Below are 49,041 nucleotides of genomic sequence, written 5' to 3'. Positions count from 1 at the left end.
GATCCAGTGCAAGGTACATTTGCATCAGGCACTACAACTAACGATACAACACCAAGTGTTATCGTAGGTACATTACCAGTTGATGAAAAACCAACACTTTATGTAGATGGTGATAAAGTAGACTCTATCTATGATCCAGTTGCAGGCACATTGACGCCAGTGACGCCACTTGCTGAAGGTGATCATGATCTTAGCTATACATTGACTGATATTGCTGGCAATGAAAGTTTGCCAAGTGATCCAATCCAAGTGCTTGTAGATACGAAAGCCCCAACTCAACCAACAGCACCAACTGAGTTTGTTGATAATGTTGGTTCAAAACAAGGTGACTTTACTACAGGTACAACAACCGATGATACGACACCAAGTGTTATTGTGGGTGCATTACCAGCAGATGAAAAACCAACACTTTATGTGGATGGCAAGCCAGTAGACTCTGTCTACGATCCAGTTGCTGGAACATTAACCCCAGTTAATCCGATGAGTGAAGGTGATCATGCGATCAGCTATACATTGACAGATATTGCAGGTAATGAAAGTGCGGCAAGTGATCCTATTTTAGTAAAAGTAGATACGACAGCACCAACGGCACTTATAAATATCAAAACTTATACTGATGATGTCGGTTCGATTACTGGTGACTTTAATAAAAACACCAAAACAGATGACACTGCGCCTGTGTTGAATATCAAAGTAAATGGTACGATCAATGCTGACGAAGTCGTACAAATTTATCGTGATGGAAAATACATCGGTGATGCGACTTTAGTTAAAGGTAATAATTACCAATTTGCAGATTCTGGTTTAGTTGATGGTAAAACTTATAACTATACTGCCCGTGTTGTTGATGCAGCGGGTAACTATGGTGAATTCAACGGTAATTTCAAAATTACAATTGATACCACAGCTCCAAATCAACCAAATGCGCCAACAGTCTATATTGATAATGTTGACCCAATACAAGGTACATTTGCATCAGGTGATATAACTAACGATACAACACCGAGTATTATCATTGGTGCGCTAAATGCAGATGAAATTCCGAATCTGTATGTAGACGGTCAAAAAGTTGATTCAATTTATGATGCAACGACCAATACCTTAACACCTGTAAATCCGCTTGATGAAGGTACTCATCATATGAGTTATTCATTATCAGATGAGACTGGTAATGAAAGTGCTCCAAGTGATCCTATTGTGATCATTGTAGATATTACGCCTCCAGATCAACCTGCAACACCAACTGAATATATTGATGATGTGGGAATGTTCCAAGGTCATTTGGGTACAGGTACGTCGACTGATGATACGACACCAAGTGTGATCGTGGGCATATTACCAGCTGATGAAAAACCAACGCTATATGTAGATGGCAAAGCAGTAGATGCAATCTATGATCCAGTTGCTGGTACATTGACACCAGTGTTACCACTCGTTGAAGGCGATCACGCTCTCAGCTATACACTGACTGATATTGCTGGTAATGAAAGTTTGCCAAGTGGTGCGATCAATATTCAAATTGATACGACTAAGCCAATTATTGATGATTTATCAACGAGCTTTAAATTGTCTGTGGATACTGCTGATGGCGTGGCTGTGGGTTATACATCAACGATTACAGCGACCAATAATGACTTGATTACACGTGATAATACGCTTGGACAAATTTCAGGTGTTTTAAATCGTAGTCTTGTTCAAGGTGAAATGTTGCAGATTTCCAAAGATGGCGGTTTAACTTGGGAAGATGTTAGTAGCATTCAAGGAGCAAATTGGACTTATCAAGATAATGATGTACATGCTGTAGATGCAACGGTTGAATTCTCATTCCGTGTACGTGATGACGTGGGCAACTACACTTATCTTGCAGGTCAAGAAAAATCGGTTCAGATTGATCTTACAGGTCCTAATGGCATTTCATTGAAACCGAATGTAGCAAGTCAGATTGTGAGTGGCGTTAAATACACATTTACAAGTGCCGAATATGGTCTAGCTGAGCCAGGTACAAAAATTGCGCTTGTTAATGATGTTAATAATAATGGCATGTGGCAAGAAGGTATCGATACTGTCGTGTCTTATGCAACAGTTGATGCGAATGGTCAGTGGTCTATTACTACTAATATTCCAAAAGGCGATCAAAACTTAGCATTCTTGGTTTGGGATAAAGCCGGAAACGTATCTACACTTAGCCCAATCACACACGTGACCAGTGATGACAAGGTTACACCACCAACGACAGGCGGTCCTGGTGCTGAGGTTATTGTGACCAAGTGGGGCGGTACGACTGATGGTGATGGTGATGGTTATGGCGTTAACTGCGCTGCAGTAACAGTCAATGCTGATGGTACATATTCATTCTGGCAAAGTGTAAGAGGCACAACGAATTCAACATGTACTACAACTGCAAATGCTGGTCGAGTATATTCTGGCGTAGACTTAGAAAACTACTCAGCTGCATATTTGGCTCAAGCAAGTAAAGCGAATGGTGCAGGCTATAATTTAGATAACTGTTGCTATGGTCAATTTGTAAGTTCAGCAGTGTTTGCTGACATTAACCGTGACGGTAATGCAGATGTCATGTCACAATTAAGTAGTTACGGAAACTGTGGTTACACAGCTTACTGGATGAACAATGGTGATGGCACTTATTCATCTAAGGCATTGAATCAAGGTGTATTAAATCATTTAGGTGGGGTCATTGCTTATGATCGTACTGGTGATGGTTATCTTGATTTTGTGATCGCTGATTCTTGTTCAGACTCAATTACGTTCATTAAAAATAATGCAGGTAATTTGACTTATGAAACTAGTACAGTGACTTGTAGTGGTAATGGTATGCCACAGTCTGCTGCAATGACAATCTATAACGGATTGAAAACAGGTAGCATTACTGGCACAGCAATGCCTAAAGATCTATCTATCTTGCACGATGTTGCGGGCGTAGATTTGGATAATAATGGTACGATTGATATCGTTGCACATGTCGATTACAACGGTAAAGTTTTATACGGCGATTGCTCACGCGGTATGGGTATTATGTACAATTCAGGCACTTCAGCTGGATTTACTTATGTCAATCAAGCCAATGTATTTACATCTGATGGCGGCACCGACTATGGCAATTTACAACAATCAATCGTCTTTGCCGATTACAATGGAGATGGATGGTTAGATATGTTTATCAGCCGTGGTACGAAGGCTGGTGTAGATTCTAACGAAAGCCGTATCTATCTAAATGATGGTAAAGGTCAGTTGAATGCGACAGATTCACAAGCATTGTGGTTTGGTGACAAGCTTTCTGGTGGATCAGCATTTGCAATTGACTGGAACTTAGATGGTAAACAAGATCTGATTGAAGTACCTGCTCAAGTGACAGGATGCTATATCAAGACTGGATTTGCACCGACTTTATATCTCAACTACGGCAATAACGTATGGGGCAAAGATGCGTATGCATTAACACCTTCGACTTATACCGATATTACTGGTGCAACAGCAGTTGACTATAACTGGGATGGATCGGTTGACTTATTATTGTATCGTGCTGGAAGTGATGCAGGTGTTGTATCTTCAACAAATAGCGCTCCAACGATTCTAATTAAGAACACCAATGTTGCTGCAGACGGAACAAGCTTGCATGTCAAGATTTTAGATGGTCAAGGCATCAACTGTTATTATGGTAATACAGTTAAACTTTATGACTCAAAAGGTAATTTAGTATCAACTCAGGTACTTAATCCACAGTCATCAGGTTCAACAGATAGTACGGGTATCGTGAATTTCTATGGACTTGATCCAAATGAAACTTATTCGATCCAGTTATTACGTATTAGCAATGGCGTTGCAGATAACGTAGGTGGTATCGACAATCTTGGTGGTTATGCGAACAAAACCATCAATAGCTCGTGGACTGGACTGGTTGCTGGCAAAGCAAACGAGGCATATGTATTACTTGCTGAGTCTGATACTGCGACAAATAATAGCGGTTCAAATGCATCAGGTGTAGTTGGAACAGGTTATAACGACCATTTCTACGGTAGCTTAGGCAATGATCACTACAATGGTGGTGGTGGATGGGAAACTGGTGCGAATGGCAAACAAGTTTGGGTTGCAAATGGTGGTGAAGACATTCTTGACTACAGCAACTTACAAGGTCAGATCAGCATTAATGTCGCAACTGGTACAGTAACCAAAGTTATCAATGGTATTACAACAATCGATACTTTTGAAAATATCGAGCAGTTCGTGGGTGCCAAAGGCGATACAGTCTTTACAGGTAATGACACTAACCATGTCTTTGTCGGTGGAGCAGGTAACGACACCTTCAATCTGGGCTCAACTGCTTTAGATACCATCTACTTCAATCTATTGAATCCTAAAGATCCAACGGGCGGGAATGGTACTGATACAGTAAATGGGTTCCATGTAGGTAAAGTTGGTACAGATCAAAATGCTGATATTATTGATATCCATGAATTGTTGGATAATTATAAAGGTACGGCTGGTTTGTATACAGATGTTGATAGTGTGAAACTTGATATTGCATCATCAGGTTTGAAAAACTATTTACAAATTACTGACGATGGTACAAATACATACATTTCAGTTGATTTGAATGGTACAGGTCATAACTATGCAACTGTTCTTACATTGCATGATGTGAAGACAGATTTAGAAACATTATTGTTGAATAATCAAATTGTTATCTAATCAAAAAATATAATTTAGCTTAAAATAAACCCCATCTTGATGATGGGGTTTATTTTTATTTAGAGAATAAAGGAAATAAAAAAGCCAGATTAAACTGGCAAATTTAAGAGAGGGTAGTGCTTATTGCAACATGGCTTGATTTCGCCATTCAAGCGGTGTTAAACCAGTCCAAAGTTTAAATGAGCGATTAAAAGAAGGTTGTTCTTTATAAGCGAGTAAATTGGTAATTTGGCTAATACTCAAATCAGAGTTTTTTAAATATCGCAGATTCAAATCCCAAGTGCAACACACTTGTAGTTAGTTGAAAAAGTTAGGTGTATTCATAGAATCATTAGACTTTTTCAACTCGCAATTGGAAAGCACACAATGAAGAAATACACCCAACTTTCTCAAGATGAAAGATACGAAATTTATGCTACTTTGAAAAGTAAAAGTTCAATCGCTAGCCTTGCTCGGGAGTTAGGGCGTTCACGATCAACCATCTACCGTGAGTTAAAAAGAAATACTGGGCAACGTGGATATAGAGCTCAACAGGCAGCGAAATTTGCAAGTCAAAGACGGTACCATCCTTCATCATCCATGACAGCATTTGCCTTCGCTTATATTGATTACTTAATTGGCTTAGACTGGTCACCAGAACAAATTTCAGGTGCTTTAACACAACGCGGTTGGCTGGATGTACCTTCACATGAGTGGATTTACCAGCACATTTATCAAGATAAATCACAAGGAGGTAACCTCCATCTACACTTAAGGCATCAGAAGAAATATCGAAAACGAGGTTACAAAAACACGGATCGTAGAGGGCAAATCATTGATAAAACAAGTATTCATTGCCGAGACCAGGTCATTGATCAGCGACAACGTTTAGGAGATTTCGAAGGTGATACGGTGATTGGTAAACATCATAAAGGAGCTTTATTAACCCTCGTTGATCGAAAGAGCCTGTACGTACATATTGTTCATTTAGGGTCAACGAGAGCATCCTCTAAAACGATTACTTGTGCATTAGATCGTTTACGAATGAGCCATGCTTATAGTGTAACATTTGATAATGGAAAGGAATTTGCCGAACACAAAAGAATTACTGATGTCGGCATAGATACTTATTTTGCTGATCCTTACAAGTCTATTCAGCGAGCTAGAAATGAAAATACGAATGGTTTAATCCGGCAATATCTGCCAAAATCATCATCGTTTGATGACGTGTCAAACGATGAAATAGAGCAGATAGAATTTTCACTCAACCATCGTCCTAGAAAAACACTAGGCTGGTATACGCCAAGTGAAGTTATGGCTGGTTTTTATACTGTTGCACTTGCTGCTTGAATCCGCCTATTTAAAAGCTAGGTTTTTACGTATAAAACATAATTGATCAATAAAAGAAGTTTCATAATATTTTAACTTATTTTGCAAAACACGAACTGATAATCCCATTTGTGTAGCTACATATGGAACATTAGGTTTATTTGCTTTGATTGCTTTAATAATATTTTGGTTCAATTCTTCGATAAAAAAATCTTTAGCAGGTGTACTGGTATAAACAAATTCAATTTGATTTTTAAGCAACATATTTAAATATTGATCAAATGAATTTATTTTGTATTTTAAGATTTTGTTATTAAAATATATTTTGTTTCGTTCGCAATTATAATTGATATTGTATTTGAAATGAAAATCGCAGCATTTATTTTCACTAAACATAACATCTATTTTTTCGATTAGAATTTTTTCAGGATAAACCAGTTGAGAAAAATGACTAATAAAAATAAGCGTAATCAGTTCTTCTGAAATTCTTGATTCTTCAAGGAAATGTCCAGTTTTTAAATAAGATGAATTTTCCCAAGAAAGCGTCGTATATTGGTTATTAAACTCAATTTGTACAGGTGTAAAATTGAACCATAATGAAACATATTTCGAGAAGCTCTTAAAAACTTCCATTAGGTTGATACTAGATGAGTTTAAATAACCATGTATTCCAATATAAGAAGGGTGAATCAGTTTAGCTACATCCATGCAAAAACAACCTTTTGAGTATTGGTCTTGAATAAACGAAACGGCATTTAACCATTGTTCAAAACTAATACTATCTTTTTTTATGATTTCTGGATCAAAAGGAGATTTTAAATTATGGATAGAACAAAAATCATCTAACAATCTAACTAGACCGTTAGAAATTGATTTTGCTCTTAAAAAGTTTTTCATTTTAATATCCTTAAAGGATTATATATATTTACATAAGGTCTAAAAATAAAATTACAAGTGATTATTTAATCTCCATTTTGTTGGTGATATTCCCATCCAGTTTTTAAAAGCACGATTAAATGAAGCTTGTTCTTTATAAGCAAGTAATAAAGAAATGTCATAAATTGTTAATGCTGGATCTTCTAAATATTTTAAAGCAAGTTGCTTTCTCACTTGAGTAAGTTTTAATGAATAATTCATACCATTCTTTTTTAATTGATATTGCAATAAGCGAGTCGGAATACCGATTTTTTCAGCAACATATTCGATGTTGGTACGATTGTTATGGATTGCATAAATAATATTTTGCGATAAGAGATCATTGAAAGACTCGGTATCAGGTATCGTGTTTAATATTCTATTTGCTTGATTTTGTAATATATTGAGCAGAATTGGATCTTTCTTTTTTACAGAAATTTCGCATACTTCATGATTTAGATAAATACGATTTGCACTTGCGTTGAAAATCAAAGGACATCTAAAAAATTTTTCAAAAATCTCTGTGTTATGCGGTTTGCTTTGAGTAAATTCTATTTTAGAAAAAACGATATTATCAGGGTAAATTAATTGATTGATTCTTTTAAAAATTACTGTAGTGAAAAATACATTTGTAATGTCTGTTTCTGGATTGAATAGTCCTTTTTTGTAATATTCAGGATTGTCCCAATGAATAATTTTTTGAGTATCTGTGCTTAAAACATCAAGAGGGATATAATTAAACCAAATTTTTACATAATGAGGTGCATGATCTAAAAAATCACCTAAATTATTACATGAATTAGCCATATAGGCTGCTATGCCTATCTGTTGTTCAGTTATCATATTTCCTAAGTAAATACCAAATTCCTCACGGTTAAACTGTTCATTAATGTTTCTAATATTTTTTAACCAGAGTTTTAAAGACATTCTCTCATCGATCATATATTTGTGATGAATAGGTGAATCTAAATTGTAGCGGACACAAAAGGACTCTAAAAGCTCGACCATTCCACTATTTACACTTTTAATGTTTAAAAAGTTTTTCATATTAATTCTCCCCCAAATATATTATCTAGTTTAATTAAAATATTTTATAAAATATATTGTGGATACAAAAAGGTTCCAAATAAGATGGTATTTTACATTATATTCTCATTTAAAAAAATATTTTGTCTTAAGTGTTATATGATTATTCGTCAATAAACAACATGTTAATGGTGAATTTGCTTTATATTTAAATGTCTTTCTAGCTTTGTAGAAAATAATTTAATTTTTTATAAGTGTGAATATTATAGTATTTAGGTGTAAAAGTTGATTAATAAACATTTGAAAGAGAACCAAATTCAACAACGAAAATTGATCAAAGGTTTAATTATTCGTTATGGGGAAATCCCTTTTGTTTTAAAGGCTGTTTTTATATGTGGAGCAGTAGAGCAAAAGTGGACTAAAGAAGAAATAGATCAAGTTTTAAATGAAGCTTGTGGTGATGGTTATAAGCATTTTATTGGCGTATTAAGAAGTTATAGTGATAAACATCACAAAAATAAATGAAATTTATATTTATTTTGGAAAAATTTAATATGTCGAATTTTTGTTTTTATATGATTTTAAATTAAATTTACTTGATAATTTTGTTTAAGATTAAATCTAAATATAGTTAATAAATGAATTTTTATAAATTTTTTATTTTATTGAATTGGTATTTTTAAATAATAGTTAATAGTTTTTTATTTTAAATATATGAGATAGTGTAAAAGTGCAGTAATTTACAAGCTTAAATATTTACTAACTGAGACAACAAGACTATTATGTAATTGGAATTAGAGATAACTATTGTTTTAATCATGAGTGTAGAGTGGGATATACGTGTTTGAATTGGACTGTAAGCTTTTAAGTATTTTTTATTATATTTACAAATTTAAAAGTGTATCGATGGCTGCGGACCGCCTCAATATCAGCCAGCCTACCGTCAGCAATATCCTCAATAAAATACGTGAACATTACAATGATCCGTTATTTTTACGTATCGGTAATGAGATGATTCCTACAGAATTGTCAAAGCAACTGTTTCCATTGGTCAGTGAAGCTTTGAGTAAAGTAGAACATATCAATAACTTTACTATTGATTTTGATCAAAAAAACTCTCATCACAAGTTTACCATAGCGATGACTGATGTATCGCATTTGGTGCTTTTGCCTAAACTCTCACAATATTTGAAACAAAATGCGCCGCATGTACATATCAATGTTCGCGCAATTACCTCTGAAACGAGTTATCAGATGGCAAATGGTGAAATTGATTTGGCTATTGGTTTTTTACCGCATCTTGAAAATGGTTTTTATCAGCAAAAATTATTTGAGCAGTTCTATGTGGTTTTGGCTTCGAAAACACATCCTCGCCTGACTGAAGATAAGCTTTCTTTAGATGAATATTTAAATGAATCGCATATCGATATTGATGCTGGCATGGGGCATTATCATATTGCCAATGAGCTTTTAAAACTTGATTTGAAACGTAATATTTTAATGCGTATTCCAAGTTATTTAGGTGTGGGATTGGTGGTGCAGGAGACTGATGCAATCGCAACAGTGCCTTATTATCTGAGTGAAGTCTTATTGTCACGCGGTAATTTAAAAATGCTGGAAGCTCCGATTGCATTTCCAAGTTATTCAATTAAGCAATATTGGCATATGTCTTGTCATCACAAAACCAGCAATCAGTGGCTAAGACATGCGATCTATGATTTGTTTAGCCAGATGAGCTAAGTTTCTACATTAAAAAACCAGTGCTTTATTGCACTGGTTTTTGTTTATGCGAAGGCAGATTCTTTCTGATGGAATCGGTATTTTGCACCACGATGTTCTTCAGGTAAATGAGCATCTCGTTCAAATAATTTTTCACGTAATGTTCCTTTGCGATATTCTTTTTGATATACCCCACGACGCTGCAATTCGGGAACAACATAGTTCACGACATCTTCGACACTCTGATGGGCGAGGATATAAGCAAGATTGAATCCATCTATGCCAGTATCCTCAACCCATTCTTGTAAATGGTCCGCCACGGTTGTTGCTGAGCCAACGATCACAGGACCATTGCCTCCAACGCTCGTCCATTTTGCGATTTCTTCTATCGTCCAAATTTTATTTGGATCAGCTTTGACATAAGAATCAAGCAAGGATTGGATGGCATTGGTTTCGATATATTCAACTTGGTCTGTAGATTTGAATTGAGAAAAATCTACACCAGACCAACCTGAAACAAGTGTTAATCCACCATCATAACTACCATAACTTTGATATTCTTTAAATTTTTGTTGAGCTTTTTCATCAGTGTCATCGACTACAATAGCAAGCATGGTATAAATTAAAACTGAATCTGGGTCACGACCTTCTATAATTAATTGATTGCGTATGCCTTGAACTAGTTGCTTAACCGCAATTTTAGTGGGGGCAGAGATAAAGACACATTCAGCATTTTGACTGGCAAATTGTTGTCCACGTTTTGATGCGCCAGCTTGATAGAGTACTGGTGTGCGTTGTGGTGATGGTTCGCAGATATGGATACCGGGCACATTAAAGTATTCACCTTGGTGTTCAATTGGATGAACTTTATTGTAATCTGCAAATATGCCTCTTTCTTTATCTCGAATCACGGCATCATTTTGCCAAGAGCCTTCCCAAAGTTTGTATAAAACTTCTAGATATTCATCTGCAATATCATAGCGATTGTCATGGCTCACTTGTTTGCTTAAGCCTAAGTTTTTTGAGCCACTTTCGAGGTAGGAGGTTACAATATTCCAGCCTGCACGACCTTTAGTGAGGTGATCAAGCGTACTCATCCTTCGGGCAAATGGGTAGGGATGTTCAAATGAAATTGATGTCGTAACGCCAAAACCTAAATGCTCAGTTACAGCTGCCATTGCAGGAACAACTTGTAGAGGATCATTTACAGGGACTTGTACTGCACCTGAAAGTGCATGTTTATTATTTCCATAATATACGTCATAAATTCCTAAAACATCGGCTAAAAATACGCCATCAAATTTACCTTTTTCAAGTATTTTGGCAAGGTCAGTCCAGTATTCGAGATCTTTATATTCTGTAGAGCGGTCGAGAGGGTGTCGCCATAATCCCGGAGATTGGTGCGCTATACAGTTCATTTCAAAGGCATTAAATCTTATTTGTTTGCTCATGATATAGGATATATTTGAATAGATTTTTTTATAGTAGCGTGTATTTATAGATTCATTGATCTGAATATTTGCTGTACTTATCTGATATTTTTTTTAGAAAAATTGTAGATTTATTCAGTCTTTTTTCGGAAATGGCGAAATAGAATATCGTTATTTTTTATTGAATAAAAAAAGCCCCAATCTTTCGATCAGGGCTTTTTTTGAATCTGGAGCGGGAAAGGAGACTCGAACTCCCGACCCCAACCTTGGCAAGGTTATGCTCTACCAACTGAGCTATTCCCGCAATAGAAACGCATTATAGAGAGTTTCATCAAACTGTCAACTCTCTATGCTTTTAACTGATCAATTAATCAGCACGACGCCAAACTGTGCCTTGACGCGTATCTTCTAAAACCACACCTTGATCAAGTAAAGATTGGCGGATTTCATCAGCTTTAGCAAAATCTTTCGCTTTTTTGGCATCTTTACGCTGGATGATCAAGTCTTCAATTTCAGCTTCAGACAAAGATAAAGCATCTTGACCAATATCTGATTTTAAAAACTCTTCGACATCATGCTGAACTAGACCAAGAATATTGGTCAAATGACGTAAAGTTGCAAAATAAATCGCAGCTTGTTCAGCATTTTCTTCTTTTACAGCACGATTCAATTCTTTATTGACTTCAAATAATACCGCGATTGCTTCCGCAGTATTGAAATCGTCACGCATCGCAGCATTGAAACGTTCAACTAGATTTTCATCTAAAGTATCAACCAATTGATCTGCATAGACTTGTTGATAAGCTTTAAATGAATGATAAAAACGAGAAAGAGCTGTTTTCGCTTCTTTTAATGCAGTGTCTGAAAAGTTGACAGGGCTACGATAATGCGAAGATACAATAAAAAAGCGAATCACTTCAGGATGGAATTTGTCCATGACATCACGAATAGTAAAAAAGTTGCCTAATGATTTAGACATTTTTTCACCATCGACATTGATGAAGCCTACATGCATCCAATAATTTACATATTGTTCACCTGTTGCTGCTTCACTTTGTGCAATTTCATTTTCATGGTGTGGAAATAATAAATCTGAACCACCGCCATGAATATCAAAATGATTGCCTAAGCAGCAAGTTGACATTGCAGAACATTCAATATGCCAACCGGGACGACCATTACCCCAAGGTGAAGCCCAAGATGGCTCATTTTCTTTGGCATGTTTCCAAAGTACAAAGTCAAACGGATGTTTTTTCTCAACTTCTACATCAACACGATCGGATGCGCCCGCTTGCATATCGTCAAGTTTACGACCAGACAAACGACCATATTTGGCAAATTTTTCAACTTCGAAATATACGTCGCCATTGTTCGAAGGGTAGGCAGTACCATTGTCGACCAATTCGCCAATCATATTTTGCATTTGGTCAATATATTCTGTAGCACGAGGTGCTTCATCAGGCGCTAAACAGCCAAGATTTGCAGCATCTTCATTCATTGCAGCAATAAAGCGATCAGTCAAAGCTGTGATCGTTTCACCATTTTCATTGGCGCGCTTGATAATTTTGTCATCAATATCCGTAATATTTCGAATATATTTTACGTTCCAACCTTGGCTGCGTAAAAAGCGAATAATGTAGTCAAATGCAACCATGACTCGTGCATGACCAATATGACAATAATCATAAACAGTCATACCGCAAACATACATGTCGATATGCCCTTGCTTGCGAGGTACAAATTCAACTTTTTTACGTTGCTCTGAGTTATATAGAACAAAAGGTTGCATAGTGATTCATAAAAGCTTTAATAAGTGGTGTTACATCATAACTTAAGCATTTTATTTCACAAAGACTTAAACAGGGATTTTTTACTTTGATGTTTTAAAGCGGTTTTTACTTTGAAAATGATCTGGTTATTATGATGTGATTTATTGAGATCACACAGTTAAAATTCTGTTCAAAATTTCAATTTTAAAACTCAAAGAAATTTAGCGTCTGTCGAAATCTAAACTCGAAACAACAAGACACCGCTTTGTTAGGTTATAAATTTTGTTAAGCAATATTCTCTAGTAATTTATTTTCAATCATATCAATCTGAAAGCTCAAATCTTTTATCTACGACATAACACCAGTATTTTTATTTTCAGTGAATCACTTCAAAAGCCTAATCCATACATAAAAATCAAAAAACTCATGTGAAAAGTTATACATTTAAAAATGTGCGCATTGCATTGCTATGCTAAAATAGCGAAAATAATTCCCTTGATCTTAATCTACTCATTTTAGAGTGAAGGTAAGCCATTTTGAATCCTGCAAATATGCCTAATCAAATTGATTTTCAAAAAGTTGCTTTAGATACGATTCGTATAGAAGAACATGCATTACAAGTATTAGCTGCAGAAATAGACGACCGCTTTAGTCAAGCCTGTGAAATTATTTTGCAGTGTAAAGGTCGTTTAGTGGTCACTGGTATGGGTAAATCAGGACACATTGGCCGTAAAATGGCTGCAACTTTTGCCTCTACAGGGACGCCGTCGTTCTTTATGCATCCAGGTGAAGCTGGACATGGGGACTTGGGAATGTTGGTGCGCGGCGATGTTTTGATCGCAATTTCCTACTCGGGTAAAAGCGATGAAATCATGATGTTGATGCCATTGATTAAGCATGTGGGCGTACCTTTGATCACGATTAGTGGTACTGATAAAGGTCCTATGCCTCAAAATGCAGATGTCGCGTTGACTTTAGGTAATATTCAAGAAGCTTGCCCATTGGGTCTTGCTCCGACATCAAGTACCACTGCGACTTTGGCATTGGGTGATGCTTTGGCCGTGGCTTTGCTTGAAGCACGTGGTTTTACATCGGATGATTTTGCTCGTTCGCATCCTGCAGGTGCACTCGGTAAACGTTTACTTTTACATGTAAAACATTTGATGCATACAGGTGATGACTTACCAAAAGTTTCACCAGATACACCAATGAACAAAGTACTCTACGAAATCTCAAATAAACGTCTAGGTATGACCACAATTGTTGATGATAATAATCAATTGCTTGGTATCTTTACTGATGGCGATTTACGTCGTCTGATTGATAAACAACAGGGTTTTGATGTCAATCTTGTGGTTTCAGAAGTAATGACAAAAAATCCATCAACGATTTCAGCTGAAGCTCGTGCTGTAGAAGCTTTGGAAAAAATGAACGAAAAGAAAATCAGTCAATTTGTCGTGGTTGATGATCAAAATAAATTGATTGGTGTAATTAGTATGCATGATCTCATTCAAGCTGGGGTAAATTAATCCATGGCATCATATGTTTTATTGGAACAAGCACGTCATATTGAAGCTTTGGTTTTAGATGTTGATGGAATTTTAAGTGATGGTTTTGTAACATTAACCAATACAGGTGATGAGATAAAATCATTTGATATTCGTGATGGTTTAGGCATGAAACTTGTGCAAAAAGCAGGTTTAAAAGTCATTATCATCACGGGTCGAAAAAGTAATATCGTTGAAAAACGTATGTCGGATTTGGGTGTGGACTTGGTTTATCAAGGCCGTGAAGACAAAGGTGTCGCACTTAAAGAGGCATGTGAAAAATTGGGTTTGGCTCCTGAAGATTGCCTATATATGGGTGATGATTGGCCTGATCTTTCAGCATTTGCTATAGCCGGGATGAAAGTCACTGTACCAAATGGTCATGTTGAAGTCCGTCGCCGTGCGGATTTGGTTACACAAGCGATGGGTGGCCGAGGTGCAGTCCGTGAAGTCTGTGATATGCTACTCATGTCAAAGGGTGTTTATCAGGATTTACTTGCGCAATTCGTGGCGGGTCAGCATAAATAGTCAGCAACCCAGATTAGATAGAGATAGCATTAGTTGATCATCATTTATGGATATTAAAAACTTATATATCACGGCTGTTGTTATTGCAGCAATTAGCGGTGGTTATTACTATTACAGTGGTAAAGGGAAAAAATTGGATGTGCAATCTGCGCAGAACATGACTTATGCTGCTGAAAATATCCATTTGACGCAAACAAATGATCAAGGGCATCTCTATATGCGTGCCGAAGTTGATCGTTTGGAACAAGATCTGAATAAAAAAACTTCAGATCTTAAAAATTTAAATGCTTCGATGTTTAAAAATGACCAGCTTGATTCGACATTTTTTGCCAAACAAGCACAAGGTTTTAATGACAATGAAAAAGTCGTTTTAAGCCAACAAGTTGAAGCGACCAAATTAGGTCAAAACGGTAAGATGATTTTTACCACAGATTTACTCACGGCTTATCCTGATGCTAAAAAGTTGGAAACAACGCATCAGGTTAATGTCAATTCACCAGATGCTGAATTTGTCAGTCAAGGTCTAAAAGCCAATTTGGATGAAGGACAGTACGAATTTTTTAATATTCGAGGAAAGTATGCACCACGTTAAAAAACCAACACAAACAAACACTTTCCTAAAGTCAGCATTATTAGCAACAGGATTGTTATGTGCGTCTGTGAGCGCTTTTGCATTGCAATCTGACCGTAACCAACCAATTTCATTGGTTGCTGACCGCGCGACCTACAATGATAAAACTGGGGTTACGACTTATTCTGGTAATGTCATTATTGAACAAGGGACGATGAAATTACAGGCAGCCAATATCGTTGCCAATCTAAACAAAAACCGTCAAATGAGTGTGGTGACTGCGACGGGCTCTCCAGCAAAATTTCAGCAGCAAGTGGACAGTGATAAAGGTGTTGCCAAAGGTGAAGCATCTAAGATTGTCTATAATGCCGAAACTGGAATTATCACTTTAATTGGTAATGCTTATCTGTATCAAAATGGTGCAAGTATCCGTAGTAGTACTTTAAAATATAGTATGAATAAAGGTGATATTGAAGCTTCTGGTTCTTCGAATAGTACAAGCGGCTCTGGTTCTAGCAGTGGTCGAGTGCAAATCATTATTCCACCTTCAAGCTCAAAATCATTCCCAGGAGCACGTGATTAATGGAACAATCTGTTCAAACACTTTGTATCAAGCATCTTGCTAAAAATTATAATAAACGCTGGGTGGTTAAAGATGTTTCATTTACCATGCAAAGCGGCCAAATTGTAGGATTATTAGGTCCAAATGGTGCGGGTAAAACCACAAGCTTCTATATGGTTGTGGGTTTGGTGCGTATGGATAAAGGTGAAATCCATCTCGATGATTTGGATATTTCTGATCTTGCTATGCATGAACGTGCGCGTAAAGGCATCGGCTATTTACCACAAGAAGCATCAATTTTTAGAAAATTGTCAATCAGTGACAATATCATGGCTATTTTAGAAACGCGTAAAGATCTCAATAAACAACAGCGTCAAGAACGTTTAAAAGAATTATTAGAAGATTTTAAAATCACGCACATTAAAGATTCATTGGGTATGAGTGTGTCGGGTGGTGAACGTCGTCGTGCTGAAATTGCTCGGGCCTTGGCAGCAGATCCAAAATTTATGTTACTTGATGAACCATTTGCAGGGGTCGATCCGATCTCAGTTGGGGATATTAAGGACATTATTCGTACATTGAAAAGTCGTGGAATCGGTGTTTTGATTACAGACCACAATGTTCGAGAAACTTTAGCAATCTGTGAACATGCATATATTGTGAGTGAGGGGGCAGTGATTGCTGAAGGAACACCTGAAGATGTCTTGGCGAATGAAATAGTTCGTGAGGTATATTTAGGTGAAGATTTCGTCGTATAATTTTAAAAGATTGAGTATTATTAAACATAATGAGTTCAAATAATCGTCTTTTTATGAAAAGACGATTATCTTTTAAGACAAATTGCAAATTATCTTTTGATTTGGAAGTTTTTTTGTCGGTATTTTAAAAAATAATATGTAGAATAATCATGTCTCAAAAGAGTCTAGAAGTTTTACAAACTATCTTACTTAGTATTTAGTATCGAGAAGTCATGTGGCTAAAAATAGAATAAATTTCAGGATAACAAGACTGCAGATGTGCATGTTATTGCTTTCTATTCCAATAACGTATGCGAATGCAGCTCATCCTCCGAAAAATTCAGTAGTCGAGTCTGGGGTTCATTATATAACTGATGATGACGACGATTCGACGGTTAATGTCAAAACGGTTAATGCTCCAAGCACCAATACTGTTCAGACTGTCCAATATGTTGATAATGGGGAGCCGATCAAAACCGTCAGTTCAGAGCAAGTCGTTAAAAAACAAAAAGACAAGCCTAGTACTTCGGACAAATCACTAAGTTTGCAATCGATTAAGAAAAATTTTCATAAATTAGTTGCGCCTGAACCAAATGATAATTATCGAAAAGTTCAGCTTAACGAATTGAGTAATTTTGAATATGGCAATACTTATGCCAAAGATTTGCCTGTTATTACTCAGCAAAATAAAACTGCTTCAAAAACGACTGCAGTCCAAGGGGGTAAGGCGACCTCTACCAATGCATTGCCAGGGGTATATCAACCCAAAACCTTAAATTTTTATGATGCTATCCAGTTAGCGGTACAGCGTCATCCTGAAATTTCTCAATCCATTGCCTCTCTAGCTTCACAAAATGCCAGTATCGATGTGGCAAAAGCTGCTTATTATCCGCAAATTTCAGGTGGGGTAAGTACTGGTGGCTTGACTCAATCAAATACCTCAACGACAGCAGGGCGTGGACAACAAATGTTCTCGATCAATGCAACCCAGATGTTATTTGATTTTGGTAAAGTAAAAAGTAGTGTCGATGTACAACAGGCAAAACTTTTGGTCGCGCAAGCTGACGTATTGGTGAGTATTGATGATATTGCTTATCAAGTGGCGGATGCTATCGTCAATATCAAACGCTATCAAGAAGTTTGCCGTATTGCGCAAGAGCAGATTAACGGTATTGGTCGAATTTCTGAAATTGCTAATTTACGTGCAAATGCAGGGATTAGTAGTCAAGCCGATCCAGTTCAAGCTCAGTCATATTTAGAAGCGGCGCGTTCAAACCTAATTGCTCAGCAAACTCAACTTCGTATTTACCAAGAACGTTTACGTACCTTGTTGGGCATAGACGTGGTGAGTATGAATTGGGATATTCCTGATTCTATCGTCAAAAGCTCTGAGGTTTATGGGGATACGGCATTTAATACGATTCCTAAAATGATGGCAGCAAAAGCTCAGGTTGATGTTGCTGCATTTCAGAAAAAGCAAGTTCAGCTGAGTCGTTACCCGACACTAAACTTGACGGGTTCCGTAAGTCAGGCTGTAAATGGTATTAACCCAAATAACAGTAAAGACGATGGTTTTTATAGTTCTGTGATGTTGCAAGCGACCAGTAATTTTTATCAGGGTGGTGCAACAGCAGCACAAACCAAAGCGGCAAGTTATGCAGAAGAAGCTGCAAAATCTCAAGTGAATAGTGTTTATTTGGACGTGCTTAACCAGATTCGAGCAACCAAAGAAAATATTGAAAATAAACAACGACAGATGCAAGTCTTAGTTGCACAACAGGCGACAACAGTTCGTACCAAAGAACTTTATCAAGAACAATATAAGTTGGGTACTCGTACAGTAGTCGATTTACTTAATGCTGAACAGTCAATCCATAGTGCGAACTCTCAAATTGAAAGGGCTTTGTTGCACAAAGATTTGAAATGCAAAGCGCCCCTAATTGAGCCAAATTTAAGGCGTAACTTGGGTAAGTGGGCGACCTAATTCCGTAAATCTGTTAAGGACTGCTACACGTGCATGGATCTCATTCACTTGGCTATCAAAACTCCTTGCACTGAGTTTATCTCCTAATAATTTGATGCAATGCATCTTAGTTTCAACCAAACTTCGCCGATGATAGCCTGACCATTTTTTCCATAGTGTCCTGCCTAAACGTTTAATTGCTCGAAGTAATTCATTTCGCTCTAGCGAGCTACTCTTTGTATCTTTCCATGGTTTCGCATTTTTTCTAGGTGGAATCACCGCATGCGCTTGCCGATCTGCAATGACCTGACGGCATTGCTTGGTGTCATAAGCTCCATCGGTATAAACAGAGTTAATCTGCTCATCTTGTGGAATCTGATTAAGTAAATCACCAAGCACCTGTGAATCACTGATATTATTGGTTGTAAGCTGAACTGCTCGTATTTGTAGGGTTTTAGCATCTATACCAATATGAAGTTTACGCCATTGGCGACGATATTCAGGTCCATGTTTCTTGCGTTTCCATTCGCCCTCACCTAGAAACTTCATGCCTGTAGAGTCCATGAGTAGATGCAGCCCATCGCTACTTTTTTGGTAGCTGATTACAATATCAATATGCTTTTGTCTTCTACAAAGCGTGGTGTAATCTGGAGCTATCCAATTTAATCCGCAAAGTTTAATCAGACTTTGCACAAAGCCAGTGACCATACGTAAAGACAGACGGAATAAGGATTTAATCATTAAGCAGCATTGGATGGCTGCGTCGGAGTAGGTTTGATTTCGCCCTTGTTTGCCTTTTGATGGAGCATACCATTGCGTAGCAGGATCAAACCAAATGGCAATATTTCCGCGACTCATGAGTGCTCGGTTATATGCGGGCCAATTGGTTGTACGGTAGATTTTGTGTGCAGGCTTCTTCATTTGAAAATTATATCGCTGAAAAACCCTTTACAGATAGGTTTGTGCAACAAAGCCAAATGCACATTTATTTTTTGGTACGATCCGCGAAAATTTAACTTTAGGTGCCCCAAATGCATCTGATGAGGAAATTATCAAAGCGCTTTCGATTACAGGTGCAATTGCATTCGTACATGAAAAGAAAGAAGGTTTGGACCATGTGATTCTTGAGGGCGGTGTAGGTTTCTCAGGTGGTCAACGTCAAGCATTCTTATTGACCCGATTGTTGCTTTGTCAGCCAAATATCTTACTTTTAGATGAGCCGACCGCTTCGATTGATGATGTTTCTGAAAAACAACTGATTGATCATTTAAAAGTTTGGCTTGCGAATAGAACTTTGGTTGTTGCTACTCACCGTAGAGCAGTTCTTGAATTAGTTGACCGAATTATTGTGGTCAATGAAGGGCGAATTGTAATGGATGGACCTCGTGATCAAATCCTCAATAATTCTCAGCCTCAACAAGTGCAACAAGCACCAGGAGCAAACTCATGAGTGATACCAAGAAACAAGGTCGCCCATTGAATGTTACTCACCAAGAGCCACCATTACCAAGAGCGAGTCTGATGGTTTGGATTATTGGCTTAGGTTTGATTATTTTAATTATCTGGGCTTATGTATTTAAACTTGAGGAAGTATCTACGGGTACGGGTAAGGTTGTACCTTCATCGAAAGATCAGGTGATTCAATCTCTTGAGGGTGGGATTTTGACCAAGCTCAATGTCAAAGAAGGTGACATTGTACAAAAAGGTCAGATCCTTGCCCAGCTCGATCCAACTCGTTTCGCTTCAAATGTCGGAGAGTCAGAGTCATTATTGGTTTCTGCTCAAGCGACTGCGGCACGTTTACGTGCTGAGGTAAATGGAACAGCACTGGCATTTCCTGATTCTGTAAAAGCTGATCCAAAATTAGTTCAAGAACAAACTCAGTTATACAATACTCGTCGTTCAAATCTGCAAGAAACCGTTACAGGTTTACAGGCTGCTTTGGGCTTGGTTGAGCAAGAGCTGCGAATGACTGAGCCATTGGTTGCAAAAGGTGCAGCGAGTGAGGTTGAAGTACTACGTTTGAAACGTCAGGCCAATGATCTGCGTAACCAAATTAATGATGCGCGTAGTAAATATTACGTGCAAGCTCGTGAAGAACTAGCTAAAGCAAGTACTGATATCGATCAACAGCAACAAGTGGTTAAAGGTCGTTCTGACTCTTTAAACCGTGCAGTATTTAGAGCACCAGTTCGTGGTATCGTAAAAGAAATTGATGTGATGACGATTGGCGGGGTTATTCCGCAAAATGGTAAATTGATGACGATTGTTCCATTACAGGATCAGTTGGTTATTGAAGCACGTATTTCTCCACGAGATATTGCCTTTATTCGTCCGGGTCAATCTGCACTAGTTAAGATTACTGCTTATGATTATTCGATCTATGGTGGATTAAAAGGTAAGGTGACCATCATTTCACCAGATACAATTCGTGATGAAGTGAAACAAGATCAATTTTACTACCGTGTTTATATCCGCACAGACTCTGATAAGTTATACAACAAAGCAGGTAAGTCATTTGCAATTACCCCAGGTATGGTTGCAACAGTTGATATCCAAACAGGTTCGAAAACTGTACTTGAATACTTGTTGAAACCATTCAATAAAGCCAAAGAAGCTTTACGTGAACGTTAATTTATTTTAAAAACTCTTTCAAAGACCTCCACATGGAGGTCTTTTTTTACAGATAAAATGAGGAAAATGAATAAAATAAAACAATCAAAACAAGGTATACTGATGAACTCAGTAACCAAATTTTTAAATTTTTTGATCGTAAAATATGCCGTATACCATCGCCGAAACTGTAACCTATGAAGAAGAAATCAAAAAAAGTCGATTTCAAGCCATTGCTGCAGTCGTGGATAGCGAGCAAGCCATCAAAGATTTTTTACTCCAATATAAGGACATCACGACAACTCATCAATGTTGGGCGTGGAAACTCGGTAATCAAGTTCGTTTTAATGATGATGGTGAACCTTCTGGAACTGCAGGTCGTCCGATATTAGCTACAATTGAAGGCAATGAGTTGACCAATGTGATTGTGCTGGTCAATCGCTGGTATGGCGGAATCAAATTAGGCACGGGCGGTTTGGTGCGTGCCTATGGGGGCACAGCGGGACAATGTTTATTATTAGCTGAAAAGATAGAACTGATAGAAAAGAAAGAAGTCCAATTTTCATGTCAGTTTAATGAATGGCCTATTTTCCAATATGAATTATCACAACAACAAATCGAATATACCGAAGAGTACACCGCCAATGGCGTCGATGTCGTTGCCCGACTACAAGTAAATCAAATTGAATCATTAAAAATAAAAATTCAAGATGTTACGCGCGGTAGACAGGTTTTGAACATCATAGAAGAGGCTACGGATGACTGAGAAAGATCCATTACTCAAATATCGTGAGCAACATAAACATCGCTTAAATTATATGCCTTGGCTCTACTGGTCTCTTAAACCTAAAAATAAAGTCTGGGCTGAAGCTTGGCAAAAAGAATATCAAGCTTATTTAATGCAAATTGAAACGGTTGAGATTGGTGAAAATTGTTTTATTTCACCATTAGCACACATATTTGCAGAGCCGGGCCGCAAGATCATTATCGGGGACAATTGTTTTATTGCTGCCGATTGTAGTTTGCATGGACCGATCCAAATCGGAAATGAAGTAGCGATTAATCATCATTCGATTTTAGATGGCGGTAGAGTCGGTATAAAAATACACGATCAAGTGCGAATAGCAGCATATAGTCATTTTTATGCATTTGATCATGGGATGGATTTAGAGCAGCCTATTTACCAACAAGCAGTAACTTCAAAAGGGATTGAAATAGAACAAGATGTTTGGATTGGGGCGCATGTAGGAGTCAAAGATGGGGTGAAAATTGGTAAACATGCTGTGGTTGGGATGAATAGTATGGTGACAAAAGATGTTGAAAGTTGTGCGATTGTGGCTGGAAATCCTGCTAAATTGATCAAATTCCGTGATTAAATGCCTGTTTTTTGGCTATTAAAAAGGCAAATTCGAATTTCTTTACATAAAGTTGACCACGGCATAAAAAAGATATGCTAAGTTAAAAATTAACAATAAACCCAGGCTAAGATTAGTCAAGAAGAGGTAATTATGAATCGAGTCATTGCATGTATTGATTCTTCTCCGTGTATTAATGCCTTAGCAGAAGCTGCGGCATGGATTGCACATAAAACGGGGCGAGAATTAGTTTTATTACAAGTTCTGGACTATTATCCTGCAAGCTATCATCTCGGTGAAATCAGTGGCGTAATTGGTTTTGAAAGTAATGCAATGTTACTCAAAGAACTGTCTGAACTTGAGCAAAAACAAAGTGAATTAGCCATTAGCTATAGCAACAATTTGCTTGATCATATTTCAGCAATGATCCAAGAAAAGTATCAAATTACACCAAGTATAATCCAAGAAAAAGGTGATTTCTTGGAACAAAGTTTTAATGTTTTACGTGAAAATGATTTTGTTGTTATCGGGCGATTAGGCGAACGATCAGCTGAAAAAAATAAAGCCATGGGGAGCAATGTTGAAAACTTTATCCGCGGTTCAAAATGCACAGTTTTGACTGTAGGTCCAAACTTTAAGCCACCAACACGTTTTATTTTTGCATATGAAGATTCACCTACCTGTAAAGATCTATTACAGCGGGTCGCAAAAAGTGATTTGCTAAGACAACTGCAATGTCATTTACTTTATGTGGGTGACCATCCAGAAATTTTAAATCAACCTTCAGCTTTTTTAAGAGATGCAGGGTTGGATGTCGTTGTTGAATATCGCTATGGAGATGTTGCTGAAAACATTTTGGATTATCAAAATCAACATCAGATCCAATTGATTGTACTCGGCGCATTTAGTCACAGTAAAATTCATCAATTTTTCTTGGGTAGCGTGACTACAACGATCTTTAGGAATGCAGCAGTGCCACTTCTGGTCGTAAAATAGGTTTTTAATTTCCTTTAAAAATTGTGTAAATAAGCATGTGAATCTTCATGTGCTTATTTATTAAATAAATTAATCAGAAAATAGATAATTGAATAGTCAATATATCGATGAATTTAAAAGACTATTTATTGCTCAATTGGGAAAAATTACATATTTTCAATTAATTAATGCCTTATACATAAGTTATCCACAATGATACAAACATTATCAGGGGATAACTTTCGAGATTGGGCAAAAGATGAGTTTATTTTTAATAAATAGTTTTATGCTTAGCGCTTAAGGATTGAGTAAGCTTAATTTTTATACTGATATGTACCAATAACATTACATCTAAAGGGCATGCGTGAATGAAGTAATTGTCTTGATCATTTTGCCTAAATCTTCTTATTTATAATATACAATGATTTAAAAAATAAAAAACAGTAAAATTAACAAATAGATATTCGTAACAAGACACTCTGTATTTTTCTAAGCAAGATTAAAATCAGCATATTCTTAGATTTATAATAATTGAAATAAAATGCTCAATACGATTCATCAACATCTAAATAAATGGGGACTGGCATCACGATATCGTACAGTCTGTGCACAATTTTCTAATCAAAAATTAAATGACGAAGTATTTATCCAAAGTGTTTATGGTGAGCATCATCTTAACCAAGGTTTGCGCTATGAGCTTTTATGTTTATCGACCAATGACAAAATAGCACTGAAGGCTTTTATTGGTACGCAAGTTGCCGTAGATGTCGTCACTGATCGCGGTCAACTTTCAAGGCTGACGGGTGTGGTAACAGGTGCAAGCCAAGGCTCAAGTGATGGAGCATTATGTGTTTATAAATTGATGGTTCAGGATGCTTTTGCTCTACTCAAACAAAGCCGCAATAGCTGTGTATTTTTAAATAAAACAATAATTGAAATTACCCAAAACATTTTTAAGCTTTGTGCTGAGCAGAGCCAGATTTTTGCGCATAACATTTTGTTGGATTATTCAGGAATAACCCGAAACTACGATATACGACCATTTACTATGATGTATAACGAGGATTATTACCATTTTTTAACAAGATTATGGCGGTCCGAAGGTGTCAATTGGTTGGTTGCAGAGCATGAAGCTATAGTTAAATCAAGTTCAGATGAGATGCAACCTCAAAGACTAAAATTGATTGATGATAATCATCATTTTCCAGAGCTTGCACGAGGGAAAATTCGTTTTCATAGTCGTAGTCATGCTGCTGAACAAAGTGACACCATTACTGAGTTACGCTCAGATCGTAAACTAAGCTCAACTCATATTCATATACAAAGATGGTTTCCTGAAAATTTAAAACAAGATCAAGATCAGATACTGAGCGGTCACCATAAACATAGTGAAAATTTGAGTAATGAACAACTCAATTTAGAACAAGTTTGGAATATTGCTCCTGCATGGTTAGCGGATCTTGATGGTAAAGGCGGGTCAACCAAAGCGAATTTTCAACAGCTTGATCGGCTAAATCAGCAATTACTGGATTATCAAAATTTACAAGCCAAGAGTTTTGTTGCTAAAGGAAGTGTCCGTGATGCTGATGTTGGCTCATGGTTTGAATTAAATGGGCATTCTGAACTTGATCAACATGATCTAAGTGATCGACGCTTTATTATTATGGGTAAAAAATTTTATCAGCATAACAATCTACCCAAAGATCTAAAAAATCAGATGGATCATTTGTTGGATATGAGCCAGTGGCAATATCTTAAAGCCAGTACAGATGAAATGCAGGGTACTGAACTTAATTTAGTCAGATATAGCATAAAAATCGTACCCGAATATGATCTTGAAAAGCATCGACCACATGTATATCCAATGCGAGCGACAGTTGTTGGTCCAAGTACAGAAGAAATCTATGTCGACGCATGGGGAAATGTCAAAGTTCGCTTTCCATTTACCCGAGCTAAAGACCATTGCCATAGCTCAGGGGCAGGAGCAAATGATAATGAAGGAGACTCGGCATGGCTACCTGTGATGACACCTTGGGCAGGTTCATCTGGTGAGGGCATGCGTTTTCATCCGAGGATAGGTGATGGTGTCATCATCAATTTTATGGAAGGTGATATAGATCGGCCATATGTAGAGGGACGAATTTATGAATCTCAACACATACAAACCAATTTTGATTTGAAAGGTTCATTACCTGAGACAAAAAAGCTTAGTGGTATCCGCTCTAAAGAGGTTTCAGGCTCTGGCTATAATCAATTAAGGTTCGATGATAGTACAGGACAAATCAGTGCACAGTTACAAAGTTCACATGCTGCTACACAGCTAAATCTAGGTAATCTTAGTCATCCTAAAGAATCAGAAAAAAGTAATGGGCGTGGTGAAGGCTTTGAACTTAGAACGGATGCTTATGGCGCTGTTCGTGCGGGTAAAGGGATGCTACTCACGACTTATGCTCAAGAACAAGCAATAGCAGACCATTTAGATGCAGTACAAGCACAAAAGTTACTTGATCAAGCACATAACAGTATGAATATGCTGAGTGATGTTGCTGTTAAACAGCAAACAGATGCACTCAATGTCATTAAGCGGTTACCGAAATTGATCAAGTCTCTTGAAATAAAAACAAAGAGCCAAGCCATCAATATTGGCCTGAACCTCTTTAAAGATAATTTAACTACCGATCCACTTGATGCACTAAAGGGGTGTGGGGGATTTATTGGGGAGATGAGTACTCTTGGAGCTGGCGGGGTAATTGAAGAATTCAACCAATATTTTGGTGATGTAAAAGGAGCTGTAGATAATTTAAAAGGCTTTATAGAAAATGTAGAAGACTTTGGAGTTGAAAGTGTAAAAAAACAACTTAACAATATAAAAAATGAGGCGCTGGATAATCCTTTCACTGCACTAAGTACTGTTGGAAAAGCGCTTTCCAATATTAGTTTGGATGATTTTAATTTAAGCAATATCACTGGAGCATTGACAGGTGGATCTATGGATTGACGAAGTTACTTGGTAATTTTCAAGGTTTGGTGCAAGGTTTTGGACAAGAACTACAAGAAGCCGAATCAAATTCTTCAAATGAAAGTAATGGAACACTTTTTAGACAAGCATTAATGCTATTGGCTTCACCAAATGGCATCGCAATGACAACACCAGAAGATATCCTTGCACATGCTAGTCAAGAGATAGGGTTAAGTTCTGGTGGCTCGACTAATGTCAGTTCTCAAAAAAATATCGTGATGCATGCACAAGATAAAGCCAGCTTATTTGCAGTTAATAAAGGCATCAATATCTATGCAGCCAAAGAAGATATCAAACTCCAAGCACAAGATGGGATGATCGAAGCAATAGCGAAAAAAGTTGTTGAGATTATATCAGCAGAGGACTGGATAAGAATAAAAGCTGCTAAGGGTATAGCTATAGAATCGCAAGGTAATGGAATTTATTTAGATGAAAAAGGTATTACCTTTAAATCGCATGCAGGGATTTATTATCATGCGGCGCAGCATGTATTTAAGGGGGCAATGAAGGTTAATACTAAATTGCCAGAATTACCTAAACCAGGTCCATATGCAGTTAATTTCTTGTTTTCAAGCCTTGCTGGAACAGGTATGGAAAATGCAAAAATAGAAATGTATGAACCTGATAGCAAAAAAATAATATGGAAAGGAAAAACTAACTCACAAGGTATATCTGAATTATCAATTAATGATGAATCTAAAGACTATGAAGCTCTTATTGGTTTTGATCATTGGTCAAGCATTTTTGAAGATGAAGAAAACTTTGATACGGAAGATGATGCGATAGAAATAGGTACTCATGGCGCACAAAATGAGTTAGAGAGTTCGGAAGAGTAAAAAAATGAGTAAATATTATACGGTTAAAGAGGGTGATACTCTTTGGGGAATATCTAAGAACTATCATATTAGTGTCAATGAATTAGCTAAAATTAATTCTTTGTCAGGTAAAAAAAATCACCAGTTAAAAATAGGGCAAAAAATTTATTTAGAAGGAGCTAGTGGTGAAAATGAAAAATATGAAGTGCATCTAAAGATTATCTTAATGGATTTAGCTTTTAAACCCATTAATAAAGCGGTTTTAAAATTAGAATTTGATGATAAAAAAGAAATAAAAAATGTGACAAATGGTAGTTTGGACAATATAGAGATTGAAGATCATGCAAAAGGCTTAAAGGTCTATATAAAAAATATATATGGTGAGTATGATCTGATTGCAGACCATAAATCATTACCAGTGGGCAAAAAAGTATTAAAGTTGACATCTAGAAAAGTAAAAGTTGAAGGAAAACACTACGCTAAAGATGGCATTTTGCAACAAACATTATCGGGAATTAAAAGAGATTTACAAGCAATTGGAAAACCAATACTAGATGGGATTGGAAGTGTTTTTGATAGTGGTTCAAAAAAAATAAATACAACATCAAAAAAAGATGTTCCTCAAATGCCCGATCAGAAAAATGAACAAAGAAGAACGGATGCAGGCAATAGTACGCACATTGTTGCGACACAATTTACCGAAGATAATTTTTTGCTCAATCCAGTAAACACAAAGTACAGAGCATATATCATCAGTGCTGCAAAACGCCATGGGTTTGCTCCACAAGCATTAGCTGCACTTATTAATGCCGAAGCTGCTAGGAAAAAAGGCGGCGAATGGAACGAGAAAAGTTATAATAATGGTTCTAAAGCTGGTGGTATGACACAATTTTTACCTAGCACTTGGTTAGAAATGTCGAAAAATAAAAGTTCCTTAGTTGGGCAACATGTGGCTAAAAATCCAAAATTGAAAACACAACAAATCTTGGATTTAAGATTTAATGCTGAAATGTCAATCGACGCAGCAGCTGCTTATGCTGTTTATAATTTTAAAATTTCTAAATTACCTTATCAGAATCTTACAGAACCAAGTTCAATGGCAAAGTTTGCATATTTACTTCATCACGAAGGTGCAGGGGGCGGTAGGCAATTTGTCCAAAATTCATTTAGTCAAGAAAGAGCTAAGAATTTATTATTTTCTCAGATACAAAATAATAAATCAGCTACGAATTATCTAAAGAGATTTAACAATGATGCAAAGGCTGCTTATGGGAATTGGTTAAGAAATTATATAGATACTCATATTAATGTCTATGATTATGTAGTAGACATTAAAAAGACAACAGGGAAAAGTTTGAGTTTAGATGAAACTATCAAACAATTAAAAGGAACTTCAGTTGCTGCACCACAACCGAAATCTTTGAATACGCAAACTAAAAAAACAGAAGACACTAGTCGAAGTTCTAATAATACTGTAAATAGTCAGTCTGTTGGCGGTAGTAATAAATGGCATGATCCATTAGATGTTTGTAAATTACGAACAGCAGGTTTAGCAAGTGCTAAAGCAGCTACTTTTGGGAAAGTAAGAAATGGGGGGACAAAAAATCATCAGGGTATAGATTTACAGGCTAATCCTGGAACCACCATATATGCTGTTTGTAGTGGTACTGTAAGGCTTGCTGAAAATTCCAATGGTGCATATGGTTATATTGTAGTGATTCAAGTAAAAATCGACGATTTACCAGAATCTCAAAAGCTATATGCAAAAAGTAAATTAAATACGTCAGAATTTATTTATTTCTTTTATGCACATCTTTCACAAATTGATGTCCATAAAGGTGATCCTATTGATGTTGGAGGGAAACTGGGAAAAACAGGAAGTTCTGGTAATGCAAACGGTATGACAACTATTCTAAAAGGTGCGCATCTTCATTTTGAAGCAAGGAGTGCAATAAATTTAGGTGTGGGGTTAGTTGGGCGAATTGACCCAATGCCTTTTTTATCGGTTAAATTAGTTTATTAATAAGGGGGAATTATATGAAAATATTGAGGAATTCAGCTTTGATCGTATTTGGCTTAAGCTGTATGAGTAATTGTTTTGCATTATCGGAGGATTGGAATGATATTGTACTAGATTCTATTCAAAATAAAAAACCTATAGAATATGTTGATGAATACAATAAATATATTGTTATTAATGCAAAATTGAAAATTAAATTAAAAGATTTTGGAAATGTTTCTAAAATAAGAAATGATATTAAATATGTACAAAAAAAATAGGTGTTCAAATATTAAATAATAATAAAATATATAATGTCTATAACGATATTTTGCCAGTAAATGCTGATGTGAATATGCACTTGCTTTATGATGGGAGTATAGTAACTGGTGTTAGAATAAGGAAAAATTATGAAATTAATTATGTGAAATCTCCTTATAGAGTATCTGAAGCAGACGCTGTTTTATATAGTGTTAAGGAAAATAAAGTTGCAACTATAAAGATAATAAATTCGACAGCGGATAGTGAGGGGGGAGGTTTGGATTATATAAGGGGTGATCAAATAACTTATGATAATAAAAATAAGCGTTATACTTATTATGCAGAAATTTTAAAAAGCGATCATAAAATTTCGAAATTTAAAGTTGTGTTAGATAGTAGTTTTAAGTGTGTATCTGCTACGTTGGGTTGTGAAAATGTAGGGATTAGTTATGGGGAGCTAGTTGGGGTGAATAAATAATTTTTAATTTTTATCTATTTTTATAATTGATTTAAATAATGTAATAAAGGGTTAATTGAGATGTTTGGATGAAGATCTTATATTTGATGAACTCAAATTTTAAAAAGACCAAACTAATTGGTCTTTTTAAATGATTTATTTATGATTCAGTCTTTATATAACTTTATTTTACGATCGCAATTGCAAAGCCATCATGACCTTTAGAGCCTACAGTTTGTAGAGCTGTACAAGATAGTATTTTAGGGTGATTTTGCATGGCTTGATACATTTCACGGATACCTTCGATACTTGGTTTGTGATTTTCAGGATCAAGGATGTCGCCAGCACGAATGACATTATCAAGTACAATCACAGTACCAGAATGTGAAAGATCAAGGCTCAATTCTAAATATTCAGGATAGCTTTGTTTATCAGCATCCACAAAAATAAAATCGAAAGCTTCGGTATCACTAGGCAGTGCTCGTAAAATATCAGCAGCACGGCCAACTTTTAGTTCAACTGTTTGTGGGAGTTTGGCATTGTCGATATTTTCTTGGCCTAAAGCAGCATGCGTATCACGACCCTCGATTGTCAAAATATACCCATCATCAGGCAGGGCACGAGCAAGCCACATAGTGCTATATGCTGCAAAAGTTCCCAGTTCAAGTACACGTTTACATTTGTTCATCTGGATTAACATTTGTAAAAGCATGCCTTGATTGGCTGCAACTGCTAAATGGTCAGGATATCCTTTTTCATCCGTATTCTTCAGCGTCTGCGTGAGAATAGGGTCTTCAGGAATTAAATGTGATTCGATATATGCGTCGATTTCTGACCACATTTGTTGCATAACAGTGTCACCTTAAAAATATTAACTGCATTTTAAACTTTTAAATCAAGAGTGCAATTTTAGCTGAAATTGATGCATAAAAAACAACCAGAACGGTTTCTGGTTGTCTATATTCAATTATCTTGATTTTGAATTTTAGATCTAAAAATTGCTGCACATTGAACTGTTACGGCTATGGTCAGGTCCCCAAGTTCGATAACCTTGGGTATCAATATGAATTTGTCCTGATGCGTAGAGTCCTAAGCCCATGTTGAAGCTTTGACCATGTTGCGCCCAAAATTGACATAGTTTGTATTTTGTATTTTCAATAAAACTATAATCTTGTGGCGATGGATTGGCAGGGCCAATACGAAAATCCATAGCAGAATTAAATAAATGGCGAGAAGAGCCAGCACCACCTGCACATTGATTGAGAGGTAGGTCACGGTAAACCGAAGTCACTTCAAAATCTGTTAATGTTTTTGAGGCGATTAAGTATTTGAAAACACGAAGAGTTGAAATTTGATTGCCCCAAAGTTCACGGTTTGGAACCATATATTGGCTTTTGCCACATTTTTCCCAATCACGTGCTGTACGCATCAATTCAAAACTTGGGACGACATTTCCCACACCATTTTTTTCTAAGTAACGCTCATATTCGAGAACTTGTGTACGATTATTGTTTTGTGATAACCAAGTTAAATAAGAAGCAGGGGTGATTTTTGGTGGAATTGGGCGATCAATAATCACTTGTTCTTGTGGTATAAAAATACGATGGCCGGGTGTTGTTGCTGTTGGTGTTTTTTGAGGGGATGAGGTACATCCGATCATCATAACTGGGACGATACTGACTGCGAGCAGCCCCTTCAAAATATGTTTCATTATGAGAAATATAATTTTTGCTAAATGACTGGCTATTTTAGTCTAGATTGATGGAGATAATTTGACTTTTTTGCAAGGAAATGTACTTTTAACGTATAAAAAAAGACCAGCTGAGCTGATCTTTTTTCTGCAATTATTTTTCAAGATATTGCAATTTGTCTGGTTTACCATTCCACTCTTCACGATCTTCAGGTTGATCGCCAATTTGGGTAATGTTAGGCCATTTTTGTGAAAGGTCAGCATTTAACTCGATAAAGACTTCTTGACCTTGAGGTAGTTCATCTTCTGAGAAAATCGCATTGGCTGGGCATTCTGGTTCACAAAGTGCGCAGTCGATACATTCATCTGGGTTAATCACAAGGAAGTTAGGACCTTCATAGAAACAATCTACTGGACAAACTTCAACACAGTCTTGATATTTACATTTGATGCAATTTTCAGTGACAACAAAGGTCATGGCGTCAGCTACCTAAAAATATGGTTCTAATTACTAAACGCTATTTTAGGCAAAAAAGCACTGAACTAACAATCGCTTTTATTGATATTTGTTATATGCACGACTGCTAATTTTGATAAAAACTGTATAAGTAGATCGTTTTTTTGTTCGATAATTAAAAAAAGCACTCAAATTTGAATGCTTTTCTCATATCTTAAAATGCTTATCTAAAAAAATTCATTACCTTTAATATGACTTAAATGAACATTTATTCAGCATTTAACAGATTTTTAAGTTCATACAACTTTTCTAAAGCTTCACGTGGCGAAAGATCATCGACATCCAAAAGTGTAAGTGCATCGAGTGCAGGGGATGATTTTTCCACCTCAATAACCTGCTCAATGATCTGCTCATGATCCACTTGAGCAAATAAATCATTTTGCACGCTATGATTGAGCTGTTCTTGCTGTTGCTTTTCCAATATTTTTAAGCGTTTTTGTGCATCTTTAATGACACTTGCAGGAATACCCGCAAGCTTGGCAACTTGTAAACCATGACTTTGGCTGGCAGGGCCATGCTGTACTTTATGCAATAAAATCAGATTGCCATTGAGTTCCTTGGCAGTTACATGATAGTTATCAATTGCGGTCTCGCTGGCAAGCTCAGTTAACTCAAAATAATGTGTCGCAAATAAACATAAGCATTTGATCCGTTTGGTTAAATCAAGCACACATGCCCAAGCGAGTGACAAACCATCATAGGTACTAGTACCACGACCAACTTCATCCATCAATACCAACGATTGATTAGTAGCATGATGCAAAATCTGTGAGGTTTCGGTCATTTCCACCATAAATGTTGATTTACCAGAAGATAAATCATCCGCAGAACCAATACGTGTGAAAATACGGTCAATTGGACCGAGAATTGCTGTCTTTGCTGGAACGAAACTACCACAATAGGCCAGTAAACTGATCAAAGCCGTTTGGCGCATAAAGGTCGATTTACCACCCATGTTTGGACCAGTAATAATCGCCATTCGGTGATTAAAATCAAGCAGCGTATCGTTCGGGGTATATGGTGTTTTACTAAGTGACTCAACGACTGGATGACGACCTGCAATGATTTTTACGCCAATTTCAAGGCTATATTCTGGACGAGCCCAGTTTTGCAAACGCGCTTGGTGAGCAAAGTTTGCAAGCAAATCAATCTGTGCTATTGCGGAACTCATCATTTGTAAATTGGCTATGTCTTCACGTAAATTTTCAAGCAATTGTTCAAATAATGCTTTTTCACGTGCCAGTGCTCGAGATTCACTCGAAAGAACTTTATCTTCAAATGCTTTTAGCTCTGGAGTGATATAACGTTCAGCATTTTTAAGAGTTTGACGACGAATATAATGGTCTGGTGCTTGTTCTGCTTGAGCACGGGTCAATTCTATATAATAACCACTGACACGGTTATAGCCGATTTTTAAGGTATTAATACCCGTATTTTCACGTTCTTTGACTTCAAGATCAATCAGGAACTGACCTGCATGATCACGGATTTTACGAAGTTCGTCGAGTTCCTCATCAAAACCTTCCGCAATGACATTTCCATCTCGTAAAAGAACAGGTGGATTTTCAACAATTGCGGCCATCAAATGTTGATGTAAACCATTAAAATCACCCAATTCTTCATTGAGTTGATCGATGAGTTTGACTGCTTGTTTTGAAACAACTGATTCAATGGCATCACGTAGATAAGGAATTTGGGCACAAGCTTGACGTAGTTGAACCAAATCACGAGGACGAGCACTGCCTAAAGCGACCCGACTGAGCACACGTTCAATATCACCGATTTCTTTCAGCACATCTCGAACAGGGGCTTCATGATAGCCTTTGAGCAGGGCATCAATCGCATCCAGTCGATTGTCTAAAATAACGGTATCTCTTAAAGGCTGCATCAGTGTGCGATTCAGCAAACGACTGCCCATAGCTGTTTTACAGTCATTGATCAATGAAAATAATGAAGTACCATGTTCAAATAGCGGATCAATGATTTCTAAATTGCGACGCGTAACTGGATCAAGCGCGATAAAATCGGTGCTTTGTTCAAGCTTGATCGAGCGAATGTGAGGTAAAGCTGTTTTTTGTGTTTCTTTGGCATAATGAATTAGTGATGCTGCAGCAGCTTTGGCTAGAGCGAGATGATCGATACCAAAGCCAGAAAGTGTAGAAACAGCAAATTGATCACAAAGCGTTTTTTCGGCATTGTTGAGATTGAAGTCAACATTGGGTCTTTTGGTGATTGGACATTCTATCTGCTTTTTGATTTGCTCAATGATATTTGGATCAACCAAATCTTCATCGATCAGGATTTCACTCGGCATTAAACGAGCCAATTCCAAAGGCAATAATTCAGGTTTAAAAATTTGTTGTTGAACTTTGAAAATACCCGCACTCAAGTCTAAAAGTGCGATACCAATTTCATTTTGTTTGAAACAGAGTGAAATGAGGTTGGAACTTTGGTGTGAAGTGAGGAGCGCATCATCAGTCAATGTACCTGGGGTCAGGATGCGGACCACACCTCGTTCAACAGGACCTTTTCCTGTTACTTCGCCAATTTGTTCGCAAATGACGACAGTTTCACCAGCTTTGACCAATCGTGCCAAATATCCTTCGGCAGCATGAAAGGGAACACCAGCCATAGGAATGGGTTCACCATTGGTTTTGCCACGGTGGGTCAGCGTAATACCCAGTAATTTTGCGGCTTTTTTAGCGTCATCAAAAAATAACTCGTAGAAATCACCCATTCTATAAAATAGCAAAGAGTGTGGATGCTCCATTTTTACTTTTAGAAATTGTTGCATCATTGGGGTGTGGGAGGAGATATCTGCTACGATTTTTGGATCAATCACGCTTTTTAAGTCCTTAAATTTAAGAAATAAATAAATTGATTTTGAAGGTTTGGTTATCCAACCAACTTTAACAGCTTTAATGCAAATATGACTTAGTCTATAAAAAAAGAGTAGCTTTTTTATGTGGCAATTAAGTCAAAAGTGAGTGAGAAATGAGGTGGATTTCTCAAGCTTCCATCTTAGCAAATAGAAGCCTATTCACAAAAAGGAATACTGATACGAGTGAAGAAATAAACAGCAAAAAGAAAGTTGCACTATCAGCCCGTGCTATAGATAAGATGAAAATTGGTGATGCAGATCAATGTGACATTGGTGAATATATTGGTTTAAGGGTTGTTTGTGGTAAAACAGGTCTTAAAAGCTTTGTTTATCGTTATAGAAGTCCTATAGATAATTCCTTGAAAAAAATTACATTAGGGAACTATCCCAATATGTCTTTAGCTGAAGCAGGTATAACTGAAGCTAAATGGATTCTAAAAGGTGAGGATCGCGCTAAAAACCATAATTTTCAGAAACACCAGCTTTGGCCAAAAGATATGGAGGATTGGAATCAGCATGATTTGAGAAGAACTATAAGAACAAACTTACCAAGATTTGGCTGTCCCACAGATGTTGCAGAAGCTGTACTGGGTCATTCAAAAAAAGGAATAGAAGGAACCTATAATTTGAATACTTATGAAGAAGAGTGTGCTGAATGGCTTCAAAAGTAGGCAGATCATTTGGATAGTTTAGGTCCTTGAAAAATTTATCTCAAATTTAATCTGATAGTCACCATTAAAAAATGGGTAACTGTCCGATCAGGTCTGAGCTAGTACAATTTAGACATGATATACAGAATAGAGTTAAAAAAATTTCTACTATACAAGGTTATTTATTCGTAGAATAAATGCCATCACTAAGCAAGACATATCAAAAAAAAATAAAAAAACATGCTGATTTTAAATACACAAATGTTGAAATATCAGCAAGATTTGAGTGGTAATTCCAACAGATTTAATCTGAATTAATTTGATTAATCAATATAAAACAATGGTTTAAATTTTTGGCATGCATATTGCCATATGAGTAGGGTCAAAATATGAAAAATATGGAAACCTGATGACTATTTTAAAAGACCCAATAGTAAAGAAATCAAGATCAGCCGAAGTACGTGCGCAGTTAGATTATCCTGTAATCGATACAGATATTCATACTAATGAGTTTAGTCCGCTTATCGAAGATTATATTGCGCAATACGGTGGTGCAAAAATTGTAGATTTATTTCGTGAACATTTAACTAATAATGGACTAAATGTTCTAGCAGCAGAATGGTATAAAGCGACACCACAAGAACGGTTTGATAAAAGGTTGTTTCGCCCACCATTTTGGGCATTACCTGCACAAAATAGTTATGATTTAGCGACTGTATCCTTACCAGCTCTTTTACATGAGCGTTTAGAGGAATTAGGTACGGACTTTGCCGTACTTTATCCTAATATTTCATTATTTCCGATCAACTCTTCAAATGAAGATTTACGTAGAACTTTGACCAGAGCTGTAAATCATTATCATGCGGATATTTATCGTCCCTATGCGGATCGTCTAACTCCAATTGCTGCAATTCCTTTGCATACTCCTGAGGAAGGGATTGAAGAATTAGAATATGCAGTAAATACTTTGGGTTTAAAAACTGCTTTGATCCCTGGTGCTATACGTCGTCCTGTGAAGTCCATCGCTGAAAAATATCCTGAAGATGCTGAATTGCGTCGTTATGCTTATTGGTTAGATTTTTTTGGGATTGATAGTGAGCATAACTACGATCCGTTTTGGAAAAAAAGTATTGAATTGGGGATTAATTTATCGACACATTCAGGCAGTCAAAGTTGGGTCGCACGTAATTCGCCTAGCAATTATATGTTTAATCATATCAATCATTTTGCCGACGCGTCTGAAGCTCTGGCAAAAGCATTATTTTTTGGAGGCGTAACTGAACGATTCCCTAAATTGCGTGTTGCTTTATTGGAAGCAGGTGCTGCTTGGGGTTCGAATGTGTTAACGCATTTAGTTGATCGCTTTGAAAAAAGGGGCAATGAGCATGTTCAACAATATAATCCAGCCAATATCGATCGCCAATTAATCATTGATTTGTATCATAAATATGGAGCTGAATTATTCAAGGGTCGTGAATATAGCGATGATCAAATTATTGAAAGTGTTTTTGGGGTAGCATCATCATTTCGTTATCGTGAACAAAATCCTCATGAAATCAATGATTTTGCATTGGCTAAAATCGAAAAAATTGAAGATATTTATGATCGTTGGGTGCCTAATTTTTATTTTGGAAATGAAGCTGATGATCGGACGATTGTAGGAGCACTTAATCCTAAAGCCAACCCATTTGGTAAAAAAGTGAATGCACTTTATTCCTCTGATTCAGGACATTGGGATGTGCCTGAACTGACTGAACCATTGGCAGAGTCTTACGATTTGGTTCGAGAAGGTGCAATTACCGAACAAGATTTTAAAGCACTAGTCTTTGACAATCCTTATCGCTTTTATACAGAAAATAATCCTGATTTCTTTAAAGGCACTCAAGTTGAACAAAAACTGAAAAAGAACCAAGCAGCTTAGTCTTCTATTTCCTTATAAATGAACCTCGTGCCTTTGGCATGGGGTAGGGGATGCTTTGTTTGATATTTATATACTGAAGTGAATGAGAGAATGAGAAAAACCAGTTTAAATGTTGCGATAGGGGTAATTCTAGCGACAACATCCTCACTTAGTTTTGCAGATGATACAAAACTATTGAAAGAATTAGAGGCATTGCGTCAACAACTTAATGTTTTACAGCACCGTTTGGATGCTGTTGAATCACAAAACCTAGCATTTAAAAAAGCTGAAATAAACTCGGTAAATTCAGCAAGCAATGCTCAAGATTTATCCAAAAATATAGAGTCATTCTCCGCAGATGCTTCAGAAGAGGCTAATCTTGCTAGTGCGACAAATGCAACAACAGATGATATTGATGGTTTAAAAAGTGATTTAGAAAATTATAAATATGATCAATCCCGTCAATATGAACGACAAACGGTGAAATCAACGCGAGATACAACCTTGTATGGGACCGTTCAATTACAAGGTAGAGCGTTTGATAAGACAGGTGTGATTAGCTCAACTAAATCAACTTTTGATATTGGAACAGCATTAATCGGTGTCCGTGGAAACTTATATCGTGATTATAACGAAGGTAAAAATTTAGATTACCAACTTTCCTATGGATATAACAAACGTAATGATGGAAGCAACAATAGTAATTTTAATTTATTGGATGCATTTGTTCGTTATAACGCTTTTTCAACTAACTCAGGGTTAGAAACGCCTAAGCTGAATTTTACTTTAGGACAGCAATTGTTGCCTTTTGGTTTGGATGTTCAATCTCCAGAAGATTTACGCCCAACCATTACTACCGCGGCTGCATCAACTTATTTGGGATTATTTACCCGTCAAAATGGCTTAATTGCCCGTGGCGATATCAAACCTTTTGTTGATTTTGGCTCAAATTATCGTGCGCCATTGCTTGAATATGCAATCGGTGTCACCAACGGTAATGGCAGTAATAAGACAGATGAAAATAATGGTAAAGATTATATTGGGCGTTTGGCTTTCACTTTACCAGTGGACTATGCCAGCATATTTCGTGAGTTAAAGTTTGGCGCATCTTATATCAAGGGTACCAGCAAAATCTCAGGATCAGGTTTGAGTGATAGTCATGCTAAACGTGATCGCTTGGGCTTAGATATTTACTATAACCATGCCCCATTTGGCGTTACTTACGAGTATGTTCAAGGGAAAACTGATTATATAGATACAACTTCAGCCTCAATAAAACAAGCAAAAGCTGAAGGTCATACATTTACGCTGTTCTATACATTAGGTGACCAGTTTTATAACAGCATCAAGTCTAATGCCAAATTTGATGACTTCTGGCCAAAGTCGATACAGGCCTATTACCGCTTTGATCGTTTCGATCCAAACACCAACCAAAAAGATTACCTAGATAGTACTAGTGGCCGTATTGGGCAATATGACATCCATTCTTTAGGGTTGAATTTCTTTTTTGCACAAACGACCAAGCTTCAATTGCAGCTTAATCATTATGGTTTTGACGTTGAAAATGCAACTCAAAAAGCCACCAATGAGCTACAAGCTCAAGTCCAATATACCTTTTAATCATCATTCTATGTAGAGAAATCATCCTATGCGTTTATTGTCTAAAAAAATTACTGCAACATTTTTCGCTTTATCAGCTTTGAGTTTTAGTTTCCATATCAATGCAGCTGTTCCAAAAGAAATCCGAATTTCACTTTCATCGGCAGGTGAGGGTGGTAAACCTCGTGTAGGTGGCTCATATATAGCGAGTGCTCAAGCGCGTGGTGTCTTGGAACAGGAATTTAAAAAAGATGGAATAAAAGTAACGTGGTTATTTTTTCCTGGAGCAGGACCTGCAACCAATGAAGCTTTGGCAAATGGTAAAGTTGATTTTGCGGTGCAAGGCGATTTGCCTTCTATTGTTGGTCGCTCGACAGGCTTGAAAACAAAGCTACTGTTAAGTGCAGGACGTTTTGGTCCTGTTTATGTAGTTGTTCCGTCTGATTCTAAAGCAAAGACATTGGCTGATTTGAGAGGGAAAAAGTTTTCAAACTTTAAAGGTACGAATGGGCAGATTGTTTTAGAAAGGGTTCTAGCTAAAAATGGTTTAAGTAATAAAGACTTAAGAATTATTAGTCAGGATACTTATTCAGCACGTACTGCGCTGGCTACAGGTGATATTGATGGAACAATTACTTCTCCGTGGAGTCTAGAAGCGCGGGGAGTAGCTAAACGTCTAGTCACGATTACAGATCGGACGGTATCACCTTTGTCAAGTTTTTGGGTGACGGAAAGTTTTGAAAAACAATATCCTGAAGTAGTACAGCGTGTAGTCACAACTTTAGTAAAGCAGGCGCAATGGAGTTCTGAAGAAGCCAACCGTACTGCCCAATATAAACTTTGGGCACAAAGCGGTATTCCATTTATTGACTATAAAAAAGACTTTGATGGTGAACCCTTAAAAAACCGTTTAAGTCCGTTATTGGATGAGTTTCATCGTGCTCAGATTGATGACGCTGTACGTATTGCCAAGGCAAGCCGTTTGATTCGCCGTGATGTGGAGACTAAAACTTGGTATGAACCCAAATATTTAAATAATGCTTTAAAAACACTGAATTTACAAAATTACTGGACACAATTTAATGCCAAAGGTCAAGCGAAATAAGGAGACCTTTGATGAAGCCAATTGAAAATATTCCTATCCTTGAACCATTACAGTTCAAATTCGTTAGCAGTTTTATTTTGTTGACCATTATCGCTGGTTTAGGAATGGGGGTTGCGCGTGTTTTAACTTCGTTATATGCGGTGCATATTCAAGCAACGGATGTACAACTGGGATTAATTGCAGCGGCACAAAATATTGGCTTGTTGTTTATGGCACTTCCTGTTGGAGTCCTTATTCAACGTTTTGGAACCTTGCGGATATTTTTTTTCGGAAGTGTCATTGGTTCATTTCTTTATAGTTTGCATCCGCTTCATGTAAATGCTTGGTATTTACTGCTGATGACAGCTCTAGTTAGTTTTATCGTCCCCATGCGTTTCATTTCGATTCAAACGGTCTTTTTAACCCATTTGAAACGTCTAGGACCAGCCAAAGCAGGCTGGTTTAGGGGGGCAAATCTTATGGGGTTTTTCCTGATTGCACCTATTTTTACATTATTTTTAATTGGTCAATTTGGATATAAACATGCTTATTTTGCTGTAGCAGTATTGTTTTTAATGACACTAATATTTGCATCTACTTGTTTTGTTTTACCTACTACAGTTGTAAAAACTAAAGTCAAAAAAATAAGTCTAAGCAGTATCTTAGAGCCAATAAAGCTAATCAGAATTCATCCGCATTTACGTACAGTATGTAGTCTGGAATTTATGAGCAATTTTGCAAATAACTATTTTGGCTTTTTTATCGTGGTTATAGCAATTCAAAATTTTGGCCTTCAATCATCCAACGCAGTCATGTTGTTGACAGGACAAGGAGTAATTTTTGTAGGTAGTTTACTTAGCTTGGGTGGCCTTGCTGAGATTTTGGGTTATCACAAATTTTATTTGATTGGTCTAAGTTCTGTAAGTGTAGCGTTGATTGGTTTAAGTATTGCGCAACACGTTTTTTGGCTGTGGCCATCGATTGTGTTGTTCGGTTTAGGCTTAGGCATCCTACAAATTTCAAATTTTATGTCATTTGCAAAAATTGGCGAACAAACTCAAATGATTGTTATTTCTCCATTGTTGGCCATGGTTGGGCCTGCTGGAGGAATACTTGGAGGCTTAGTTGGAGCTGTATTTGGACAGCAGTTCGGTCTGCAAAATTTATTTGCTCCAATTGGGCTGATATTTCTAATTATGACTTTCTTTCTTTTAAAAAATAATCGTTTTCAAGATTTTTTAAAAGAAAACTCATCTACTCAATTACAGAGGCAAGAACCATGAGCCTATCTCAAGTCGAGGCACAATCGGTAACTTGGCAAAGTGACCGTAATGTCTTAAAAAATCTAAAACCATTCTTAATGCATATTCTACAGTTCATTTGTGGTCTCATTTTACCATTGCTTGTCTTATGTATTTGGGAAATCGCTGCTCGCAGGCAATGGTTACCTGAGCAAATTTTACCTGCACCCCAATTGGTCTGGTCAACTTCACTTGAACTATGGCAATCCGGTGACTTACAAAGCAATTTTATCATAAGTAGCAAAAGGATCATTTATAGCGTCTTGCTAGGTTCGACCATTGGACTCACTTTAGGTATCTGGTTTGCTTTGTCCAAGTCTGCTCAGCAATATATTTTGCCAAGTATCCAATTACTTACTCGATTTCCGATCATTGGATGGATTCCATTGTTGATGATTTTTCTAGGAATTGATGAGGCTTTGAAAATCGTTGCTATTTCATTGGCGGTTATTTCACCTGTACTTATTGCAACTTTTAAGGGTATTCAACATGTTCCACAACACTTACTGGAAGTTGCTTCGGTCTATCAGTTTTCAAAATGGCAAACTTTTAACAAAGTGATACTGCCAGCAAGTCTGCCCGCCGTGATCAGTGGGTTAAGGCAAGGCATTATGCAGGCTTGGCTTGCTTTGGTCTTTGTTGAGTTACTTGCGAGTAGTGAAGGTATTGGATATTTAATGGTCTGGGGACGTCAGTTGATGCAAATGGATATTATCTATATGGGGATTATTTTGATTGGTTTAACTGGATTTTTTCTAGACAGTATTTTAGCAGCAATTGAACGTTTTACTCGCTTCTATAGTACAAGAACAAGAGGAGTGTAGTAATGACAGATTTTATTTTAGAAAAACATCGACCTACTTCTGTTTTTAAAATAAAAATAAAACGTGTGGTGCAAGCTTTAATACTGCCTTTGTTTTTTATTGTGCTTTGGAATATTGCCTCAGTACAACATTGGCTTGATCCTAAATTGATCCCTCCACCATTGACGGTTCTGATCAATGCAATACACAGTGTTTCGCAAATAAACTTTTGGCAAGGGTTTATAGCCAGCATCGCGCGCAATTTATCAGGTTATTTATTGGGTGCAAGTTTAGGCGTGATCTTTGGTGTTGTGCTTGGAACATCACGCTTAGCAAATTGGTTCTTAGCATCAAGTTTTAATATGTTAAGACAAGTTTCACTTTTTGCATGGTTGCCATTGATTTCAACATTTTTAGGCTATGACAATACCGCAAAAATCCTGTTTATTAGTTTGTCTGTATTTTATCCCGTTGCTTTACATACTTTGGAAGGGGTTAATAGCATTTCTAATAAGTATCGAGAAGTTGCTCAAGTATATAAATTTCCAAGAAGTTATACATATCGAAAATTAATTCTTCCAGCTGCGAGTCCACAAATTTTTGTCGGTTTACAAATGGGGTTGATTTTTGCTTGGTTGGCAACGATTGGTTCAGAGTTTTTACTTTCAAATTATGGCATTGGATTAGGTAATTTGGTCATCAAAGGTCGTGAACAGTTCAATGTCTCTTTGATCATTTTAGGAATGTTAAGCATTGGTATTGTAGGCGTACTGCTAAATAGTATTTTAACTCAGTTAGAGCACAAATTTTTACATTGGCATCTTATTCAATCAGGAGAAAAATAGATGAAGTTTTTTCTCCATTTCAAAACGAAAATAGCAATTGCAATATTGATTGGTATAAGTGTCATTATCGGATGCAGTACTAGACAAGCTCAAAGCACTGAAAAAGTAAAGCAACTACGTTATCAAAGCTATCCAGGATTGGTTTCTTTACCTGAGTTGGCACAAGATTTGGGCTATTTAGGTGATATCAAGTTGGATTATGTTGGAACTGTTCAAGGTGGTCCACAGGATTTGCTGACTTTGGTCGCAGGTGATGTTGATTTTGCAGGAGCATTTAATGGGGCTGTCGTAAAGGTTGTTGCAGCTGGTTTGGATGTAGTACCTATAGTTGCCTCTTATGGGAGTGATGCTGATCAAAATGTAGGATTCTATGTTTTAGAAAATAGCTCTATCCGTAGTCCCCGTGATTTCATTGGAAAAAAAATTGCTGTTAATACCTTTGGCGCTCATTATGATTTTATCGTAAAAGCGTATTTGTCACAGCATGGATTGACTGAACAAGAAATTGCTCAAGTTGAATTGATTATGTTACCTCCTGTGAGTACAGAACAGGCTTTACGAAATGGTCAAATTGATATTGCTGTATTTGCGGGGATATTGGAAAAACGTGCTTTAAAAAATGGTGGAGTGCGTAGCTTGTTTAAAGATATTGATCTTTATGGACCTTTTACTGCAGGTAGCTACTCAATGCGTCGGGATTTTATTGAAAAAAATCCTGAAATTACTCGCCAATTTGTGAGTGGTGTAGCACAAGCTCAAGAGTGGTTACACAATACCCCTAAAGCACAAATTATCGCTCGTATGGAAAGTATTATTCATAAACGCCATCGAAATGAAACGACAACATTGATTCCATATTACACAGGAACAGGTGTCCATGTTGTAGGTAGCGTACAAAGAAACCAAGACTTTCAACCATGGATTGATGCTTTACTCAAAGAGCAAAAAATAAAACCGAATCAAATTGATATTAACCAGTTATATAGCAATGCATTTAATCCCTATGCAAAAAATAATCAACAAGGAATACAACGATGAGTAGTGCATTATATCTTGATCATGTTCGAAAAGTTTTTCCAGCACAAAATCAAGCTAACAGTAAAAAATATAAACCAGAATTTATAGCCATTGAGAATGTCACATTAGATATTAAAGAAGGCGAGTTTGTATCGATTGTTGGACCGAGTGGCTGCGGAAAATCGACACTTTTGGATTTGATTGCTGGATTGACTAAGCCTTCATCTGGGCAAATATTATTGAATGGAAAACAAATCACTCAACCGGGATTAGATCGAGGCATTGTATTTCAACAATATGCTTTATATCCATGGTTAACAGCTTTAGAGAATATAGAGTTTGGACTTGAAGCTAAAGGCATAGACAAAGCAACTCGACGAGAAAAAGCCTTGTATTATTTGCAATTGGTGGGGTTGTCAGGATTTGAAAAACATTATCCCAATGAACTTTCAGGTGGAATGAAACAGCGGGTCGCCATTGCACGAAGTCTAGCTTATGAACCTGAAATATTATTAATGGATGAACCATTTGCAGCACTAGATGCTCAGACGCGTGAAACTTTGCAAGAAGAGCTGATAAAAATCTGGCAAAGCTCAAAGAAAACAATTGTTTTTATAACACATAGTATTGATGAAGCCATTTATTTAAGTCAACGGGTTGCCATTATGACTTCTAGGCCAGGGCGTATAAAACAAGTGATTGATATTCCTTTGAGTTTACAAAGTTTGGATGAGGATATTCGTTCAACACAAGAATACGGCAAGATTCGCCATCAGATTTGGTCATTGTTGAGTGAAGAAGTCATTAAAGCGCAAGCACTTGAAAAATCTAAACAGCTTGCACATAACTAAATAAATTTAAGGAATCTGATATGTCTTATACTAAACAGGCTGTAAGTTATCCAGAAACTTACCATAAACTGAAAACAAGATTGCAATTTCCAAGGTTTACAACAGTTTTTAAACGAACAATAGCTGTACTGACATTTTTTCTTTTGTGGGAAGTATTACCGAGGATTGGTATTGTGAGTCCTGCATTCTTACCGCCTTTGTCTGTGGTTTTGGATGCTGCATGGCAGCTCTATCAAAATGGACAATTGGCTATCCATTTTTTTGCAAGTTTAAAACGCTCAATCATAGGGTTCGTACTCGCTTTAATGATTGCTATACCTCTTGGTTTAGTTATTGGTTGGTATAAACTTGCAGCAGAGGTTATTAATCCATTATTGGAGTTGTTCCGTAACACTACTGCCTTAGCATTGATGCCTTTATTCATTTTATTTTTAGGCATTGGTGAAGTCTCAAAAATCAGCTTATTGGTTTACGCCTGCACTTGGCCAATTTTACTTAACACTATTACTGGTGTGCAAACTGTTGATCCTTTACTGATTAAATCGGCACGCACCATGGGGCTAAAACCTTATCAACTCTTTAAAAAAGTGATTTTGCCAGCATCAGTTCCAACAATTTTTGTAGGTATTCGTTTAGCGGGTGCAATCTCGATTTTGGCTTTAGTTGCTGTTGAAATGTTTGGCTCAAAAGCAGGCTTAGGATATTTGATTATTTATTCTCAATATAGCTTTGAAATTCCACAAATGTTTGTTGGAATATTGGTTATAACGTTGGTTGGCCTTAGCTTTAATTATATATTACTTGGTATTGAAAAATATTTTACAGCTTGGAAGAAAAGTTCAGTTGAATAAAAGTTAAAATAACCAGAATTATTTTTCTGGTTATTCTTTATTTGTTTTAAATATATTTTTTATTGATGTGTTTATTTGTTTTTAAAATAAAGCATATATTACAATAGACCATATTTAATTAGACGAGTTCGAATAACATTACGAGTCACACCAAGCAGTTTTGCAGTATTGACTTGATTGTATTCACAAAATTCATAAGCACTGCGAATAAAACTTTCTTCTATTAACTCATTGATATTTAAATCTCGTAATACTGGTGAAGATTGAAATAGATTTTGAAAAGTGGAGCTTAATAGTGATTTAGCATCTTGAATATTTTTAATTTCATTTGGTGAAACCTCTAAATCTTCATAATATTGGGATGATGTTTTTAAATACATTTTTTGTAGATTTGAAAAACTAATATCATCTGGTTCAATAATACTATGTTGGCTTACTAAAACAGCATGTTGAATTGTATTTTCGAGTTCACGAATATTGCCAGGCCAACGATGCTGTATTAATTTTTTGTGTGCCAATTGGCTAATCTTAATGGGTGTTTGATGTTGATTTGTTTGGTATTTTTCGACAAAGAACTTTGCTAAAGGCAGTATATCTCCACGTCGATCGGCTAACTTTGGTATATTTAGTAATGCGACGTATAAACGATAAAATAAATCTGCACGAAACTTCCCTTCAAGTACAGCTTGTTCCAAATTGACATTAGTCGCAGCAATGATGCGAACATTGATGGGAATAGGCTTAAGTGAACCAACGCGAATTATTTCTCTCTCTTGTAAAATTCTGAGTAATTTCACTTGCATAGGTAGAGATAAATCACCAATTTCATCTAAGAATAATGTTCCATTATGTGCAGCTTCAAACCATCCTATACGTTGTTGGATAGCACCTGTAAACGCACCTTTTTCATGGCCGAATAATTCACTTTCGGCTAATGATTCAGTTAATGCACCGCAGTTAACAGCAATAAACGGCCCCTGTGCGCGTTGGCTTAAAGCATGTATTTGCCGAGCAACTAACTCTTTCCCTGTTCCTGTTTCACCAATAATAAGAGCATTGGCATCACTAGGTGCAACTTGTTGAATACGGTGGAGCAGTGCTAATGAAATAGGATCTTCAAAAACAGTTGCAGTTGCTCGTTTTTTTTGTTGTGTGTGATGTATGAAAATAGACATAAGGATATATTTAATAGTTAAATTGATGCCATAATGAAATAATGGAAACAAAAAAATAAATAATTTATCGGTATTTTGTTATGATAATTTATTATAAGAATTAAGAGGTTTAGTATAATTAAATGATTGAATAATAGATAACTAAATAAAAAATAAATATATTGCTACTTGAAGAAATGCCTTATATTGATATTACTTTAAGTAGGAGTTTATTAATAATGTCAATTACATCAGTTAATGTAAGAAATCAGTTTAAAGGTGTTATTAAAGAGGTTTTAGAAGGTAGTGTTGTTTCAGAAATTAATATTGAAACAAAAGCTGGAGTTTTTACTTCTATTATAAGTACACGTTCTGTTAAGGATTTGGATCTTAAAGTAGGAAGTGAAGTAGTTGTACTCATTAAATCAACAGAAGTTTCTTTGGCTAAACTGTAAAGCAGGCTCTATAAATACCGGATGTTAAGGAATAATTATGGCAAATCAATACCAAAATGCCATTTCAGTAGAACACCTAAATAAAAGTTATGCCACTTTACAAAGTAAAGAGCTAACTGTTCTACAGGATATCAATTTAGATATTCAGACTGGTGAGTTTGTGAGTATCGTTGGGAGCAGTGGGTGTGGAAAATCAACATTATTACGATTATTGGTTGGCTTAGAAAATCAATACCGTGGCAAAATCTTGATCGATGGTCAGGTAATATCTGGCACAAGTTTAGACCGTGGGATTGTTTTTCAAGATCATCGCTTATTTCCATGGTTAAGTGTTAAAGAAAATATAAGAATTGCCTTACATAATAAGCATTTATCTAGAGTAGAGGAAGATAAATTAATCGATGAACACTTAGAGTTAGTGAAGCTGAGTCAATTTAGAAATGCATACCCATCGCAACTTTCTGGTGGAATGAATCAACGTGTTGCAATTGCAAGAAGTTTAGTTAACCGACCAAAGATCTTATTGTTAGACGAACCTTTTGGCGCATTAGATGCCTTAACTAGACAGAACCTTCAAGATGAGTTACAGATGATCTGGCAACATGAAAAGATCACCATGATTATCGTAACACATGATGTTGAAGAAGCTGTTTTTTTAGGCGATAGAGTTGTGGTCATGCAACCTCATCCGGGACGTATTAAACGTATTGTTGAGATTCCAGTTATGCATCCTCGAAAACGTGAAGATGTTCGTTTGCACAATATAAAAAATGACATTTTGCTTGATTTTGTTAATCCACAAAAAGATGAATTATCACCTTTGAATTCTAAAGTTTTTTCAGATTATCAATTTGCTTGGTAATCTTAGTATTGAAAAAAGCTTGCTACGGTAGGCTTATTTTTTTGTTTGAAATTCTACCTGATTATGATTTAAGTGATGGCAAATAAATTTAATTATGAAAATATCTTGCACTGCTAATCTTTGTATTTAATTCTAATTTTTAATCGATGTTAAAAATTTTTATTTATAATAGGGTCTGTTGACATTTCAAATTGGTTGCGACGTGAGGAGTATACTCCGCAAGGTTTTTTAGATGATATGAGGCGTAGATTGAGAAATTTAGTGATCTAAATGATCAAGCTACAACGAAATAGCATCAAAAAATA

General features: G+C 36.5%; 40 protein-coding genes, 1 tRNA gene and 2 pseudogenes. 31 read left to right on the top strand and 12 right to left on the bottom strand.

What is annotated here, in order from left to right; genetic code table 11:
- On the top strand, nucleotides 1-4,707 hold a 4,707-nt coding region (locus F960_RS14870), incomplete at its 5' end, for an Ig-like domain-containing protein (RefSeq protein ID WP_004866737.1).
- A 120-nt stretch (nucleotides 4,708-4,827) separates the two neighbouring features.
- On the opposite strand, the gene F960_RS22115 is transcribed toward F960_RS14870, so the two are convergent.
- Nucleotides 4,828-4,980, bottom strand: coding sequence for a helix-turn-helix domain-containing protein (locus F960_RS22115; protein WP_020846524.1), 153 nt, complete (start codon nucleotides 4,978-4,980; stop codon nucleotides 4,828-4,830).
- Between the two features lie 93 nt (nucleotides 4,981-5,073).
- On the opposite strand from F960_RS22115, the gene F960_RS14865 reads away from it, so the two are divergent.
- Nucleotides 5,074-6,036 (top strand): IS30 family transposase, encoded by a 963-nt coding sequence (locus tag F960_RS14865; RefSeq protein ID WP_004854881.1) that lies wholly within the window; start codon nucleotides 5,074-5,076, stop codon nucleotides 6,034-6,036.
- A 6-nt stretch (nucleotides 6,037-6,042) separates the two neighbouring features.
- On the opposite strand, the gene F960_RS14860 is transcribed toward F960_RS14865, so the two are convergent.
- Together F960_RS14860 and F960_RS14855 are read right to left on the bottom strand one after the other, a co-directional pair.
- Nucleotides 6,043-6,912, bottom strand: a complete 870-nt coding sequence (locus F960_RS14860; RefSeq protein WP_004866735.1) for an AraC family transcriptional regulator ligand-binding domain-containing protein — start codon at nucleotides 6,910-6,912, stop codon at nucleotides 6,043-6,045.
- A gap of 51 nt (nucleotides 6,913-6,963) precedes the next feature.
- Nucleotides 6,964-7,977: an AraC family transcriptional regulator ligand-binding domain-containing protein gene (locus F960_RS14855; protein WP_004866733.1), complete on the bottom strand. Its 1,014-nt coding sequence runs from the start codon at nucleotides 7,975-7,977 to the stop codon at nucleotides 6,964-6,966.
- A gap of 264 nt (nucleotides 7,978-8,241) precedes the next feature.
- Between F960_RS14855 and F960_RS14850 the strand changes: the two genes are divergently transcribed.
- Together F960_RS14850 and F960_RS14845 are read left to right on the top strand one after the other, a co-directional pair.
- Nucleotides 8,242-8,481 carry a hypothetical protein gene (locus F960_RS14850; RefSeq protein ID WP_004866730.1) on the top strand — a complete coding sequence of 80 codons (240 nt, stop codon included), beginning with the start codon at nucleotides 8,242-8,244 and terminating at the stop codon, nucleotides 8,479-8,481.
- Nucleotides 8,482-8,796: 315 nt separating this feature from the next.
- Nucleotides 8,797-9,696, top strand: a complete 900-nt coding sequence (locus F960_RS14845; RefSeq protein WP_004866727.1) for a LysR family transcriptional regulator — start codon at nucleotides 8,797-8,799, stop codon at nucleotides 9,694-9,696.
- Nucleotides 9,697-9,740: 44 nt separating this feature from the next.
- On the opposite strand, the gene F960_RS14840 is transcribed toward F960_RS14845, so the two are convergent.
- The 3 genes from F960_RS14840 to cysS form a co-directional block, all read right to left on the bottom strand.
- Entirely contained in the window at nucleotides 9,741-11,126 is a 1,386-nt protein-coding gene (locus tag F960_RS14840) for an LLM class flavin-dependent oxidoreductase (protein ID WP_004866721.1), read from the bottom strand.
- Nucleotides 11,127-11,333: 207 nt separating this feature from the next.
- Nucleotides 11,334-11,409, bottom strand: a tRNA-Gly gene (locus F960_RS14835).
- A 63-nt stretch (nucleotides 11,410-11,472) separates the two neighbouring features.
- Nucleotides 11,473-12,894 (bottom strand): cysteine--tRNA ligase, encoded by a 1,422-nt coding sequence (cysS, locus tag F960_RS14830; RefSeq protein WP_004866719.1) that lies wholly within the window; start codon nucleotides 12,892-12,894, stop codon nucleotides 11,473-11,475.
- A 531-nt stretch (nucleotides 12,895-13,425) separates the two neighbouring features.
- On the opposite strand from cysS, the gene F960_RS14825 reads away from it, so the two are divergent.
- The 6 genes from F960_RS14825 (at nucleotide 13,426) to F960_RS14800 (ending at nucleotide 18,803) form a co-directional block, all read left to right on the top strand.
- Entirely contained in the window at nucleotides 13,426-14,403 is a 978-nt protein-coding gene (locus F960_RS14825; RefSeq protein WP_004866717.1) for a KpsF/GutQ family sugar-phosphate isomerase, read from the top strand.
- A 3-nt stretch (nucleotides 14,404-14,406) separates the two neighbouring features.
- Nucleotides 14,407-14,949 carry a KdsC family phosphatase gene (locus F960_RS14820; protein ID WP_004866714.1) on the top strand — a complete coding sequence of 181 codons (543 nt, stop codon included), beginning with the start codon at nucleotides 14,407-14,409 and terminating at the stop codon, nucleotides 14,947-14,949.
- Nucleotides 14,950-14,995: 46 nt separating this feature from the next.
- Nucleotides 14,996-15,541 (top strand): LPS export ABC transporter periplasmic protein LptC, encoded by a 546-nt coding sequence (lptC, locus tag F960_RS14815; RefSeq protein WP_004866713.1) that lies wholly within the window; start codon nucleotides 14,996-14,998, stop codon nucleotides 15,539-15,541.
- Entirely contained in the window at nucleotides 15,528-16,103 is a 576-nt protein-coding gene (gene lptA, locus F960_RS14810; protein WP_004866709.1) for a lipopolysaccharide transport periplasmic protein LptA, read from the top strand. Before lptC ends, lptA begins: the two co-directional genes overlap by 14 nt.
- Nucleotides 16,103-16,840 (top strand): LPS export ABC transporter ATP-binding protein, encoded by a 738-nt coding sequence (lptB, locus tag F960_RS14805; RefSeq protein WP_004866706.1) that lies wholly within the window; start codon nucleotides 16,103-16,105, stop codon nucleotides 16,838-16,840. The genes lptA and lptB overlap by 1 nt, the downstream gene beginning before the upstream one ends.
- A gap of 262 nt (nucleotides 16,841-17,102) precedes the next feature.
- Nucleotides 17,103-18,803 (top strand): TolC family outer membrane protein, encoded by a 1,701-nt coding sequence (locus F960_RS14800; RefSeq protein WP_051069895.1) that lies wholly within the window; start codon nucleotides 17,103-17,105, stop codon nucleotides 18,801-18,803.
- Here F960_RS14800 and F960_RS14795 read toward each other — a convergent pair.
- The gene (locus F960_RS14795) at nucleotides 18,771-19,703 is read right to left on the bottom strand and encodes an IS5-like element ISAba12 family transposase (protein WP_020846600.1); all 933 of its coding nucleotides are present in this window, start codon (nucleotides 19,701-19,703) and stop codon (nucleotides 18,771-18,773) included. The genes F960_RS14800 and F960_RS14795 overlap by 33 nt on opposite strands.
- Before the next feature lie 55 nt (nucleotides 19,704-19,758).
- On the opposite strand from F960_RS14795, the pseudogene F960_RS14790 reads away from it, so the two are divergent.
- The 9 genes and pseudogenes from F960_RS14790 to F960_RS21585 form a co-directional block, all read left to right on the top strand.
- A pseudogene (locus tag F960_RS14790) lies at nucleotides 19,759-20,232 on the top strand (ATP-binding cassette domain-containing protein); the annotation flags it as partial.
- On the top strand, nucleotides 20,229-21,416 hold the full coding sequence (locus F960_RS14785) for an HlyD family type I secretion periplasmic adaptor subunit (RefSeq protein WP_004866698.1): 1,188 nt from the start codon (nucleotides 20,229-20,231) through the stop codon (nucleotides 21,414-21,416). The pseudogene F960_RS14790 and the gene F960_RS14785, both read left to right, overlap by 4 nt.
- Before the next feature lie 145 nt (nucleotides 21,417-21,561).
- The gene (locus tag F960_RS14780; protein WP_004866694.1) at nucleotides 21,562-22,161 is read left to right on the top strand and encodes an IMPACT family protein; all 600 of its coding nucleotides are present in this window, start codon (nucleotides 21,562-21,564) and stop codon (nucleotides 22,159-22,161) included.
- The gene (locus F960_RS14775; protein WP_004866692.1) at nucleotides 22,154-22,771 is read left to right on the top strand and encodes an acyltransferase; all 618 of its coding nucleotides are present in this window, start codon (nucleotides 22,154-22,156) and stop codon (nucleotides 22,769-22,771) included. Before F960_RS14780 ends, F960_RS14775 begins: the two co-directional genes overlap by 8 nt.
- A gap of 132 nt (nucleotides 22,772-22,903) precedes the next feature.
- Entirely contained in the window at nucleotides 22,904-23,746 is an 843-nt protein-coding gene (locus F960_RS14770; protein ID WP_004866690.1) for a universal stress protein, read from the top strand.
- A 520-nt stretch (nucleotides 23,747-24,266) separates the two neighbouring features.
- Nucleotides 24,267-27,580 (top strand): annotated as a pseudogene (locus tag F960_RS14765) (type VI secretion system Vgr family protein).
- 4 nt (nucleotides 27,581-27,584) lie between these two features.
- Nucleotides 27,585-29,582, top strand: a complete 1,998-nt coding sequence (locus tag F960_RS14760) for a peptidoglycan DD-metalloendopeptidase family protein (protein WP_004866681.1) — start codon at nucleotides 27,585-27,587, stop codon at nucleotides 29,580-29,582.
- Between the two features lie 14 nt (nucleotides 29,583-29,596).
- Complete coding sequence (locus tag F960_RS21590; RefSeq protein ID WP_004866678.1) at nucleotides 29,597-29,839, top strand: hypothetical protein; 243 nt, start codon at nucleotides 29,597-29,599, stop codon at nucleotides 29,837-29,839.
- A 74-nt stretch (nucleotides 29,840-29,913) separates the two neighbouring features.
- The gene (locus tag F960_RS21585; RefSeq protein WP_004866675.1) at nucleotides 29,914-30,297 is read left to right on the top strand and encodes a hypothetical protein; all 384 of its coding nucleotides are present in this window, start codon (nucleotides 29,914-29,916) and stop codon (nucleotides 30,295-30,297) included.
- Nucleotides 30,298-30,460: 163 nt separating this feature from the next.
- Here F960_RS21585 and F960_RS14750 read toward each other — a convergent pair whose 3' ends face one another.
- The 4 genes from F960_RS14750 to mutS all read right to left on the bottom strand — a co-directional run bounded on the left by F960_RS14750 (nucleotide 30,461) and on the right by mutS (nucleotide 35,280).
- Nucleotides 30,461-31,126: an O-methyltransferase gene (locus F960_RS14750; RefSeq protein ID WP_004866673.1), complete on the bottom strand. Its 666-nt coding sequence runs from the start codon at nucleotides 31,124-31,126 to the stop codon at nucleotides 30,461-30,463.
- Between the two features lie 141 nt (nucleotides 31,127-31,267).
- Nucleotides 31,268-31,987 carry a D-Ala-D-Ala carboxypeptidase family metallohydrolase gene (locus tag F960_RS14745; RefSeq protein ID WP_004866670.1) on the bottom strand — a complete coding sequence of 240 codons (720 nt, stop codon included), beginning with the start codon at nucleotides 31,985-31,987 and terminating at the stop codon, nucleotides 31,268-31,270.
- 133 nt (nucleotides 31,988-32,120) lie between these two features.
- Nucleotides 32,121-32,444, bottom strand: a complete 324-nt coding sequence (gene fdxA / locus F960_RS14740; RefSeq protein ID WP_004866668.1) for a ferredoxin FdxA — start codon at nucleotides 32,442-32,444, stop codon at nucleotides 32,121-32,123.
- Nucleotides 32,445-32,691: 247 nt separating this feature from the next.
- The gene (gene mutS / locus F960_RS14735; protein WP_042073005.1) at nucleotides 32,692-35,280 is read right to left on the bottom strand and encodes a DNA mismatch repair protein MutS; all 2,589 of its coding nucleotides are present in this window, start codon (nucleotides 35,278-35,280) and stop codon (nucleotides 32,692-32,694) included.
- A gap of 197 nt (nucleotides 35,281-35,477) precedes the next feature.
- Between mutS and F960_RS23245 the strand changes: the two genes are divergently transcribed.
- The 10 genes from F960_RS23245 (at nucleotide 35,478) to F960_RS14685 (ending at nucleotide 46,265) form a co-directional block, all read left to right on the top strand.
- Nucleotides 35,478-36,035 (top strand): integrase family protein, encoded by a 558-nt coding sequence (locus F960_RS23245; protein ID WP_004866663.1) that lies wholly within the window; start codon nucleotides 35,478-35,480, stop codon nucleotides 36,033-36,035.
- A gap of 388 nt (nucleotides 36,036-36,423) precedes the next feature.
- Nucleotides 36,424-37,935 carry an amidohydrolase family protein gene (locus F960_RS14725; protein WP_004866662.1) on the top strand — a complete coding sequence of 504 codons (1,512 nt, stop codon included), beginning with the start codon at nucleotides 36,424-36,426 and terminating at the stop codon, nucleotides 37,933-37,935.
- 90 nt (nucleotides 37,936-38,025) lie between these two features.
- Nucleotides 38,026-39,534 carry a putative porin gene (locus tag F960_RS14720; protein WP_004866659.1) on the top strand — a complete coding sequence of 503 codons (1,509 nt, stop codon included), beginning with the start codon at nucleotides 38,026-38,028 and terminating at the stop codon, nucleotides 39,532-39,534.
- Between the two features lie 28 nt (nucleotides 39,535-39,562).
- Entirely contained in the window at nucleotides 39,563-40,618 is a 1,056-nt protein-coding gene (locus tag F960_RS14715) for an ABC transporter substrate-binding protein (protein ID WP_004866656.1), read from the top strand.
- A gap of 11 nt (nucleotides 40,619-40,629) precedes the next feature.
- A complete protein-coding gene (locus F960_RS14710; RefSeq protein ID WP_004866654.1) occupies nucleotides 40,630-41,880 on the top strand; it encodes an MFS transporter in 1,251 nt (416 codons plus the stop codon).
- A complete protein-coding gene (locus F960_RS14705) occupies nucleotides 41,877-42,722 on the top strand; it encodes an ABC transporter permease (RefSeq protein WP_004866652.1) in 846 nt (281 codons plus the stop codon). The genes F960_RS14710 and F960_RS14705 overlap by 4 nt, the downstream gene beginning before the upstream one ends.
- A gap of 2 nt (nucleotides 42,723-42,724) precedes the next feature.
- Nucleotides 42,725-43,546 (top strand): ABC transporter permease, encoded by an 822-nt coding sequence (locus F960_RS14700; protein ID WP_004866648.1) that lies wholly within the window; start codon nucleotides 42,725-42,727, stop codon nucleotides 43,544-43,546.
- Nucleotides 43,547-44,584, top strand: coding sequence for an ABC transporter substrate-binding protein (locus tag F960_RS14695; RefSeq protein WP_004866645.1), 1,038 nt, complete (start codon nucleotides 43,547-43,549; stop codon nucleotides 44,582-44,584).
- Nucleotides 44,581-45,414, top strand: a complete 834-nt coding sequence (locus tag F960_RS14690) for an ABC transporter ATP-binding protein (RefSeq protein WP_004866642.1) — start codon at nucleotides 44,581-44,583, stop codon at nucleotides 45,412-45,414. Before F960_RS14695 ends, F960_RS14690 begins: the two co-directional genes overlap by 4 nt.
- Nucleotides 45,415-45,434: 20 nt before the next feature.
- Nucleotides 45,435-46,265 carry an ABC transporter permease gene (locus tag F960_RS14685; RefSeq protein WP_004866640.1) on the top strand — a complete coding sequence of 277 codons (831 nt, stop codon included), beginning with the start codon at nucleotides 45,435-45,437 and terminating at the stop codon, nucleotides 46,263-46,265.
- Nucleotides 46,266-46,363: 98 nt separating this feature from the next.
- Here F960_RS14685 and F960_RS14680 read toward each other — a convergent pair whose 3' ends face one another.
- Nucleotides 46,364-47,440, bottom strand: coding sequence for a sigma-54 interaction domain-containing protein (locus F960_RS14680; RefSeq protein WP_004866637.1), 1,077 nt, complete (start codon nucleotides 47,438-47,440; stop codon nucleotides 46,364-46,366).
- 218 nt (nucleotides 47,441-47,658) lie between these two features.
- Here F960_RS14680 and F960_RS14675 point away from each other — a divergent pair, with 218 nt between their 5' ends.
- Complete coding sequence (locus F960_RS14675; RefSeq protein ID WP_004866635.1) at nucleotides 47,659-47,874, top strand: TOBE domain-containing protein; 216 nt, start codon at nucleotides 47,659-47,661, stop codon at nucleotides 47,872-47,874.
- A 37-nt stretch (nucleotides 47,875-47,911) separates the two neighbouring features.
- Nucleotides 47,912-48,736 carry an ABC transporter ATP-binding protein gene (locus tag F960_RS14670; protein WP_004866632.1) on the top strand — a complete coding sequence of 275 codons (825 nt, stop codon included), beginning with the start codon at nucleotides 47,912-47,914 and terminating at the stop codon, nucleotides 48,734-48,736.
- Nucleotides 48,737-49,041: the final 305 nt, after the last annotated feature.

Origin of the sequence: Acinetobacter gerneri DSM 14967 = CIP 107464 = MTCC 9824 (assembly GCF_000368565.1) — a bacterium.
In the GTDB taxonomy this organism is placed as follows: domain Bacteria; phylum Pseudomonadota; class Gammaproteobacteria; order Pseudomonadales; family Moraxellaceae; genus Acinetobacter; species Acinetobacter gerneri.
This window is presented reverse-complemented; position numbering and strand designations above follow the sequence as displayed.

What these genes read in the sequence shown, in the direction of transcription:
- F960_RS14710 (WP_004866654.1), top strand. Translation starts at nt 40,630, where the DNA reads ATGAAGCCAATTGAAAATATTCCTATCCTTGAACCATTACAGTTCAAA.
- F960_RS14800 (WP_051069895.1), top strand. Translation starts at nt 17,103, where the DNA reads ATGTTATTGCTTTCTATTCCAATAACGTATGCGAATGCAGCTCATCCT.
- F960_RS14860 (WP_004866735.1), bottom strand. Translation starts at nt 6,912, where the DNA reads ATGAAAAACTTTTTAAGAGCAAAATCAATTTCTAACGGTCTAGTTAGA.
- F960_RS14720 (WP_004866659.1), top strand. Translation starts at nt 38,026, where the DNA reads ATGAGAAAAACCAGTTTAAATGTTGCGATAGGGGTAATTCTAGCGACA.
- F960_RS14750 (WP_004866673.1), bottom strand. Translation starts at nt 31,126, where the DNA reads ATGCAACAAATGTGGTCAGAAATCGACGCATATATCGAATCACATTTA.
- lptA (WP_004866709.1), top strand. Translation starts at nt 15,528, where the DNA reads ATGCACCACGTTAAAAAACCAACACAAACAAACACTTTCCTAAAGTCA.
- F960_RS14705 (WP_004866652.1), top strand. Translation starts at nt 41,877, where the DNA reads ATGAGCCTATCTCAAGTCGAGGCACAATCGGTAACTTGGCAAAGTGAC.
- F960_RS14690 (WP_004866642.1), top strand. Translation starts at nt 44,581, where the DNA reads ATGAGTAGTGCATTATATCTTGATCATGTTCGAAAAGTTTTTCCAGCA.
- fdxA (WP_004866668.1), bottom strand. Translation starts at nt 32,444, where the DNA reads ATGACCTTTGTTGTCACTGAAAATTGCATCAAATGTAAATATCAAGAC.
- F960_RS14680 (WP_004866637.1), bottom strand. Translation starts at nt 47,440, where the DNA reads ATGTCTATTTTCATACATCACACACAACAAAAAAAACGAGCAACTGCA.
- F960_RS14780 (WP_004866694.1), top strand. Translation starts at nt 21,562, where the DNA reads ATGCCGTATACCATCGCCGAAACTGTAACCTATGAAGAAGAAATCAAA.
- F960_RS14675 (WP_004866635.1), top strand. Translation starts at nt 47,659, where the DNA reads ATGTCAATTACATCAGTTAATGTAAGAAATCAGTTTAAAGGTGTTATT.
- mutS (WP_042073005.1), bottom strand. Translation starts at nt 35,280, where the DNA reads ATGATGCAACAATTTCTAAAAGTAAAAATGGAGCATCCACACTCTTTG.
- F960_RS14745 (WP_004866670.1), bottom strand. Translation starts at nt 31,987, where the DNA reads ATGAAACATATTTTGAAGGGGCTGCTCGCAGTCAGTATCGTCCCAGTT.
- F960_RS14855 (WP_004866733.1), bottom strand. Translation starts at nt 7,977, where the DNA reads ATGAAAAACTTTTTAAACATTAAAAGTGTAAATAGTGGAATGGTCGAG.
- F960_RS14700 (WP_004866648.1), top strand. Translation starts at nt 42,725, where the DNA reads ATGACAGATTTTATTTTAGAAAAACATCGACCTACTTCTGTTTTTAAA.
- F960_RS21590 (WP_004866678.1), top strand. Translation starts at nt 29,597, where the DNA reads ATGAAAATATTGAGGAATTCAGCTTTGATCGTATTTGGCTTAAGCTGT.
- F960_RS14670 (WP_004866632.1), top strand. Translation starts at nt 47,912, where the DNA reads ATGGCAAATCAATACCAAAATGCCATTTCAGTAGAACACCTAAATAAA.
- F960_RS14770 (WP_004866690.1), top strand. Translation starts at nt 22,904, where the DNA reads ATGAATCGAGTCATTGCATGTATTGATTCTTCTCCGTGTATTAATGCC.
- F960_RS21585 (WP_004866675.1), top strand. Translation starts at nt 29,914, where the DNA reads ATGCACTTGCTTTATGATGGGAGTATAGTAACTGGTGTTAGAATAAGG.
- F960_RS23245 (WP_004866663.1), top strand. Translation starts at nt 35,478, where the DNA reads ATGAGGTGGATTTCTCAAGCTTCCATCTTAGCAAATAGAAGCCTATTC.
- lptB (WP_004866706.1), top strand. Translation starts at nt 16,103, where the DNA reads ATGGAACAATCTGTTCAAACACTTTGTATCAAGCATCTTGCTAAAAAT.
- F960_RS14825 (WP_004866717.1), top strand. Translation starts at nt 13,426, where the DNA reads ATGCCTAATCAAATTGATTTTCAAAAAGTTGCTTTAGATACGATTCGT.
- F960_RS14695 (WP_004866645.1), top strand. Translation starts at nt 43,547, where the DNA reads ATGAAGTTTTTTCTCCATTTCAAAACGAAAATAGCAATTGCAATATTG.
- F960_RS14840 (WP_004866721.1), bottom strand. Translation starts at nt 11,126, where the DNA reads ATGAGCAAACAAATAAGATTTAATGCCTTTGAAATGAACTGTATAGCG.
- F960_RS14785 (WP_004866698.1), top strand. Translation starts at nt 20,229, where the DNA reads ATGAGTGATACCAAGAAACAAGGTCGCCCATTGAATGTTACTCACCAA.
- F960_RS14685 (WP_004866640.1), top strand. Translation starts at nt 45,435, where the DNA reads ATGTCTTATACTAAACAGGCTGTAAGTTATCCAGAAACTTACCATAAA.
- F960_RS14715 (WP_004866656.1), top strand. Translation starts at nt 39,563, where the DNA reads ATGCGTTTATTGTCTAAAAAAATTACTGCAACATTTTTCGCTTTATCA.
- F960_RS14775 (WP_004866692.1), top strand. Translation starts at nt 22,154, where the DNA reads ATGACTGAGAAAGATCCATTACTCAAATATCGTGAGCAACATAAACAT.
- F960_RS14865 (WP_004854881.1), top strand. Translation starts at nt 5,074, where the DNA reads ATGAAGAAATACACCCAACTTTCTCAAGATGAAAGATACGAAATTTAT.
- F960_RS14760 (WP_004866681.1), top strand. Translation starts at nt 27,585, where the DNA reads ATGAGTAAATATTATACGGTTAAAGAGGGTGATACTCTTTGGGGAATA.
- F960_RS14725 (WP_004866662.1), top strand. Translation starts at nt 36,424, where the DNA reads ATGACTATTTTAAAAGACCCAATAGTAAAGAAATCAAGATCAGCCGAA.
- lptC (WP_004866713.1), top strand. Translation starts at nt 14,996, where the DNA reads ATGGATATTAAAAACTTATATATCACGGCTGTTGTTATTGCAGCAATT.
- cysS (WP_004866719.1), bottom strand. Translation starts at nt 12,894, where the DNA reads ATGCAACCTTTTGTTCTATATAACTCAGAGCAACGTAAAAAAGTTGAA.
- F960_RS14795 (WP_020846600.1), bottom strand. Translation starts at nt 19,703, where the DNA reads ATGAAGAAGCCTGCACACAAAATCTACCGTACAACCAATTGGCCCGCA.
- F960_RS14820 (WP_004866714.1), top strand. Translation starts at nt 14,407, where the DNA reads ATGGCATCATATGTTTTATTGGAACAAGCACGTCATATTGAAGCTTTG.